This window comes from Chryseobacterium sp. IHB B 17019 (assembly GCF_001456155.1).
GTDB lineage: Bacteria > Bacteroidota > Bacteroidia > Flavobacteriales > Weeksellaceae > Chryseobacterium.
This window is the reverse complement of the sequence record NZ_CP013293.1, coordinates 1265803-1323473: the sequence shown is the minus strand read 5'-3', so window position 1 is coordinate 1323473 and position 57671 is coordinate 1265803. Positions and strand designations below refer to the sequence as shown.

The 57671-nt window shown below is 36.7% G+C and carries 35 protein-coding genes (2 of these 35 only partly in view); 13 read left to right on the top strand and 22 right to left on the bottom strand.

Annotated features, from left to right (window positions below; translation table 11 throughout):
- The 3 genes from ATE47_RS05975 to ATE47_RS05965 all read left to right on the top strand — a co-directional run.
- On the top strand, positions 1–2383 hold the 3' portion of the coding sequence (locus ATE47_RS05975) for a DUF4450 domain-containing protein (RefSeq protein ID WP_062161102.1). 1214 nt of this gene lie to the left of the window's left edge; only the last 2383 of its 3597 coding nucleotides appear in the window; its start codon lies off the left edge, out of view; the stop codon is at positions 2381–2383.
- Positions 2384–2574: 191 nt separating this feature from the next.
- On the top strand, positions 2575–4710 hold the full coding sequence (locus tag ATE47_RS05970; RefSeq protein ID WP_062161101.1) for a hypothetical protein: 2136 nt from the start codon (positions 2575–2577) through the stop codon (positions 4708–4710).
- Between the two features lie 260 nt (positions 4711–4970).
- Positions 4971–6017 carry a GntR family transcriptional regulator gene (locus ATE47_RS05965; RefSeq protein ID WP_062161100.1) on the top strand — a complete coding sequence of 349 codons (1047 nt, stop codon included), beginning with the start codon at positions 4971–4973 and terminating at the stop codon, positions 6015–6017.
- 198 nt (positions 6018–6215) lie between these two features.
- Here ATE47_RS05965 and ATE47_RS05960 read toward each other — a convergent pair whose 3' ends face one another.
- The 13 genes from ATE47_RS05960 to ATE47_RS05900 all read right to left on the bottom strand — a co-directional run bounded on the left by ATE47_RS05960 (position 6216) and on the right by ATE47_RS05900 (position 31495).
- A complete protein-coding gene (locus ATE47_RS05960) occupies positions 6216–7367 on the bottom strand; it encodes an alpha-hydroxy acid oxidase (protein ID WP_062161099.1) in 1152 nt (383 codons plus the stop codon).
- A 3-nt stretch (positions 7368–7370) separates the two neighbouring features.
- Positions 7371–8759 carry an FGGY-family carbohydrate kinase gene (locus ATE47_RS05955; protein WP_062161098.1) on the bottom strand — a complete coding sequence of 463 codons (1389 nt, stop codon included), beginning with the start codon at positions 8757–8759 and terminating at the stop codon, positions 7371–7373.
- Between the two features lie 314 nt (positions 8760–9073).
- Positions 9074–10354 (bottom strand): TIM barrel protein, encoded by a 1281-nt coding sequence (locus ATE47_RS05950; protein ID WP_062161097.1) that lies wholly within the window; start codon positions 10352–10354, stop codon positions 9074–9076.
- Positions 10355–10574: 220 nt separating this feature from the next.
- A complete protein-coding gene (locus tag ATE47_RS05945) occupies positions 10575–12677 on the bottom strand; it encodes a bifunctional aldolase/short-chain dehydrogenase (protein WP_062161096.1) in 2103 nt (700 codons plus the stop codon).
- A gap of 430 nt (positions 12678–13107) precedes the next feature.
- Positions 13108–15186: a RagB/SusD family nutrient uptake outer membrane protein gene (locus ATE47_RS05940; RefSeq protein ID WP_150114793.1), complete on the bottom strand. Its 2079-nt coding sequence runs from the start codon at positions 15184–15186 to the stop codon at positions 13108–13110.
- 13 nt (positions 15187–15199) lie between these two features.
- Positions 15200–18238 (bottom strand): SusC/RagA family TonB-linked outer membrane protein, encoded by a 3039-nt coding sequence (locus ATE47_RS05935; protein ID WP_062161094.1) that lies wholly within the window; start codon positions 18236–18238, stop codon positions 15200–15202.
- Between the two features lie 339 nt (positions 18239–18577).
- A complete protein-coding gene (gene rhaT, locus ATE47_RS05930; protein WP_062161093.1) occupies positions 18578–19666 on the bottom strand; it encodes an L-rhamnose/proton symporter RhaT in 1089 nt (362 codons plus the stop codon).
- A gap of 309 nt (positions 19667–19975) precedes the next feature.
- Entirely contained in the window at positions 19976–21133 is a 1158-nt protein-coding gene (locus tag ATE47_RS05925; protein WP_062161092.1) for a glycoside hydrolase family 88/105 protein, read from the bottom strand.
- 63 nt (positions 21134–21196) lie between these two features.
- Positions 21197–23071: a rhamnogalacturonan lyase gene (locus ATE47_RS05920; protein WP_062161091.1), complete on the bottom strand. Its 1875-nt coding sequence runs from the start codon at positions 23069–23071 to the stop codon at positions 21197–21199.
- A gap of 76 nt (positions 23072–23147) precedes the next feature.
- Positions 23148–25925 (bottom strand): glycosyl hydrolase, encoded by a 2778-nt coding sequence (locus ATE47_RS05915; protein ID WP_062163466.1) that lies wholly within the window; start codon positions 25923–25925, stop codon positions 23148–23150.
- Between the two features lie 13 nt (positions 25926–25938).
- Positions 25939–27261, bottom strand: a complete 1323-nt coding sequence (locus tag ATE47_RS05910) for a rhamnogalacturonan acetylesterase (protein ID WP_062161090.1) — start codon at positions 27259–27261, stop codon at positions 25939–25941.
- 2 nt (positions 27262–27263) lie between these two features.
- Entirely contained in the window at positions 27264–30119 is a 2856-nt protein-coding gene (locus ATE47_RS05905) for a glycoside hydrolase family 2 (RefSeq protein ID WP_062161089.1), read from the bottom strand.
- Positions 30116–31495 carry a rhamnogalacturonidase gene (locus ATE47_RS05900; RefSeq protein WP_150114792.1) on the bottom strand — a complete coding sequence of 460 codons (1380 nt, stop codon included), beginning with the start codon at positions 31493–31495 and terminating at the stop codon, positions 30116–30118. The genes ATE47_RS05905 and ATE47_RS05900 overlap by 4 nt, the downstream gene beginning before the upstream one ends.
- Positions 31496–32261: 766 nt before the next feature.
- On the opposite strand from ATE47_RS05900, the gene ATE47_RS05895 reads away from it, so the two are divergent.
- On the top strand, positions 32262–33290 hold the full coding sequence (locus ATE47_RS05895) for a LacI family DNA-binding transcriptional regulator (RefSeq protein ID WP_062163465.1): 1029 nt from the start codon (positions 32262–32264) through the stop codon (positions 33288–33290).
- Between the two features lie 192 nt (positions 33291–33482).
- Here ATE47_RS05895 and ATE47_RS05890 read toward each other — a convergent pair whose 3' ends face one another.
- From ATE47_RS05890 to kduI, 9 genes are all read right to left on the bottom strand, one after another.
- Positions 33483–34034 (bottom strand): dual specificity protein phosphatase family protein, encoded by a 552-nt coding sequence (locus tag ATE47_RS05890; RefSeq protein WP_062161087.1) that lies wholly within the window; start codon positions 34032–34034, stop codon positions 33483–33485.
- Between the two features lie 251 nt (positions 34035–34285).
- Complete coding sequence (locus tag ATE47_RS05885) at positions 34286–35905, bottom strand: UxaA family hydrolase (protein WP_062161086.1); 1620 nt, start codon at positions 35903–35905, stop codon at positions 34286–34288.
- A gap of 3 nt (positions 35906–35908) precedes the next feature.
- Complete coding sequence (locus tag ATE47_RS05880; protein ID WP_062161085.1) at positions 35909–37372, bottom strand: tagaturonate reductase; 1464 nt, start codon at positions 37370–37372, stop codon at positions 35909–35911.
- 176 nt (positions 37373–37548) lie between these two features.
- Positions 37549–39078, bottom strand: coding sequence for an MFS transporter (locus tag ATE47_RS05875; protein WP_062161084.1), 1530 nt, complete (start codon positions 39076–39078; stop codon positions 37549–37551).
- Positions 39079–39248: 170 nt separating this feature from the next.
- Complete coding sequence (locus ATE47_RS05870) at positions 39249–39908, bottom strand: ketohydroxyglutarate aldolase (RefSeq protein ID WP_062161083.1); 660 nt, start codon at positions 39906–39908, stop codon at positions 39249–39251.
- Between the two features lie 105 nt (positions 39909–40013).
- Positions 40014–41021, bottom strand: coding sequence for a sugar kinase (locus ATE47_RS05865; protein WP_062161082.1), 1008 nt, complete (start codon positions 41019–41021; stop codon positions 40014–40016).
- Positions 41022–41095: 74 nt separating this feature from the next.
- On the bottom strand, positions 41096–42493 hold the full coding sequence (uxaC, locus tag ATE47_RS05860) for a glucuronate isomerase (RefSeq protein WP_062161081.1): 1398 nt from the start codon (positions 42491–42493) through the stop codon (positions 41096–41098).
- Between the two features lie 18 nt (positions 42494–42511).
- Positions 42512–43294, bottom strand: coding sequence for a gluconate 5-dehydrogenase (locus ATE47_RS05855; protein ID WP_062161080.1), 783 nt, complete (start codon positions 43292–43294; stop codon positions 42512–42514).
- A gap of 8 nt (positions 43295–43302) precedes the next feature.
- Complete coding sequence (gene kduI, locus ATE47_RS05850; protein ID WP_062161079.1) at positions 43303–44139, bottom strand: 5-dehydro-4-deoxy-D-glucuronate isomerase; 837 nt, start codon at positions 44137–44139, stop codon at positions 43303–43305.
- 884 nt (positions 44140–45023) lie between these two features.
- On the opposite strand from kduI, the gene ATE47_RS05845 reads away from it, so the two are divergent.
- From ATE47_RS05845 to ATE47_RS05805, 9 genes are all read left to right on the top strand, one after another.
- Entirely contained in the window at positions 45024–48047 is a 3024-nt protein-coding gene (locus ATE47_RS05845) for a SusC/RagA family TonB-linked outer membrane protein (RefSeq protein ID WP_062161078.1), read from the top strand.
- A 12-nt stretch (positions 48048–48059) separates the two neighbouring features.
- Positions 48060–49874 carry a RagB/SusD family nutrient uptake outer membrane protein gene (locus ATE47_RS05840; protein ID WP_062161077.1) on the top strand — a complete coding sequence of 605 codons (1815 nt, stop codon included), beginning with the start codon at positions 48060–48062 and terminating at the stop codon, positions 49872–49874.
- Between the two features lie 83 nt (positions 49875–49957).
- Complete coding sequence (locus ATE47_RS05835; protein WP_062161076.1) at positions 49958–50980, top strand: pectinesterase family protein; 1023 nt, start codon at positions 49958–49960, stop codon at positions 50978–50980.
- Positions 50981–51020: 40 nt separating this feature from the next.
- Entirely contained in the window at positions 51021–52433 is a 1413-nt protein-coding gene (locus tag ATE47_RS05830) for a pectate lyase family protein (RefSeq protein WP_062161075.1), read from the top strand.
- Positions 52434–52482: 49 nt separating this feature from the next.
- Positions 52483–53481, top strand: a complete 999-nt coding sequence (locus ATE47_RS05825) for a DUF4861 family protein (protein ID WP_062161074.1) — start codon at positions 52483–52485, stop codon at positions 53479–53481.
- 11 nt (positions 53482–53492) lie between these two features.
- Complete coding sequence (locus ATE47_RS05820) at positions 53493–54746, top strand: glycoside hydrolase family 88/105 protein (protein ID WP_062161073.1); 1254 nt, start codon at positions 53493–53495, stop codon at positions 54744–54746.
- Positions 54747–54875: 129 nt separating this feature from the next.
- Positions 54876–56519: a glycoside hydrolase family 43 protein gene (locus tag ATE47_RS05815; RefSeq protein ID WP_062161072.1), complete on the top strand. Its 1644-nt coding sequence runs from the start codon at positions 54876–54878 to the stop codon at positions 56517–56519.
- Between the two features lie 83 nt (positions 56520–56602).
- Positions 56603–57448, top strand: coding sequence for a rhamnogalacturonan acetylesterase (locus ATE47_RS05810; RefSeq protein WP_062161071.1), 846 nt, complete (start codon positions 56603–56605; stop codon positions 57446–57448).
- Between the two features lies 1 nt (position 57449).
- Positions 57450–57671: the beginning of a glycoside hydrolase family 28 protein gene (locus ATE47_RS05805; protein ID WP_062161070.1), read on the top strand. 1446 nt of this gene lie beyond the right edge of the window; 222 of the gene's 1668 nt are visible here — the first part of the coding sequence; the start codon lies at positions 57450–57452; its stop codon lies off the right edge, out of view.

Here is a 57671-nt window from a genome sequence, read left to right as displayed (position 1 = left end):
AAAACCACATCATTATGATATGAATCTGGTGTTTTTTGATCAGATGTTTTCTCACTTCAACTACACTGGAGATGTTGAATTTTTAAAGAAAATGTGGCCAACAATGGTTCGTCATATGGATTGGGAAAAACGAAACTTCAAACGTAGCGACCTTTATGATGCATATGCTGCAATTTGGGCTAGTGATGCGCTGCAGTATTCAGGTGGAAAAGTGACGCATACTTCCGCTTATAATTACAGAGCCAACCGTGAAATGGCGAAATTGGCGAAAATTATTGGCGAAAATCCTCAACCTTATGAAAAAGAAGCTGAATCGATTTTAAAAGCCATGAAAAACCAGCTTTGGATTAAAAACAAAGGTTATTTCGCTGAATATAAAGATGCCTTAGGTAATCAGATCCTTCATGACAAGCCTGGAATATGGTCGATTTATCATGTTTCCGATGCTTATATTTTAGATGAATTTGAAGATTACCAAAATACACAATACATCAACAATTATATTCCAAAGATTCCGGTAACGGTAAAGGGAGAAGTTGATAAAAACTATTACACACTTTCGACAACAAACTGGCAGCCTTATGATTGGTCGATCAATAATGTGGCATTGGCAGAGAATTTACAAACTGCTTTAGCGTATTGGCAATCAGGGAGAAACGAAGATGCTTTCCGACTTTGGAAGGGGAATCTTGCTGAGAGCATGTATTATGGAATCAGTCCGGGAAATTTTGAACAGTTGTCTCATTATGATGCTTTTCGTGGAGAATTGTACAGAGATTTTGCCGATCCAATTGGAGTCGCTGCAAGAACTTTAACGGAAGGACTTTTCGGGGTTTATCCAAAATTATTAGAAAATAAAATCAACATAAAACCCGGATTTCCCAAAGACTGGAATTTTGCAGAATTGAAACTTCCGGATTGGGAATTTAAATTTAACAAAAATTCTAAAAAAACGAATTATTGGTTTAAATCAAACTTTACAAATCCGATTTCGCTTGAAATGCTGATTCCGGTAAATTACACCAAAATAAAATCCGTAAAAGTAAATGGCAAGAAAGTAAAATGGTCGATACAACCGAATTCTATTTTACAACCTTTTGTTAAGTTTGAAACAGAAAAAGCAAAAGAATTTACCATTGAAATTAATTATTCTGGGGAAGAATTAAAAACTGAACAAACAGATTTTGTTAATTATATCTCTGAAAATCTTCAACTTAATTTAGATCCAAAAAAGAAGATTCAACAAGTTTACGATCCACAAGAACTGATCAAAAATTCCCCTCCTTTGGAAGGGTGGCCGAAGGTCGGGGTGGTTAACAATAAGTTTGAATTAGTAAAAGAAGAAAGAAAAGGTACTTTTTTCGTTCAATTGGAACAAAATGGAACGAAATGGTGGCAACCTGTAAATGTTAACATTCAATATCCTTTAGAAATAAAATGGGTGGATAAAAACTTACAGATTCAGTCTAAATCATCAAATCCGATTAATGGAAAATTGAAGATTAATGGTTTGGTTAAAAACTTTTCAACTCAAAAAAATCAAAATATATCAATTGAAATTCCTCAAAATCATTTAAGCAAAGGAACAAATTCCGTAGAGCTTGAATATAATGGAATTAAACAAAAATTAGAAATAACAGACTGGGAAATTGAGAATAAAGGCGAGTTCAATCCTGTTTCATTAGCTTCAAAATATAATGAAAGAGTAACCGAAATTTTTAATCAAAAGTATCTTTCACCCCGACTCAATGTCCCTACTCTACAGCTTCCCTGGCAAGGAATCGGAAATTGGTGCTATCCATTGACGACTACTCAAATTGATGACAGCGGACTGATGAAAAAACGGAAAAGCGGAAAACTTGAGTTTTTAGGAATTCCTTTTTTAATTAACAACGAAGATAAAAATATTGTCTTTACAAGCCAGTGGGATAATTTTCCGAAATCAGTTGAAATCCCTGTTTCGGGAAAAGGAAGTAAAATTTATTTTCTGATGGCAGGATCTACTAATCCAATGCAGTCACAAATTACCAATGGTACAATTACGGTTCAATATTCAGACGGTTCGAGTGCAAAATTAGAACTAAAAAATCCGATTAATTGGTGGCCTATCGAACAGGATTTGTTTGACGATAATTTTGCTTTTGAAATTCCGGATGACAAAATTCCGTACCGGGTTCAGCTGAAAACCGGGGAACTGTACAAGGGTGGGAGTTTAACGAAATATTCAGAAATTAAGGGAGTGAGCAACCGTGCTGTTGAAGGCGGCGCAGCAACGATTCTTGATCTGCCGATTGACCCTAATAAAGAATTAAAATCAATAAAATTAACAGCAGTGAGCAATGATGTCGTTATCGGATTGATGAGTGCTACTGTCCTTAAATAAAAATAATTAGAAGGCTTTTTACCGCAAAGCTTCAAAAGAAATATTTGAAAATAAAGTATTACAAAGTTTACAAAATGTAAAATATTATTCTACTATTTTGTCTCCTTCTAAATATCTATTTATCATAATAAAATCTTTTGCCTCTTTTGCGGTTAAAAAAAACTATAAAGTAATAAAGTAATAATTAAAAAATGAAGAAATTAGTCATATATCTGAGTCTTTTTTGCATTGGATTTTCTTCTCTCAATGCTCAGAAAATAGACCGAAAAAAGGTTGTTCAGCGGCATAATATTGTCAACACAAAAGCTGATACCTTATCGACTTTAACGGTCGGAAACGGAAAATTTGCTTATACGGTAGATATCACCGGAATGCAGTCGTTCCCTGAATATTACAAAAACGGAGTTTCCCTGGGAACGCAGTCTGAATGGGGCTGGAACAGCTTTCCAAATACTAAAGATTATAAGTTTGAAGAGACATTAAAAGCTTACGATTTTAACAATGAAGGCCGCAAAGCAATGTACAGTGTGCAACTAAAAGAACCCGAACGAAATAAAGGAGCTGTTGAGTATTTCAGAGTCAACAAACACCGACTGCAATTAGGGAATATCGGTATTAAACTGCTTAAAAAAGACGGTCAGAAGGCAAAAATTTCGGACCTGACCAATATTAATCAAAAAATTGACCTTTGGACAGGAATTATCACAAGTGAATTTTCACTTGACGGAACACCTGTAAAAGTCTGGACCGCTTCTTTTCAAAATTCCGATAAAATTGGAGTTAAAATTGAGTCGGATTTAATTTCTCAAAACAGATTAAAGGTTTTCGCCCGCTACCCTTCTCCAACAGGACAGTTTCTGGATGACGCTGCTTTTTACGGAAATGAAAATGATCATACAACGAAAATTATTTCATCAAATCAAACTCAGGGATTGATTGAACACCAATTGCAGAGTGCTGATTATTATACTCAATTTTATTTCACAGATGGAAAATTACGCGAAACGGGAAAACATTATTTTGTGTATGAACCGTCATCAAAAAGCAAAAAAATAGAATTAAGTGTAGAATTTTCATCTAAAAGTCCAAAAAGCGGTAAAACGTTATTTGCCGACGCAGAAAAAGAAAGCACTTCAGGATGGGAATCTTTCTGGAAAAGCGGCGCTGCCGTTGATTTTGAAGGAAGTACAGACCCTAGAGCAAACGAACTGGAACGCAGAGTTGTATTGTCAGAATATTTAACAAAAGTACAGTGCGGAGGAAGCAATCCGCCGCAGGAAACAGGTTTGACATTCAACAGCTGGTACGGAAAACCACACACAGAAATGCATTGGTGGCACGGTGTTCATTACGCTTTATGGGGAAGACCTGAGATTTTGGAAAAACAACTGGATTATTATTTCAGATCGTTTGACAAAGCAAAAAAATTAGCAGAAAGACAGGGGTATAAAGGTGTTCGATGGATCAAAATGTCTGACAATGAAGGAAACGAAAGTCCATCTTCTGTAGCAGCATTCCTGATTTGGGAACAGCCGCACATCATCTATATGACCGAACTTTTATATCGTGACAAGCAGGACAAAAAAGTCTTGGAAAAATATAAGGATCTGATTTTTGCCACTGCAGATTTTATGGCAGATTATGCTTATTATGACAAAGAGAAAAACCGCTATAACTTAGGCAAAGGAGTAATTCCCGCACAGGAAGTTTTCCCTGCGAAAGATACTTACAACCCCACTTATGAGGTTGCGTATTGGGATTGGGCACTGAAAGTTGCTCAACAGTGGAAGGAAAGATTGGGGCAGCCGAGAGATAAAAAATGGGATGAAGTTATTACAAAATTAGCCCCGCTTCCGATTCAGGATGGTGTTTATTTGTCGACCGAATCTGCAAAAGATTCTTTCATATTTCCAAAGTGGATGACTGATCACCCTGCCGTTCTCGGAGCTTTAGGAATGGTTCCGGAATCCCTGAAACTGGATAAGAAAATCATGAAAAACACCCTGGATATTGTTTGGGAAAGGTGGAACTGGGAACATACCTGGGGTTGGGATTTTCCGATGACAGCGATGAATGCGGCAAGACTGGGACTTCCAAACAAAGCTCTGGATGCCCTTTTTATGAATATTCAAACCAATACGTATTTGAAAAATGGTCATAATTTTCAGGATAAACGTCTGCGTATTTACCTTCCCGGAAACGGCGGCGTTTTGACCACCGTTGCTATGATGCTGGAAGGTTGGGACAGTTCTAAAGGCGAATTTCCCGGCTTTCCGAAAGATGGTTCATGGAAAATAAAAGCAGAAGGTTTTAAGAAAATGCCTTAAAAATTTTTACATTCATATCAATTGAAGTCTGTTCTGAAAAGGACAGGCTTTTTTTATTATATCAATGTAAAGGTTTAAAATTTGAAGATTCAGAGAAAATATTTAAAGGAAAAAATATTTGGATTTATCTTTATTTTTGAACAATCATAAATTTTCAGCCTCGATAGCTATAAAATTTACAACTTATATATGATCATTAGTTAATTTTTTATAAATTAGTTTCCTTAACTGAAACGAAAATCCTTGTACCGAAAAAAGTCATGTCCGAAACATTTGAAATATATATCAATGAACATTCCAGAGTTCCTAAATATAAGCAGATTGTAGACTCCATTCTTAATGGAATTGATGGTGGAGAAATTCAAATCGGGGAAAAAATCCCATCCATTAATGAGCTCAGCGAATCCTGTTTTCTTTCGAGAGATACTGTGGAAAAGGCTTATAAAGAGCTCCGAAAAAGGCAGATTATTGAGTCTGTAAAAGGTAAGGGCTATTATATTTCTCGTATCAATAAGAATGATATCATCAATATTTTCTTCCTGATCAACAAACCGAGCACCTATAAAATGATGATTTACAACTATTTTGTGAATGCAATCGGTACCAAAGGTAATGTTGAGATGTACATCTATCACTGCGATGAAACACTTTTCATTAATTCATTAAAAAAGAACCTGGGCGGATTTGATTATTATGTGATCATGCCCCATTTCAGGGATGAACAGTCTAAACATACCAGCTCAACACAGGAAGTTTTAGATATAATTGAGCAAATTCCTAAAAACAAATTGTTGTTGCTAGACAATACCAAACCTAATATTTCGGGAGAATATGGCTCTATTTTTCAGGATTTTGAACATGATATTTACAATGCTTTAAAAGAAGGCTTAGACAAAATAAAAAAATACGAAAAAATCATTCTGGTTTACCCCGACAAATCAATCCATCCCTATCCTTTCCGAATTGTACGTGGCTTTGAGAAGTTTTGTAAGGATTTTAAGCTTGATTATGAAATTCTCGATGAAATTTATCCCGACATGGAATTGCAGGATAAAGATATTTTCATCACCATCCGGGAACGTGATCTGGTGAATTTGGTGAAGCAAATCAGGCAGAAAAATCTTGAATTGGGCAAAGACATCGGAATTATTTCCTACAACGAAACTCCGCTTAAAGAATTACTCGGAATTACCGTAATTACTACAGATTTCAAAGCAATGGGAGAATCTGCTGCCTACATGATTTTGAAAAATAAAAAGGAACAGGTGAATAATGTTTTTAAGTTTATTCAGAGGGATTCTTTGTAATGCTTAATTATTTATTTAACCAAAAAAGTTACAAAAAGATTTAAATACATAAGTTATTAAAGATTAATACTTCTAAAAGATCACATCAGGAAGAAAATCAAAGATTTCCAAAAAGCGAATGTGCTCTTCTTTGTAGTTTTAGTAGTAAACTTTAATAACTTATGTATTTAAATCTTTTTGTAACTTTTGTGGTTAAAGTCACTTCACTCTAAAGTTCTGCAAATCCTCCGGTTTTTCACAGCAAAGCTGCTCCATCACCTGTCTGAACTGCATTTTAAGCATTTCAATGATATGATCACCACCTTTATCGCCTAAAGCACCGACTGCATACATAAAAGTCCTTCCCATAAAGGTAAATTCTGCGCCGCAGCTCAACGCTCGGGCAACATCCGGACCGGTTCTTACGCCGCTGTCCATCATTATTTTGATCTGATCTTTATATTTTTCACTGATTTCTTTTACGACTGCAATCGTAGATTCTCCTGCATCAAGCTGTCTTCCCCCGTGATTGGAGATGATCATTCCGTCGAACCCTAACCGAACTGCTTCAGCGGCATCTTCATCGGAAGCAACGCCTTTAATGACCAATTTTCCTTTCCATTTATCGCGGATAGCCTTTATTCTGTCTGAATTTAATCTTCCCGAAAAAGTAGAATTCATGAATTGTCCCAGCTGTTTCACATTCATGTTTTTGTCCATGTACTTTTCCATCGTCTTAAAGCTCGGAATGCCGTGTTTTAATATTTCCAAGCACCATTCCGGTCTTGCCAAAGCTTGAGAAACGTTTCGGAAATTAATTTGAGGTGGCATTGCCAAACCATTTCTGATTTCCTTTGCTCTGTATCCAAAAGTTGGAACATCGGATAACACGCACAGCACGTCATATCCGGAAGCTTCGCAACGGTCGAGAATATCGTCACGCAGCCACTCTTCTCTCGGATGGTACAGTTGATACCAGGCTTTTCCTTCCGTTAATTCTGCAATTCTTTCAAGACTGCTTGTTGTAACCGTACTTAATATGAAAGGAATATTATGTTTAAAAGCTGCTTTTGCTAAAATTTCGGGTGCATTGGGCCACATTAAACCTTGTAAACCGACAGGAGAAATCCCGAAAGGTGCTGAATATTTTACCCCGAATAATTCCGTTTCCATATTGGCTTCCGCATAATTATTGTTCAGGTATTGCGGACGCAGCAAAACTTCTCTTAGTTCGCTTGTATTTCGGTCTCGGTTGATGTTTTCATTACAACCGCCGTCCAGATATTCGAAAGCAAAACGAGGCATTCTTTTTTTTGCCTTTTCGATCAACAATTCAAGCGAAGCATAACGGGTATCAAATGGAAATGACATGTTTTATAAATTAAGAATTAACGGTTGAAGCACTTTCATCTGATAATGCTGCTGTAAAAAAGTTTCGTCTATTTTCTTATTGGAAATTACCATCGAAGCTCCCAATGCAGAGCCCAGCGGAGAATGTGTAGACATCACATTGTAATGTTGAAAATGGTGAGACATCAGTTTCATAAATACGTCATTATCTGTAAATCCGCCATCGATATAAATATTTTTAATATCTGAATTTCCGATTGCATTGGTGATGGTATGAATCTGTAAATCCATTAATTCGATCATTAATTGATGGTATGCTTCCTCAAAAGTAGCAAATGATTTTAAATCTGTCTCGCTGATCATTTTTCGTTTTAAAATAATTCCTTCAAAGCGAAAATAGATATTTTTATTTTTCATTAAACGCAGATACAAATCCTGATCAAACTGCACTTCCCGGTGGAAACCATATTCTTTTCCATAATAAGCGCACAATTTTTCAACCTGAATTTTGTATTCATTTCCCATGAAAAAACGGGACGCTTTTACACGTTTTCCATCAATTCGCATGTAATTTAGGCAATTATTTTCTATATCTTCGCCGGTAAGGCTTTCATCATTAAATGGATTTAACGAAATACTCCATGTTCCTGTCGAAAGCAATAAAAACGGATCTTTTTTGCTTAAAATATAAGGCAATAATGCTGAAGAACTGTCGTGAATTCCAACGCCGATTTTAATTTTTTTATTCCTGTAAGAAGTGTTGATACTCGCCGAAGTCGGTACAATTGGCGGCAATAAAGCATCTATTTCTTCCTTATACACCCAGTCGTGATAATCTGCTTTGTCGTAATCCCACAAATTGGTGTGGCAGCCTATTGAAGTAAATTCCGACACACAAATTCCGGTAAACAAATATGATAAATACTGAGGTAAATGAAGACTGTAACGGATTTTTTTGAATATTTCCGGATGCTTATATTTCAACCAGAATAATTGTAGTCCAGAATTCAACATTCCTGCCTGAGGAGATGCTGTTTCGCGGGCAATTTTCAGCTTGCTTCCATGTTTTTCATAAAATAAATCAAGAATTTCATCATCCATCGGTTTGGTGTAATTGTACAAAGGCGTCAGAACATTCCCTTTCTGATCCAGATGTACAAAACTCGCTCCGTAAGTAGAAAAATTGATTGCTTTTACTTCATATTTTTCATTGTCAAGAATGGCATTAAAATTATCTTTTATCCAGTTTTGCAGGGCTGCAAGGTCTTCCGTAGGATAACCATCTTCATCAGTGGTGAGCGGTAATTCTGTATATTCCCGAACGACTTCTTTATAATTTTTATCAAATAAAAAGAATTTTTTATTGGTTTTCCCAATATCAAATACTATGGTTACCTTCTTTTTTTTGGACATTCTTGTGACGAATTTATTTTTTATAGTTTAAACACAAATGGCACTAATATTTTTCCACTAATAGCACAATACCATTCGTGAATTTGTGTTAAAATTAGTGTTTATTTGTGTTTATAGTTTATTTTTTTTAACCATTAAGGAGTGTTCAGACAGTAAGATGCAATAAAAAAAAATCCACTTATTTCTTAAAGCAGCAAAGCTTAAAATCCTACTCATCTAAACACTTTCAACCTTAATGATAAAAAAATAAGGATACATATAATAAAAACTTTCGATTGCACTCAAAAGTTGAAATTATCAATTTTAAAACAGGATTATAATCCCGTGGCTTTGGTTTCTAAACCTCTTTCGGCAATTAAATTTTCTCTTACCTTTAAGCTTCTGTACGCCGCAATTGGATCTAAAGCCGCACCTGTCTGCAATCTTGCTGCTCTTAATAACGGACGAACATCTGTTCTGTAAGCGTTCTGCAAAATATCCTGCGCTGCAACGACATCATTGTTTAATTGTGCTGCTTTTAAAGCTTTCTGATCAACCAAAAGTGCTGTCGCATAAGCAATTAAAATAGCTTCCAGAGACTGTAATAAATCTTCCAAAGGATCTTTGATGTTGTGACTTGCATCGATCATCCAAGCCGGATAAGGATTGTTTGGATTATTTTCCATCCCGTACACCAATTCATTGAAAATCAAGAATAAAGCATAAGGTTTGATAGAACCCACCGTTAAATCATCATCTCCATATTTGCTGTCGTTGAAGTGGAATCCACCCAATTTCCCTTTGTACATCAAGGTTGCAACGATCTGCTCAATATTGGTATTCGGTAAATGATGACCTAAATCTACCAACGTGTAGGCTCTTTCGCCACAAGCATTGGCTAGCATAAACGATGTTCCCCAATCCTGAATTGTTGTTGAATAAAAATTCGGTTCGTAAGGTTTATATTCGATGAAAAGCTTCCAGTCTTCCGGCATTTCTGTGTAGATTTCTTTTAAGCTTTTTTCAGTGTTTGATAAAGCGGTCTGGAAATTCAACTGTCCCGGAAAACTTGCTCCGTCTGCCAACCAGACGGTTAAGCTTTTTGAACCTAATTCTTTTCCGATTCTAATGACTTCTTTGTTGTGTTCTACGGCATAAGCTCTTGAATCTTCATTCACAGCATTCAAAGAACCAAATTTATAAGAATGTTTAGCTCCGGCCTGATCCTGAAAAGTGTTGGAATTCATTGCATCAAAAACAAGTCCGTGAGATACCGCTTTTTCTTTAATTGCTTTCACATCACTTGGAATATCCCAAGGAATGTGCAATGAAACAGCTCCCGCAGAATGTGTTAATGCATGAATCAACCCTACATCATCTAATTTTTGTTCCAAAGAAGAAGGTTCGCCACCGTAAGAAAATCTTCCAAAACGTGTTCCTCCGGCTCCTAAAGCCCAACTTGGAATTGCTACCTGAAAATCAGCAATTTTGTTGATAATCTCAGTAACATTTGCTCCTGATTTTGTTAATTTATTTTGTAGAAAATCGAAATCTGTCGTAAAGTTTTCAATTTCTCTTTTATTGTATTGTTCAATGATATCTTTTCCTATAATCATGATTTGATTTTTTAATTAACCTTGTCATGGTTTTGAACCTTGACAAGGTTGAATTGTTTGATTAAAATTAGCATTAAATATTGATTTCGAACCTTCAATTACTTTCGAATCTCCCGCAGCCCGACCTGAGTGGAGCTCTTTTTGTGAGGAGGTACGACGAGCAAAAAAGCGGGAACGGAGGGCGGATTAAGCTGCCCAAATAAAATATATTAATCAATAATTATCTCGGGAAAGCATTTGCCATTCCTCCATCTACATTGATGATGTTTCCTGTCGTTTTATCTAAAATTGCCACACACGCAAAAACTCCGTTTGCGATATCTTCAGGAAGAATAATCTCGTTTAGTAAGTTTCTTTTTGCGTAAAATGCAGGGAGTTCTTCAACAGAAATTCCGTTTGCTTTTGCTCGGCCTTCTGCCCAGGCTCCTTCCCAGATTTTGCTTCCAACGATTACACCGTCAGGATTTACCACATTTACACGAATTTTATCAGATGCCAATTCAGCAGCCAATAACCTTGTCATGTGTTGCTGAGCTGCTTTTGCAGTTCCGTACGCCACGTTGTTTGGACCGGCAACTAAACCGTTTTTACTGGCTATATTTACGATATCTCCGCCTAAATTTTGCTTCTTCATGATTTCCACACCATTTTTAGCGATCAGGAACTGACCTTTTACCAAAACATTTTCAAGTAAATCCCAGTCTTTTGTTGTGGTATCTTCCAATGATTTAGAAATTGCTAACCCTGCAGAATGAACCAGAATATCTACTCCACCAAACGCTAAAACAGTTTCTTTGAAAGCATTCGCAATAGCATCTTCATTAGTCACGTCACAAGTAACGGCTACCGCCTGATCTTTGCTGTATTTTTCTGTAACAGCATCCAAAGCTTCCTGATTTAAATCTGTGAAAACCACGACTGCGCCTTCCTGAACCATTTTGTCGGCAATTGCCTGTCCGATTCCGCCGCCTGCTCCGGTTACGATCGCAATCTTTCTTGACAATGGCTTTTCTTTCGGCATTCTTTGCAGTTTTGCTTCTTCCAACAACCAATATTCGATGTCGAAAGCTTCCTGTCTTGGTAAAGAAGTGTATTCAGAAATCGCTTCTGCTCCACGCATTACGTTGATTGCATTTACGTAAAATTCGCTTGCAACACGTGTTGTCTGTTTATCTTTTGAGAAACTGAACATTCCCACTCCCGGATAAATGATGATCACCGGATTCGGATCACGCATTGCGGGGCTGTTTGGGTGTTTACAAGTTTCGTAATATTCTTTGTACTCTTGTCTGTATTGCTCAAAAAGAGGAGTTAATTTCTCTAAAATAGCTTTAGAATCACTTAAATCTTCATTTTTATCTAAAGTCAACACTAAAGGCTGAATTTTTGTTCTTAAAAAGTGATCCGGACAAGAAGTTCCCAGTGGCGCTAAACGCTCCAAATCATTGCTGTTGATGTATTCTAACACAACATCGCTGTCTGTGAAATGACCAACCATTCTGTTTTCAGAAGAAGCTAAACCTCTCAACAAAGGCATCAATTGAGCGGCTTTATTTTTACGATCATCGGCGGGAAGAGATTCTACTTTTTGTCCGCCAAAAATCTGCCCGTTTTCTTCGATTTTTTTAGCGATATATTCGGAGGCCATTTCGATAACTTCCAAACTGTTGATGTAACATTCGTAAGAAGTGTCACCCCAGGTGAATAATCCGTGGCTTCCTAAAACAATTCCTCTGATTCCCGGATTATCGTTTAAACACTTTTCTAATTGTAACCCCAAATCAAAGCCCGGACGCTGCCAAGGAACCCAACCCATTGTGTCGCCCCAGATTTCTTTGGTAATTTTTTCGCTGTCTTTTGCGGCAGCTACTGCAATTAGGGCATCGGGATGAAGGTGATCGATATGTTTAAATGGAAGTAAACCATGCAAGGGAGTGTCAATAGAAGGCGCTTTGCTGTCCAGATCAAAAATACAGTGATTGAATAAACCTACCATTCTGTCTTCATCTGCCAAGCCCTGGTACACGTTTTTCAGGTTTCTTAATCTTCCCGTGTATAATCCGGCAATTCCCTTTCTTGTTAATGTTCCGATGTCGCCACCTGAACCTTTTACCCACATTACCTCAACATCTTCGTTGGTTAGCGGATCTTTTTCAATGGTTTTGCAGCTTGTATTCCCTCCTCCATAATTCGTGATTCTTAAGTCTGCTCCTAATATGTTTGAGCGGTATAAAAATAAAGCCACCTGGTCATTTCCCAAAGATGCTGCTTTGTTTTCATCCCATAAATAGTCTACGTATTTGAATGTTTTTACTTTTTCCATTGTTTGTCTTATATTTCTAAATTTTAACCAAAATTAGATCGTAATATTTTTTACAGCATCCCGTACTATACTGGTAAATACTGTATTTAAAGATAAATTAACGTTTCAGTTTAATTCATTCTATATCAATCTGATTATGGCTATTTGTGATTAATGATTTGTGATGATGTGATTTTTAAAAATTATTTTAACCATTAAGAAGATTTAATAGATTAATATTTTTGTTTAAAACCTTTATTTAACCGCAAAAGATGCAAAAGATTAACATTATTTATTTAAGCTCATTAAGCTACAACAAGAAGACATAAGTTTAAAAAAGTCTACGGTTTTTATTCTTTTACAAGCTTTGTCTTCAAAATTGTTAAATTTAAATCGTTCAATAATACTTTGTGCCTTTTGCGGTTAAATTCTTAATGTTTAAATTATTTGATTAATATCCAGGAAGCTGGCTTAGATTTGGGTTATCTACCAACGGATGACCGGCAGAAGCCGCTGCAAAAGGCAACAATTCTGTTTTATTCGGTACAAATCCGTAGAAAAGACCGTCTCCGCCACCTTCTATCCAGTTCGGGTATGTTCCTCCGTTTTCTGCTGAACCTGTTGGTTTGGTATAGATAATATTACCGATCTGAAGCTGGCCTGCAGCACCTCCTAAAAATCCGGCTGTCTTTTTTGCATTGCTGTTGAATGTACTGTTATAGGCCTGGAACATATTCGTAGGATACCATTTGTCATCCGTTGTTGTGGCTTGTCCGTGGGCTACTACAATAGCTCTTAATGCGGTCTGATAACTTGCGAAGCCTGTAGAATTCGTTGGAACATTAGTAATGACTGCAATTTCTGCAGGATTTGTAATTTCAATATATTTTAATGCCAAAAACGGATCACCATAAATCTGTGCATTTTTTTCAAGTTTATAAAGTCGGTAAACAGGTGTATTTGCATAGACTCCAGCTTTGTTTGATAAGTTTTTCATCGCCTGTTTTGTAGCTTCAATCTCGCTTGCCAAACGATTCATTCTAATCAAATCAGTACGAAGATTAAACTCTCCCGCAAATTCCCATTTACGCTCCTGAACAATAGCATCTTCAAATGCCTGCTGACCAGACGGAGCCGGTACACTTCCGATCCCTGCACGGTTTCTTACCTGCATTAGAGCAGCTGTTCCGGCAGCAGTAGGTCCACCGTTTAAATAGTTTTGGGTTTCTGCATACATTAATAAAACATCCGCATATCTTAAAATAGGGATATTTAAATTACGTGCATCCGCCGCCTGAGGCGCAACACACCATCCCATTCTGAATTTACCTGACATGATGCATGAAAATGTAGTTCCGGCATTCACCCAAGTATCACTTGCGTTACCATTATTTAAGAAATATACACTGTAAGAAGTACAAGAAACGTCTCTACGGGTATCTCCCTGATTAAAAGACAAATAATAACTAGGAAGAATGAATTGTAATGCCTTTCTTGATCCATACGTTCCTCCACGGGAACCTTCGTTGGCATATACTCCAAAAGCTGAGTTTGTATTTGCACCATATTCAGCGACTTGCCAAAGAATTTCTGAGTTTGTCACTGAAAATTTTCTCTGGCAGAAATTGAACCACAACGCTTCAAAACCACTTTTACCGCCCTGAGCCTGAACCAAAGAATTTGTTCCTCCGTTAATAATAGCGGCACAGGCATTGTCTGCAATCTGGTACAACTGCTGGATTCTGTTGTTGTCACTACGACGCGACATCATCGCACCGCTTCCGGTATTAAGGTCCCAACGAAGAGAATATCCTGCTGCATAAAGAGCAATTCTCGCCAACAAGGCATTGGTTCCCTGTTTGGTTAAACGTTCTGTTGTTGCGTATCCGCTTTGAGCAAAATTCGGCATGTTTACTACAGATTCCTGAAGATCGGTAATGATATGATCGTAAATTTCGTCTCTTGAAGTACGTTTTGGATATAATGTATTCGGGTCATTCGGATCCATCTCATCCAAAGGTTTAAAAACCGAAGGAACGTCTCCGTACACACGAATTAAATTATAATAGCAAAATGCACGAATCGCTTTCACTTCAGCTAATAAAGCGTCACGTTTTGTGCTTGCTTCCATTTTGCTTAGTCCGCTTACTGCAATATTTGTTCTTTCAATAACCGCATACATCGCAGAGTAAATTCCTGTTACCGTATTCGGGGTATAAGCATCATATTTATAGTTGGCAATATTATATTTGGAATTATTTGTAGAACCATCTTCTGAAGAGTGAGTGACCGTGTCTCCCGCTCCTAACTGATAATACATTTCAGTTGGAACTATACCTCTGTAACAGCCCAAAACAAACATCTCTGCAGTATCTATATTTTTAAATACAGATTCTGTATCCAATGAATTGTAAGCAGGCTGATCCAGAAAATCATCGCTACATGAATTCATCGCTAAAACGGCGACGAAAATTGAGGGAAGAATGACTAATTTTCTTAGAAATACTGGAGTTTTATATATATTTTTCATGATTTAAATAATATTAGAAAGTTAAATTAAGGCCAAGAACATAGCTTCTCGAACGAGGATATGTAGAACTGTCATATCCAGGTGTAACAGTCACTCCGCTTGCCGCCGAAACTTCAGGGTCATAACCTGAGTACCCTGTAATTGTCGCTACATTATTAACGGTAAAATAAATACGGGCATTAGTAAGCATCACTTTATTCAAAAATTCTTTAGCAAAAGAATATCCCAATGTTATCTGAGCAACTCTTAGATAAGAACCGTCTTCTACATAGTATGATGATGGATAACCGATATTTACAGTATTTGCATTGCTTAAGCTCCAAAGTCTTGCATTTTCATCAGGGTTTAGCTCTCTAAGTCTGTTAAGGTTGGTTGTTGCCTGCCCTGTATTAGGATCAATCAAATGATAATAATTGTTTCCGAATTCTGAGGGTACATTCTGGAACATTGCATATGGACTTAAACTTTGTTTAGTCGCATTATAAATATCATTACCAACGCTGAATTTCATAAATACAGCCAAGTCAAAGCCTTTGTAAGAGAAATTATTACTGATTCCCCCGATAAAATCCGGAGTACCGTTTCCTATCTTCTGCATTTTTCTTGTAAACTGATCTCCTGCTTCATTATCAGCAGCAAATTTCATGTCTCCCGGTTTAGGAGTTCCGGTTGCAGGTTTTACAACGCCCGGGTTTAAGGTTAATGATCCGTCCGGATTTTGAGTAAAATCATCCGTAGTATAGACTCCCTGATAAATATACCCATACATATCTCCCAATTCTTCTCCTACAGTTGCATAATATGTCACCATACCCGTTCTGCTGCCACCAACACTGAACTGTCTGTCTTGTCTTCCGTCTTCAAGAGAAAGAACTTTAGATTTATTGAAAGAAATATTAAGATCTGTTGTCCATCTGAAATTTTCTGATTTTAAATTCACTGTATTTAGTGTGAATTCCATCCCTCTGTTTCTCATAGAACCGATATTCTGATATTGTCTTGAATATCCTGAAGAAACGGGAAGTACACTTTCGAAAAGCATTTTGCTTACGTTATTGTTGTACCATTCGGAAGTTAATTTAATCCTGTTATTAAAAAAAGCTAAATCTACACCAATATTGGTTGTTCTCAGCTCTTCCCACTGAAGATCACGATTTCCCCAGTTTGTACTTGTCACGTATGCCGGATATCCCTGCGTATTGTTTATTGGATAATCTGTAAGTAAAACATTGGTTCTCCACAAGTTATTAGCGACACCATTGTTACCCGTTACCCCATATTCAATTCTTAATTTAAAATCATTAACGATTTTATCGATTTTATGACCCTGCCAGAAATTTTCCTGGGAAACACGCCATGCACCCGCTACAGATGGAAAATATCCCCATCTGGAACCTTCTGCAAATTTTGAAGAACCATCGGCACGTATTGTCCCTGTAATTAAATAACGGTTGTCATAATTATAATTCACACGGGCAAAATAAGAAAGTAAGCTGTTGCTTGATCTGTCTGTATTTTTATCGGCTACCGTTGCGTTTGCAATATCATCCAGTCCGAAATTAGGATATGGGAATTTCGTCAGTCTCATGCTGCTTCCTTCAGATTCCTCGTACCAGATTTCATTCCCGATTAAAGCATTTACTTTATGTTTTTCTCCAAAAGTTTTATTATAATTTAAAGTATTAGTGATCTGATAACGGAATGTCTCAGCATTGGCAATATTTCCGTTGATCCCTGTGTTGATAGGATCTGTAAGAAACGCACGGGAATTCTGATCAGAAAATGATGTTGACTTGCTGTTTGTCCAGCTATATTGTCCGGCAGTTCTCCATGTGAAGTTTTTCAGGAAGTCAAATTCGATACCTGCATTGGCTACGAATGTTCTTGTACGTTTGTTTGAGGTTGAGGCCTGAGTTTCAATGTATGGATTTTCCGTATCAAAACCGGAATCTAAAGCTGAAAAATCCGGGAAAGTCTGAGTATTGAACAACTCATCCTGCGTAAATAATGTACCTCCCGTGATAGGCTGAAGAAGAATTTTTTTCATTCCTGAATAGGCTCCTCCCCCGTTCACAGAATTGTTAGTAAACATTGTATTAAAATCTACTCTTACTCCTTTATACAATTCTGAAGTGATATTGGCACGTAATGAATTTCTTGTTTCGCTAAAGTTTTGAAGCAAACCATCTTGCTTATTGTAATTATAACTAATGAATGCCTGGGTTTTCTCATTTCCTGCAGAAACATTTACGTTGTGATTCTGGGTTACACCTGTTCCGCCCAGCATTTTTTCCTGCCAGTCTAATGCCGCAGCAGATCCGTAGCGATTGACAATTCTCTGATAAGCTCCGGAATAAAACCCTGGTGAATCTGTTCCCAAATTATTATCAAAAACATTACTCCACGCTGATGGTTTAGACTGAAGAACTCCCAATTCGTACTGATACTTTACATATTGTTCCGGATTGGAAAGCATATCCAACTTTTTTGAAAGCATATCAAACGACATGAAAGTATTGTAGTTGATAACCGTTCTTCCTTTTTTACCGCTTTTGGTTTTAATAACAATAATACCGTTGGAACCACGGGCTCCGTAGATGGCAATGGCAGAAGCTCCCTTTAAAACATCGATACTTTCGATATCATTAGGGTTGATCACATTCAAAGCGTTGTCTAATTGGAAACCGTCTACAATATAAAGAGGATCAGAACTTTGAGTAATGGAAGAACCTCCCCTGATTGTAACGTTTGCGCCTGCTCCGGGAGCGCCACCTGCGGTCACGATGTTCAGACCTGCAGCTCTTCCCTGAAGTGCCTGTAAAGCGTTCATTGCCGGTGTAGCTGCTAAATCTTTTGCAGAAACTGAAGAAACAGATCCTGTAAGATCTGATTTTTTAACCTTTCCGTAACCGATAACGACCACTTCTTCAATATCTTTCGTATTTTTCACAGTATCATTTACCGCCTCTTGCCCCCAGACAAAACTTGTTGAAAGCATAAATGCCGGAAACACTATTCGCTTTATATTTTTGTGTTTAACTATCAAAGACATATATTAATTTTTATGTTACCAAAATACACCGTTACAAAAATTCGGGCATCCTGCAATATCCTGTATCGAAATATTCTTAATTTATCATAATTAACTGCAAATATTTAAATTATATTTTAAAATTAATAATAAAATGCTTGTAAATTATCAATTATTCAGTAAAATATTTAACTAAACCGTGAATTAAAAATTCCCATTTCAAACAGACACGCTTTTTTTAGAGTTAATTTGCTTTTCATAAAAAAGACACTGAAAAAATCAGTGCCTTAATGAGCTAAAATTCTAACTCTGAAACTATATGAATGATATTGTAAATCGTAAATGAAAAACGAAAATGATTTATCTCAAAGAATTTCCGTAGCCTACCATTAAAATAGAAATGAACATGACGATCATTCCAACAGCGATGGTAGTAATGGTTTTTTTGGAAACTCCCTTCCATTCTTTGATGATAATTCCCCATAAATTAGCAATGAAAATGATAAATGCCATGTGTAAAATCCATGAGCTGGCGCCATTTCCCATTTTACTTTCGCCCATACCGTAAAAGAAAAACTGTAAGAACCACATGGTTCCGGCAAGTGCACAGAAAATCAGATTCTTTAAAACCGGTACGTTTCTTTTGGTATAATCTGTATAAGATTTATTTTTCATGGCTAAATATAAACAGCCGATTAGATTGACTGCCATTCCGCCCCACAGGACAACCACATACGTTACATTATTTTGAAAAAGGAATTCTCCCTGGCTCGGATTTGCTAATTTCCAAGCTTCATTGGCAACGATTGCCATTGGTTTTCCAGCTTCCAATCCGAAATTAAAACAAGCACTTAATACCCCGGAAATGATGGAAACTATTATTCCCAGTCCGAATTTATATTCCGTTTTTACTTCTACACCATGCGGATCTATCGAACTGGTCTGCAGCTCTTTTTCCTTCATCATACCTGCTTTTCCGCTGATAATGATTCCGATAATACAAACGAGAAGTCCTAATAAAACAAACTGCCCCCACTTGCTGGAAAACAGCAAACCAATGTTGTCTTTTCCCGTTTGTGGAGAAAATTCATAATAAATAGAAGGAACGAGTGAGCCAAACACCATGCAAAGCCCCAAAATAATGCTGCTTCCAAGGGCTACACCCAAATATCGAACTCCCAAACCATAAGTAAAACCGCCAATTCCCCACAAAGCACCGAACAAAAACGTCAGTCCCAATATGGAAGAACTTTCATTCTGAATAATTTCCCAAAAATTAGGAATGGTAAGAAATGCCGCAAGCGGCGGAACAATGATCCAGGAAAAAACCCCTCCTATTAACCAATAAGTTTCCCAAGACCAGCCTTTTACCTTTTTATAGGGCAGGTAAAAACTCCCTGAAGAAAAGCCTCCTAAGAAGTGAAAAAAAACTCCTAATAATGCATTCATAATTTTATCTTATGGTTGAATTTGAAAATTAACACTATGAAATCGATTGCGCATCTTGTAGTGTCATGTTTGCAATAATAATTCTTTTTCTTGAAATCGAAGATTCAACGTAGTCAAATAAAAGAATCAAAAGTTTTAAATATTTAAGTTTCTATTAAGTCTTTACAAAGTGTCATTCTAAACGAAATGAAATGTAGTGAAGAATCTCTATGATATTTTTGAGATTATCTTTCGTTAGAATGACAAAAGACTTAGTCTAAAATAAGCTTAAATATAAAATTAACTTTTGTAACTTTTGCGGTTAATTTTTTACTTCAATTTATATACTTCACTTGCAGCAAGCAACAGACAACCTAGACCATAATCTTCAAAATCAGGTTCTTTATCCACAGCGAGTGGCTGACCGTCTTTAGGTTCCTTTCCTGTTCCCTGAACCCAGCCCAAAAATCCATTAGGCTGAACGGAATCTTTTGCAATCGCGTTCCAGGCTTTCACAATAACAGGTAAATACGTTTTTTTATCAATCAAACCTTTATTAATTCCATATGCCATTCCATATACAAACAGGGCGGTTCCCGTCATTTCTTTACCTCCGAAATTGTTCGGATCATGTAAACTTGCATTCCAGAAACCATCTTCTCTTTGGATGGGCAGCAAAGCTGATAATAAGTCTTTATAATCCTGCAAATATTCCTGATAATGTGGGTCAGATTTCGGAGTATCTTCCAGTGTACGCGCCAAAGCAGCAACTACCCAACCGTTTCCGCGGCTCCAGTAGCAGTCTTCGCCGTTGGGCTCCGTGTAAGGTGGAACGAAGCTTTTATCTCGCCACCAAAGTTTGTCTTTTGGATTGTACAAACCATTTCCTCCGTGCTTATATTTTGTAAAAGCATACATCTCATAATTCTTATCGAAATATTTTTGCTCACCTGTAATTCTGCCCAGTTTTGTGAAAATTGGCATTCCCATTTGAAGGGCATCAATCCACCACCAGTCATCCGATTTTTTGGAGGCAATCATACTGTCCATCGAGGCTTTCACGAATTTTATTCTTTCCGGATTTTTTCTTCCATCGATTTCATAAAGATCAAGATATGTTTGTCCGCAAGCCTGATTGTCAGCATTTCGGGTATAGGTTCCGCGCATCATGTCCCAGTTGTGCTTTTGAGACCAGTCGATGGCGTAATCGTAATATTCTTTTTTAGGATCTATTTTGTATAAAGCCATTAATCCTTCGTAGTACACGGCTCTTGTCCACAGATTGCTTGGCCATACTTTTTTGCCGACAACTTCTTTTCCCGGATCCGGCCATTTGTTCATAAAATATTGATTTGCCCTCCGTGAAACTTCCAAAACTTCTTTTTTATCCGGAAGATTAACGTTCGTCGCCTGTTTTTGAACTGAACAGGAGGATAAAACTCCAAAAATTAACGCAAAAAAAGCGCCTCTCATTAGTACTTTCTTCATAATTATATATATTTTTATTTTTACAATGTATTAGTTTTAAAAAGTATTGAAATTAAAATTAATTTAAGGTTTAGCCGTATGAATATTCGGCGCTGGAATCTTTGAAACAGATTCGTCCAGATAATAATCGGTATGAGGAGGCTGATTGTAGCCTACATTTTGCCAGACGATACTCAAACGATATTGCGGATTGTGCATCAATGTGTACAAACGATGTTTCGTCGGAATTGTCGAGCTGAAAATCCGAAGTTCCTGATTGTCTGAAGTCCTGTAAATTACTTCTTCCCGCCAGTCTCCAAATAAATCAGCAACCAAAGAGGGGTTTTTCTTGGTCCCGTTGTTTGATTCACACTGAAAATCTTTGGCATCAAAAATCAGATTCGATTTTTCTTTATTCCAATCCCATTTTGAGACGGAAGTTCCATCTAAAATTTCGCTTAAAAAATCTCCATCCCAATAAATTCCCATATTAATGGTAGGATTTTTTTCACTGATTTTTTTTCCTTTTGTATCATAAACACCTTTCAATCCGGCTCCCGCAGCCCAGGATTCTGAACCTTGATAACGGGGGTCAATATTTAAAGATAATCCTCTTCCCGGCCCCTGAAATTTGCCTTGTTTACTATAAACTAAAGAAGGTAATTTCCATAAAACTTTACCACTTGCACCCGCTCTGAAATGCGCTCCTGCATCATCAAACCTTTCCTGAATATCAAAAATTTCCAACCCGGGATTTGAAGGGTCAAGATCACCAACGTGCAACGCATCACCGTGACCAAAACCTGTGCTGTTCAGTACTTTTCCGTTATCATCAACCGTCATTGCACCAAAGATAATTTCATCTTTCCCATCATTATCAACATCCGCAATGCTCAAATTATGATTTCCCTGACCACGGTATTTTTTATTTTCTTCTGAGCTTTCGGTATCAAACAACCATCTCAAAATGAGCTTTTTATCTTTATAATCCCAGGCTGAAATTGCCGTTCGGGTATAATAACCTCTCGACATAATGACACTCGGCGTTTTGCCGTCCAGGTAGGCAACTGCACCCAAAAAACGGTCTACACGGTTGCCTTTTGCATCGCCCCAGGTTTCTGTAAGCTGCTCAGGAGTCGGATTCGGGCTGCCTTGAAATCTTGGAACCTGATAATTAACCGTATTAATTTCCTCACCTGTTTCTCCATTAAAAACAGTCAGATATTCAGGTCCGGAAAGGATAAATCCGTTTTCATTTCTATAATCTTTTGATGGATCTCCAATAAATTTTCCTTTACTGTCCTTGCTCCCATCTGCGGTTTTCATGACTAATTCTGCTTTACCATCCCGGTCTAAATCATACACCAAAAACTGTGTGTAATGGGCTCCTTCCCTGATGTTTTTGCCTAAATTGATTTCCCACAACAACTTACCATTCAATTTATAAGCCTGAATAATGGGTTCATCAGTAAAACCTTTCTGGCTGTTGTCTTTGGATTGTCCGGTTTGATGAAGGATGATTTCATATTCGCCATCTCCATCAAGATCTGCAACGGAAGCATCGTTTGGTGTATATCCAACCGGTGTTTTTAAAGGAATTGAAAAATATGGCTTTTGATTAGCAACATATTTCGCAGAATCCTGATCAATTTCCTGATTTTTGGTATTGGATTTTACGAAATAAGTGTAATTCTTTGCTTTATCTGCTGTTTTATCTAAAAAACTGGTTTCATTAAGCAATGGTTTTTCATTCAGTTTTTTGCTTGTTTTATTTTCAAGGCGAAATACATCAAACTGAATATTCTGAGGCTCTGTTCCCAGCAAACGCCAGCTCACAAAAACTCCTGATTCTGAAGGCATCGCGACAATTCCCCTCTTCAAATACTCCATTTGCCTTTGCGCTGAAAGGAGCTGTGAGAAAAGAATTGTCAGTACAATAAAATTATATTTTATATTCATATTCTGAATTATTTAAATTAACATAATTCAATCGATTGCGCAAATTATTTTGATACACTTTTGTTTCATTTTAATTCTATTTCGAAAAATATAATGGAATTAATTGAATCTCTCCATCCAATCCGGAAGGCTGGACTTTCCACTTGGAAGCATCAAAAGCTTTATAATCAATATTTACAAAATTGATCTCATGATAATTTCGCCACTGGATTTTATTCTGATCCATATAGCGGATTCTATTCGCCATTAAATTGCAAACTTCAATTTGAATACTGTTTTTACCTTTTTTCAGATGTTTACCTATATTAATTTCAAATGGAATACTCCAGACAATTCCCGCTTCCTGACCGTTGACAATTACTTTTGCACTTTCGTACAACTTATCAAATTTTAGAAGAAAATCGTCTGCATTTTTCTTTTTTAAATTTAATGTTGTTGAGTAAACGCCTGTCCCTGAAAAGTTCTGTGTTGCAGGATCTTCGGAAAATTTCGTCCATGGTTCCAGTTTCTTTAAATTTCTAGATTTTGGGAGTTCGGGACCGCCTTCTTTAAAGGATAAATTCCAAGATTGATCTAAAATTATTGGAGATTCTGTCTTTTCAACATATTTCCATTTTGGGATTGAGGAATCTGCAATTTCAGAATTTTTTAAAATTAATGATTCTCCGGATTTTAATTGAATTCTTACCGAATTATTTTGTGTTTCCGCAACTCCAAAATCACCGTTTTCCGGGTTCATTATGGTCGTTTGTTTTCCTGTATAATTAACAGGAATAAACTGATTGATTTCTTTTGAAGTGTGATTGACAATGTAGTAATATTTCCCATCGTCAAACTGCCTTCTTACAAATTTTAGTCCGGTTTCCGTTAATTTTTCTCTCTCTATTTTTAAATATTCCAATCCTTTTTCAACGTCAGAACTTAAAACAATTTTACCTTTTCCGAAGTTTGCAATTTTCACATTTTCACCCTGATTTTGAAACGGAATCTGATTCCATAAAGATTTTAATTGGCTTCTTCTTTTTTCGACTTCAAAGTTTCCGGGAATATCTTTTGGCTCATTTTGAAAAATAACAGAAGCGCCATTTTGGGCTAATTTTAAAATATTATTTAATGTGGTTTCCGGCAAATACATTAATTCAGGAATAATCAAAACCTGATAAGAAGATGCGTTTTTTGCAACTTGAATTTTCTGGTTCTCCAATTTCGATTCACCGATCATTTTGTCAGAAATCATATCGAGAGAATAGCCCATTTTATTAAGTTTCTTCAAATTCTCATACATCGGAGTTGGCTGCAGCCATTTTTCCACGTTGTGAACTTTGAATGTTACATCCTTCCCTTTCGGACTGGCCCATTGGTCATAAATTGGCCAGTACATCAATAGTTCATTATCAGATTTGCCGCTCTGCAAAACACTTTGGGTGCGTGCAACATACGAATTCAATCCTGTCAAATGTGGCCACAAACTATTTTCGGGAACAAAATTCACCGATGCATAAAACAGCCATCCCGGAAAAGGAACATCGGCCGGTGTATATGTTGTGCCGTGGTAAAAAACATGGTTGATTCCAGATAAAAAAACCTGTTCTACTTCGGGTTTTGCCTGCGACCATGAGGTTTTAAAGTGTTCAGTCAACCAGGTAAAAGTTTCGTTTGAAATTAATTTTTTGCCCGTAACATTGGCTGCAGACGATGCAAATTTCAACATATTAAAATCAGGAATATCTGCTTTCTGAATATCTGCGCTATCCCTTCTCAGTCCAGGAATATCAAAAATAGAGCTTCCGAAAGTTTCTGATTCCGGAATATCGACTGCCGCGTACAAATCCAGCAAATTTCCAGGTGAACCGTGCGCCTGATTGGTGTTTTTTGAATTTTTAGAATGTGCCCAATTGGTGAAATCTTTCGTGAAATTATTTAATACCAATTCACTCAAAGTTTCCCTGTAATCTGATTTAATTCTTCCCGCTATCTCATTTTCCTCGTTACTGACAAGATATTTGATGTACGGACTTAAATCATAACCTCTCCTTTTTTTAAATTCATTTTTAAAATCCGGCGTCCAATCGGCGTTATAAACTTCGTAACTGTCATTAAAAAAAGAACGAATTCCATAGTTCGAATTTCCAAAAGCCTTATCGAAAGTTTTGAGATAATCTTTTGTTGCATCAGGTGAAAAATGATCCAAAGTATAGCCTTCACCACCGGGAGCTGCACGCTTTACTTTTTGTAAAGTTTTACCTGTAAAAACTGCATAGACTGTCCATTTTCCAGGGCCTGGTTTCCAATTGAGAGAGCCGTCGTTTGTGATTTTATCAGTTAACACAATAGCTTCATTTTTTTCGCTGTAAGCCGTTACAATATCTAATTTTATTGTTTTTAAGTTCTTTTGCTTTTCGTCTTTCAGGACAATTTTATCTGAAAATTTTTCGCCTGATGAAATATTATAAGTCTGAACAATCATTTTTGTGGCAGCGTCCTGTTCATCAACTTGCGGTCCACCGATTGGCCAGCCTGTTCCGACTGACATATCAACTCCCATATTCAGACTTTTTGCTCTGTTCGTGGTGTATTGAAGCATCTTCATCCACTCCGGAGAAAGATAATTGATGTATTGATTTTCAAATCCTTTTGCGCCATAAATGGGAACTATTTCAACACCTCCGAAACCTGTTTTATTTAAAGTTGTAAGCTGTTTATCCAATCCTTTTTCATCAACAGCATTTCCCATCCACCACCAACGTGTCCATGGTTTTGCCGTTTCAGTGGTTTTTGGCCACGGATTTTGTGCGGAAAAGTTTCCGAACGCAAAACAAAATACACTTAGTTTTATGATCGATTGAATATTCATTTTCTTACTTTTTTTAATTTCCATCAGGTTTTAAAGCCTCCATAAAGACACTTTCCGGCCAATGAAATGTTTCGACAGCATCAGGTTTATTTAAATCAAAACCTTTATAATTTTTAGAAACAAATTTACTCAAAGGCAGCTTCTGATCGACAATACTTTTTACAACACATTTTGCCAGTTCATAAGCTCCATACGTATTAAAATGAGTGTCATCCGCCAAAACATTCGGTTGATTGGGGTAAGAATTAGCCGGATAATATACAAATGCTTTTTTCGAGTTTCCCGGTCCCATTGCTTCAAACAGCGTTTTACTCATTGCATTCAGGTCAATAAAATATACTTTTTCTTCTTTCGCTATTTCACGCATAGCATCAGGAAAATCATCCAAAGTGTTGACAATCTTATCATTCTCATCAAAAACTCTTCGGTTCATAGAGGTTACCAAAACCGGATTTGCTCCCAATTGCTTAGCTTTCTGAATCCATTCTTTTAACCTCTTTCTGTAACCGGATTTCGTACTGTTTCCAGATTTCTGGTCATTGTGTCCAAATTGGATGAAGAGATAATCTCCAGATTTTATTTTGTTCCAGATTTTATCGATTCGGTGGCGGTCTTCAAAGGCTTTCAGCGTTTCTCCGCTTTCGGCATAATTGGCAATAACAACTTCTTTTGGAACAAAAAAATAGGGCAACATTTGTCCCCAAGATGCCCAAGGTTCGTAGAGTGCGTCTACCACGGTAGAATCTCCGGTCAGATAAATTGTTTTCGCTGTTTTGTTGGGTTGAATGGTTAATGCACAAACTTTTGGAGCTTTATCATTAAATTCAATCGTCAATAAATTGTCCCAATGTAAATATTTTCTTTCTCTCGGTTTTAATTTTACAATCCCGATTTCGACTCCGTTTTGATTGCGAATAATGCTGTCTTTCACATGAACAGTGATTATTTTTTCGATGATTTCACCTTGTTTTGTTTTCACATCATCCAACATCAGACGGCGGTTTTCTACACGAACTGTTGTTTCCGAAGTTCCTTTAGAATCGCCTAGACTTAATTTAATATCATAATTTCCTTCCGGAATTACCACAGAAAAATAGAAAGGTTTATCGCTTGTGAGATAATCTCCCGTCAAAGCATTTCCTCCATTGTCAACGGATTTTAAACCGGAAATATCCATAAATCCATAGCCTGTTTTCTTGTCAAACTTTGAAGTTGAAGTAACTGGAATAAAACCATTCTCGGTTCTGCTTCCTCCAAAATCAAATTTGAAAGAGGTTTGTTGAGCAAACAAAAACGAACTTAAAAAAAGCGTTAAAATTTTTATCCAGTTTTTCATCTTTAATCCGTTAAAATGTTTTCTTTCGGCATGGTAAATTGTTTATTTTCATCACCCAAATCCGGTAAACCGAAATAAAAATACAGTGTTCTTTTAAAGGTTCCATTGAGATGATTCAATTCACTTTCCGGTCCTAAAGTTTCAGTTTTATCATTAATATTAAACGCCAAAACAGTTCCCAAAGGCGGAATTGCATCCAAAAATGAAATATTTCCTGCTGGCAATTTCGGATAACCTTCTGCTCCGTAAATTCCATAAAAATCAAAAAGTCTGACGAACATTTTTTCTTCTTTCGTTCCGATAGTAATTTTCCCTTCTGCGGTATCTAATTGCAGCCACGAAATATCATCAAAATACCCTTTAAATTCAGGATAAATCCACGGTGAAAAACCCGTTCGGGTTGAGTTTTTTAAATTCTGCCAGACATTATAAGTCTGTCCTTGTAAACGATTTTTCCAAACGTGATATGGTCCTTTACCCAGCCATTTTGTGCTGATGACATAATTTTCAGGATAATCGAAACTTACACCTGCAAAAGCATAATCTCCTGAAAGAGAATATTCATAATTTAGTTCTAAAATTCCGTTGGAATTCAGTTTCCAGTTAATTTTTTTCCCGTCACTGTATGAAACTTTTATGATTTGATTTTGACCTTCTGTCAAGGATTTTATGGAAGATAATTCTGTTTTTCCATTCACGAAAACCGGTCCGTTTCGGAAAGTCATTTTTTTGCCTTTTTTATCAAGAATAATTGATTTCAATAATCCATCTTTTTTTCCAAATGAAAATTCTTTTTCTTCTGATTTTAAAATAAATAAAGAATCATTTTCTACAACAGAAACCGGAAATTCTTTGCTCAAAGTTTTCTGAAATTGTTTTGAAATTTCATCATTAGACGAAATTTTCCAAGTCCAGGTATAAATTTCTTTTCCGAAAAAATCAGTCGCAGTCAGTACTAAAGCTTCACTTTCTTTCCAATTTGATGGAAGATTCAGATTAATATTTCCTTTTTCTGTTGGTTTTATATTTGGAGATTCTGCTTTTCCTTTTTGAATTACTTCAAATCCTGATTCGGACGAAAAAGGTGTTTTAAACTTCACCAATTTCCATTCAAACTGACATTCATTTAAATTCGTAAAATGGTAGCGGTTTTCTACAGAAATGATTCCGTTAAAATCATTTGAAATCATTTTAAGACTAATTTTTACCGGACTATAAATTTCCCGAATCGCATAGAAGCTTCCCTCTTTTTCACGGTGTGGACCAACAATTCCATCCGGTGCATTGATTGCATTCACATCAATTTGATTATTGAAATCCGTTCTCATCAAACCTTCATCCGCAAAAGCCCAAAGAAAACCGCCCGCGCCTTTTTTGGAGTTCCAGTGAAGCTCCCAATAATCGGCTAAAGAAGTTCCGCCACCGCCATCATCCTGCGCATGCAAAAATTCGGTTGGCATGTAGATATTGTCTCCTTCAAGAATTTTTTTTGTGCTGTAATAGTCTTCGTAGTGATTGCAGTCTATGCCGTTGAAAGCATTTTCCGGTTTATGGTGAGCATGAATTATGGGACGATTTGATAAGTCATATTTTGCAAACTCTGCATCCAAATCAAAATTATGTCCGCCTTCATTTCCGTTGCTCCAAAAAATGATGGAGGGATGATTGACATCTCTTGTAACCATTTCTCTGACAAGCTTTTTACCAATTTCTGTGCTGTATTTTTTTTGCCATCCCGCCAATTCATCCAAAACATATAAACCTAACGAATCGCAAATTTTTAAAAATGATTTATTCGGTGGATAATGCGAACAGCGAACGGCGTTCATATTCATTTCTTTGATGAGCTGAACATCCATCAAATCAATATTTTTGTTGACGGCTCGACCAGTTTCGGGCCACCAAACATGGCGGTTGATGCCTTTCATTTTGATCTTGATTCCGTTGATATAAATTCCGTCGCCTTTTCGGATTTCAATGGTTCGGAAGCCGAATTTTTCTGCGGTTTGAAAGATATTCTTTCTGTTTTTATTTAAACTGAATTTAGCTTTGTATAAATTGGGCGTTTCTGCTGTCCAGAGTTTTGGATTTTTAACGGAAAACCGGATTTGTTTTAAAGTATCTCCTTTTTGAACTGTAATCTGTGATTCACCAACGAGAATATTTTTAGCATCAAATATTTCAACTTTTAAATTGTTTACAGAATTAATTCCTTTTAAATGAATATTTGAACGAAAAGTTCCGTCTGCTTTGGCTTCGATGGCTGTCCACGAAATATTTTCTTTTGGCATCGCTTCAAGATAAACGGGCCTGAAAATCCCTCCCAGAACCCAATAATCGGCGAGACGTTCTGCATTGTTAACGGATTTATCTGCTGACATTTTAGAGACTTTGATTTCGAGAATATTTTCTTTCCCGAATTTTAATTTATCAGAAAGATCATATTTAAATTCATAAAAAGCACCCTGATGAATTTCGCCTGCAAGTTGACCATTAATCTTGACTTCGGTGTCGGTCATTGAACCTTCAAAAACAATGTCTATTGATTTCCCTTTCCATGAATTTGGGACTGAAAATTTGTATTTATAAAGACCTGCTTCATCATTAAACTTAAAATTTTTGCCATAAGTCACATAATCTCGTCCATAATTATAAGAGCCAAATCCCTGCTGTTCCCAATGTGAAGGTACCTGAATTTTGTTCCAGCTTCCGGATTTTCTTCCTCCATTGATCCAAAAATCCCATTCTTTGGTATGCTCAGAATCTGTCCCGCTCAGGAATTGAATTTCCTTAGATTGAGCATGCAATAATTGTGAGCATAAGCAAAACAGAACGAATATTTTGGAAAAACAACTCATTTTGCGGCAACGTCGGAATCGTCTTTTTTGTCGTAAGATTTGTCTAAAGAAGCTACTTGGGTAACATTAACGTTAATTTTTTTCAAATTTTTAATGGCATCCAAATTTTCCTCTTTAGGCTTTAAGGCTTTTACTTTTAAGTTCTCAAATGTGAAATCTGTCAAATCATACAAGTCTGATTTTTCAACATCAAATGCCGTTTCACAGCTGATGTCAATATTTTTGATCAGAATATTATTCGCTAAAGATTTTCTAGGTCTTTCTTCACCTTTTAGATCAAAAAACTGGTTCCAGCCTTTTACATAGAGAAAAGTTTTAACATTGCCCGTGATATTTTCAACTGTAAGATATTCGTAGTGTTGGGGAGTATCCGGTCTCATTTTAAGGTGTAACAATCTCGAAGCATCTTTCACCTTTGAGTTACGCAGAATTACGTTGTAGTTGTGGATAGATTCGCTGCCACAAGTCAGAACACTGTGACAAAAACCAAAGCTGTTGTCTTCAATAATGATGTTTCTGTTTTCACCATTTTCAAGGGCTTTATCTGCTTTCGGGCCTTTTCCTCCTTTCAATGCAATCGCATCGTCGTTCACCGACATATAGCAATTTTTTATCAGGAAATTTGTGCAGACATCGATATCAACAGCATCTGTACTTGGTGCTTTTACCGGTTCTTTCGGTGCTAAAATTGTCAAGTTTAATAATTTTACAAATTCACTCTTATAATAGTGAGTACTCCAGAAAGGGGAATTTTTTACGGTAATTCCTTCAATCTGAACATTTTTAGAATTTGAAATATAAATGATTCTTGGTCTCATTTCGTCCATATTCGTGCACTTAGGATTCCACTGTCGTCTTTTCCAGAATGCTTTCCAAAAGCGCAATCCGTTTCCATCCAGCGTTCCTTTTCCCGAAATAGTAAAGCCATCCAGTCCGTCTGCGTTGATCAATGCCGGAAAATATTTTACAGTCTGTCCTTCCATTCTTGTTTCTACAACCGGAAAATCACTGATATCATCGCTTCCTTTTAACCTCGCTCCGTTCTCCAAATGCAAATGCGTTCCCTGTTTAAAGAAAACAGAACTGATCAGGAATGTTCCTTTCGGGACAATGATGACACCGCCGCCATTTTTAGCCGCCAGATCAATAACTGCCTGAACCTGTTTTGTCTGCAGAACCGTGCTGTCATTTTTCACTCCATTGTCGGTAAGAATGTATTTTTTTCCTAATTTATTGATGTCCGTAGGTTTATTTTCTTTAAACCATTTAGGAATTTTAGTGCCATCAGGGAATTTATCCTGGCTTTTTACTCCTGATGAAAACAATAAGAGTACAAAAAGAGATAATAAGAAGTTTGATGTATTTTGAGATTTCATAATTTATTTTTTACTGTAGATCCTGATTTTTTATTAATAAAAATTAGTACTCAAAAGAAATAACAAAATAAAGATATATCATTTTAAATAAAATTTACTTCGTTCTTTTCACAAAAAATCAATAAATAATTTTCAACTGTTTAACGAAAATTAGCCTTTCATTTCATTTTCATAAAAATATACATTTTGTAAGCCGGCGGTATCCTGCTCTTTCATGCTGATTAATTTTGTAATGTTATCTTTTAATCCTTTCAAAATAAAACTAATTACAATTTGCGCAATCGATTGCTCAATATTGGATCATTTAAACTGTTTTTAGTTAAAAGTAATTTCACAATTTGTTTAATTTAATTAGAAGTAAAGCATATAAAATCTAATTAATTCAAAATTAATAATCTGATTAACAACAATTTATAAGTTATAATATATTCAAAATTTACAGATTGATAAAGATCTTCCACATAATACATAAAATTATTACATTTAAAGCATTACAATTTATTAATAATTAATAAAGTAGATTATGGTCAAATTTTAATTATTACTGAGCTTGATTCCTTTGGAGCCGGTTTTATTTTAAGTAAATTTAACCTTAAACTACAAAAGAATTAATTAATTCAATATTTTTTAAGTTTAATCTAATTTTAATCAGTCATAATCTTGTATAAAATCATAATATTTCCTTTTTGATAGGCATAATTTGATTAAATTTACGACCATAATGTATGTTATCCCGGACATACCAAAAACTTCAGAAAAAGCATGTATGAATAAGAAAAATGCCACAATATATGACATCTCGAAAAAGCTTAACGTAAGTGTGGCAACTGTTTCCAGAGCATTGAACGACCATCCGAGAATAAGCCAGGCAACAAAAGATTTGGTGAAGAAAACCGCCAAAGAAATGAACTATAAGCAAAATAATCTTGCCAAAGCTCTGAAAAGCGGGGAAACAAAAAATGTAGGAATTATCGTGCCTTACATTAATACGAATTTCTTTTCATCTGTGATCCGTGGAATTGAGGAAGAGCTTTCTCCGCATGGTTATCATGTGATTATCTGCCAGAGCCATGAGGATGTAAATATTGAGAAAAGGCACCTAAACACCTTGCTTAACGCTCAGGTTGATGGAATTTTCATGTCGGTTTCCAAAACGACAATTGATACCGAACATATTCAGAATATTCTGGATACCACCAACACTCCTATTATCTTTTTTGACCGTAAAAAAGACATTTCAGGGATCAGTACGGTGACTATTGATGACTATCAAGGCGGTTACATGGCAACGCAACACCTTATTAATGAAGGCTACAGAAATATTTGCCATTTTTCTGGGGACTTAAATCTGGAAATTTATCAAAACCGTCTGAATGGTTATAAACAGGCTTTACTTGACCATAATTTAAGTATAAAAGAAGAAAATATCATCACAACCGGAAGTTCGATTGATGAAGGAATTGACGCGGTTAAAAAACTTTGGGATAAAAAGTCCGTTCCGGATGCTATCTTTTCATCCAGTGATTTTGCTGCGTTGGGCGCTTGTCAGGAATTGAAAAAGCGTAAAATTAAAATTCCACAAGAAGTTGCAATTATTGGTTTTTCAAACGAACCTTTTACCCAATTTATGGAGCTTCCGATGAGTTCTGTCGACCAGACTCCTGTAACAATGGGGAAAATGGCGGGACAGGTTTTTATTGATGGTGTGAAAGGAAATGGTTCCGGGGTTTCTATTGAGAAGAAAGTGGTTTTGGCGCCGCAGCTTTATATTAGAAAGTCGTCGAAAAGGAAGTAATTTTTTGATATAATTTCTTTTGTCTTAACGCTACATTTTCCTATGTCGTTGTTGACAACTCAACGTAGAGTTTGTCATTCTGACGAAGAAAGAATCTAAACCAAGCTTTGTGTTGAAGCCAATTGATTAATTATTTTTGAAAGCGGGTAAAGCCTGCTCCAATTAATATAAGCCATTGCTAAATTACTATTTCTAAAACTCTCTTTTCTTATAATTCGTAAGATAAATACCTTTCTGTGAATTTTTTGAAAAATTAGTTCCAAATTCCCAAAACTCACGGGCATTGGTTCTGGCTTTTTCATTAGTAAAGTTCTCATATTCAATCCTGTAAATAGAACTGAATAAACGCGAACGACCGACACCATGATGACAATGGATAAGAACGGGATAGTTTTTGGGATCATCCATAATTTTCAAAAACTTCTGCACCGTGCTGTCTTCAGGGATCTGGTCTGTTGGTAAATTAAAATAATGAATACCCGCAATTTTATCTGCTGCAAATTCTTCAGCATTCACTTGCTTTTTTGTTTCGGGATTTAGTTTTGTCTGCACAAGGCCGTCACGCAGGTCAACGATGGTTTTTATTTTGTGATCGCTGACAAAACTTGCCAGTTTTTCCGGTGGAACTGCTCCTGAATTATAGACTTTATTTTCTGAAATCGTTACCAAATTGTAACGTACTTTTTTCTGATAAAACACAAATGCCAGAACCACGGCAGCAAGAATAACCAGTGAAATTAACATCCTTTTTACTATATTATTTTTAAAACTTAGATTCATAAGATTTTATGATAAAATTTTGAATACTGCGAAGCTACAATCTTTTTTAGAGAAAAAAATAAATTAGCTTGATTTTCAATCATAAAAAGATTAATAATTTTAATTCATAGTCACGTTATCGTTGAAAATTTCATGTTTAAATACTTCAAAAAAGAAAATGCTCTCCACAAATGTAGAAAGCATTTTCAACCCTAATATTTATATAATTTAAACAATTATAAAGATACTCCCCGTCTCCAGGGAATAAAATCATTCTGATTAAGCATATCTGCTTTTGTTTTTACCTCGCCACTTGCTACTTTTATGATGAACTCCAGCAATTCGTCTGCAGCTTCCGGGATTGTTTTTTTCCCGCTGATCACCGTACCGGCATTAAAATCTATAATATCCGGCATTCTTTCCGCCAAAACTGTGTTGGAAGAAATCTTCACTACCGGTGCAATAGGATTTCCCATCGGGGTTCCAAGACCTGTTGTAAAAAGGACTACTGTCGCCCCCGAACCCACTAAAGCTGTCGTACATTCGGCATCATTTCCGGGAGTACAAAGAAGGTTTAATCCGGGTTTTGTGGCATATTCTGTAAAATCCAACACTTCTACAATCGGCGCGGCACCGCCTTTTTTGGCAGCTCCTGCAGATTTCATCGCATCGGTAATTAAGCCATCCTTGATATTTCCGGGAGATGGATTCATATCAAAACCTGACCCTGCCGCTACTACAGATTTTTCAAAATCTTTCATTAATTGAAGAAATTTCACTCCGTCTTCATCATTGATGCAACGGTTTACCAATTCCTGCTCAACACCACACAATTCAGGAAATTCAGCAAGCATGGTTGTTCCGCCTACTGCCGCTATAATGTCCGAAACTTCACCCAAAACAGGATTTGCAGAAATTCCCGAGAAACCATCTGAACCACCACATTCCAAACCGATATTCAGTTTTGTGATGGGTGCCGGTTTTCTTTCAATCTCATTGGCTTTTTTAATGCCTTCGTATGAATCTTTAATAACGCCAGTCAGCATTTCATCGATAGTCCCCGATTTCTGCTGTTCGTAAACCACAATCGGTTTTTTGTTATCCGGAGCCAATGCGTGAAGTGCATCCATAAAAATCTGCACCTGCAGATTCTGGCACCCTAAGCTCAAAACCGTTGCTCCTGCAACATTCGGGTTGTTGACATATCCTGCGAACAATCTTCCCAATGCTTCCGCGTCCTGACGAATTCCGCCACAGCCGCCCTGGTGCGTGATGAATCTTACATCGATATTTTTAAAAATTCTTGTATCAGGTACTTCCTCTTCCACCGCAACATCAGAATCTGAACCGCCATTCAATAATGACCTCAATAACAGTTGATGTTTGCTGGCTTTTTCATGAAGCAGTTCCTTTTCAAAGATATCTTTCAGGGTTTCAATATTCTTATTTTCGCAGAATACCAAAGGAAAGAAAAGCCATACGTTTTCTGTTCCCACCTGCCCGTCTTCACGGTGATAGCCCATGAAAGTGCGGTCTTTCCATTTATCTACATTCGGTGGAGCCCAGCTTAATGTAGTGGTTTTCCCCTCTACTTTTGCACTTTGGTGCTTTACATTTTCCGTGGTAATAACTTCGCCTTTTTTGATGGATTGGTTCGCTTTTCCAACAATCACGCCATACATGATGATATGATCGCCATCCTCAAAATCTACGGCAGCGAATTTATGTTTTGCTTTTATATCTTTCAGAATCGTGTAATCTGCACCGTCAAGATGTACCGATTCGCCGGCAGGTAAATCCAACAGCGCTACGATAACGTTGTCTTTGGGATTTACTTTCAGTACTTTCTTTTGCATGTTTTAAGAATAAAATTGTATAAAGTTGTGATATGCAGTTTCGATATCATTATGGTCGATTTCCCACAACGCCTTTGTTACTGCATCTTTCAAGCCGTTAACCTTTGTAAGGTCTGTGTCCCAGAAAGTGGTTTCGCTTAACGCCAATTCTGCCACTTTTTCATAATTATTATTTGTCCAGATTTCTTTGAATCTGTTTACTATTGTTTCCTCATCATTTATCGGAAGAGCTTTTTCACCAAACTTACCTTGATAAAATCTGATTAAACTTGCCAATGAGAAGGTTAAATTAAGCGGTAATTTGTTGTTAATTTCAACATATTTTAACAGGCTCGGGAGAATTCTCACTTTAAATTTAGAAACAAAATACAAAGCGATACTTGCCTGATAATGTTTGATAAACGGATTTCTGAACCGGTCGAAAACTTCTTCAGCAAAATCTTTTAATTCATTTTCATCTAAACCTAAAGTCGGGTTCACTTCATTGAATATCGTTTCACTTAAAAATTTACCTAAAAACGGATCGTCAATAGATTCTTTTACCGTTTCTTTTCCTGATAAAATAGCCGGAGCCAACATTAATGTATGACCGCCATTCAAAATCCTTACTTTTCTTAAACGATAGGGCTGAATGTCATCAACAACCAAAATCTGTTCATCAATTGTATCGAAAGGAATTCTTTCTTTTAAATTGGCTAAATCCTGAATCACAAAAAGCAGAAACACTTCCGAAACCACCATCATTTGATCTTCATAATCCAGCTGATCTTCATAGGTTTCCACATCATCTTTCGGATAGCCCGGAACAATCCTGTCTACCAATGTGTTGTGGAAATAACTGCTTTGTTCAATCCATTGCACAAAGTTAGAATCTAAATTCCAAAGTTGGGCATATTTTATGATTATTTCTTTTAAAGCAAATGCATTATCTTCAATTAATTCACAAGGAATAATTCTCAATCCTTTATCTTCTGCTCCATTGAAATGTTTGAATCGTTCGTGTAATAAGACCGCTACTTTCGCAGGAAAGTTCTTATGCGGACCAGCGTAATTATTCTCAGATTCGTCGTAAGCAATTCCTGTTTCTGTTGTATTGGAAAAGATAAATTCCAATTCTTCTTCTTTTGCCAAAGCCAGGAATTCATCGTAATGTGTATAAGGATTAATTGATTTTTGAATCGCCGAGATCACCTGTTTTGTGTCAATGATCTCTCCTTTTTTAATTCCTCTTGAGAAAAGCGTGTATACATTATCCTGCTCTTCCAATTTGTGAACTGAACCGCCCGGAGTCGGCTGTACGTTTACGATTCCTGCATTAAATCCTGCTTCTTTATTTAATTTATCAATCACATAATCTGTGAATCCTCTCATGAAATTTCCTCCTCCAAACTGTACAATTTTAATGGGAAGCTTTTCCTGGGAATCAATTAATTCACGATTTAATTTCTGTTTTGTCTGATTTTCCATCTTCTATTGATGATTTTATTTTTAACGCAAAGTCCGCAAAGATTTTTTTTGCCTGAAATGCTGTTTTATTTTTCGTTCGCAAAACGAAGTTTCGCCGATTTCCATAAATCAATTATAAAATTGAGGCAAAGGCGTTACACTCAGCGAAGAACGCTAACTTTTACCAAGAACTTTTATTATTTACTTATCACTTTATATTTTGGAACCAATGCTTTCATTACGGTCCATGCAATTAAATAGGCCACTGCACAGATCGAAAAAATGATCATATAACCTTTATCAATTCCGTCTGAAATTACGGCTCCAGATTTTTCTAATTGTTCAAAAAACCCTTCCGGTAAACGTTCGTTAATATATTGAGGATATTTTTCCAACAATGGAACTCCGTCAACGGTGGTCCAAGCTTTATGAGCATGATCAAATAAGACACCAGAAGATTTATTGATTAAAAATGATCCGATTCCACCTGCCATTCCGCCAATTCCTGTGATGGTTGCGATGGCTTTTTTAGGAAACATATCGCCAACCGTCGAGAAAATATTTGCCGACCAGGCCTGGTGCGCTGCTCCTGCAATTCCGATAATCAATACAGGGATCCAATAGGTAATCGATCCTAAAGGCTGTGCTAAAAGTGCCAGTAAAGGGAAAAATGCAAAAATCAACATGGCTTTCATTCTTCCTGTATAGGCGTTCATTCCTCTTTTTTCAACGAAATATTTTGGAAGCCAGCCGCCGATAATCGACAATAAAGTGATCATATAAAGAACGAATAATGGTAATGCACTTTGCGTGGAATCCATTTTGTAAACTGAGCTTAAATAAGCCGGTGTCCAGAATAAAAAGAACCACCAAATCCCGTCTGTCATGAATTTTCCGAACGCAAAAGCCCAGGTCTGTCTGTAGCTGAAACATTCTCTGAAAGTAAATTTCTTCTCCGGAATACTTGCATCTTCATTGGGCAGGTCATCCTGATCCTGTTGAATATACGTTAATTCATGTTGGTTAACTTTATGATGTTCATGAGGTTTTTTATAGTAGAAAACCCAAAGTCCCATCCACACAAATCCCAATGCTCCAATGATAATAAATGCCCATTCCCAGCCCATTGATTTTGCAATAAAAGGAATGGTAATCGGTGCTGCCAAAGCTCCAACCGTAGCTCCTGCATTAAAAATACTTGTTGCTAAAGCTCTGTCTTTTTTAGGGAAATATTCTGCTGTCGTTTTAATTGCTGCGGGGAAATTTCCTGCTTCACCAACCGCTAAAACAAATCTTGCAAAAATAAATAATGTGACACTTGTACTGATGATTGCGCCAACGTTGTCAACCCGACTGATGATTTCTTTAGATTCTACAAAACCTACCAGCCAGTTTCCCGTTAAAACACCAGAAGTTGCAATTCCGCAAAAAGCGTGTAAAACCGCACCAACAGACCAAATAGCGATCGCCCACAGGAAACCTTTTTTGGTATCCATCCAATCGACAAATTTTCCTGCGAAAAGCATACTTACCGCATAGAAAATAGAAAATAATGCCGTGATATTTCCGTAATCGTTATTATTCCAGTGAAATTCGGGTGCGATGAAGTCTTTCCATGTCAATGACAACACCTGACGATCCATATAATTGATGGTCGTGGCAATGAACAGCAAAAAGCATATCGTCCATCTGAATGTACTCGGTTTAAGAGACTTAACTGAGCTCATATTAATTTTTTAGAATTAGTTATTGTTTGTTGAATATTTTAAATAATGATGCTTGTTTTTAACGCAAAGTCCACTAAGAATTTCCCGCAAATAATGCCGTTGATTTTAAGTTCGTAAAGGCGTTTCACTCAATTAAGATCACAAAGTTTCCAGCTTTTTAAGCATTATTATTATTTTAAAGACTGAATAATTTCCAGTACTTTTTTTGCTTCATTTTCTATCGTTGCATAGTCTTTAGCAAGCATCAATTCTTTACTTACCAGTTTGCTTCCCATTCCTACCGCAGAAACACCGGCTTTGAACCAGCTTTCAATGCTTTCTTTTGTCGTATCAACACCACCGGTCGGCATGAATTTCAGGTTCGGAAAAACATCTTTGATAGCACTCATAAATCCGGTTCCTAAAATGTTTCCTGGAAATAATTTAATGAAAGTTACTCCTGCGCTCTCAGCTTCGATAATTTCTGTCGGCGTCATACAACCCGGACTGTACAACGAATCTTTTGGAATTAAAAATTCAGCAACTTCTGCCACAAACCCCGGACTGATAAAGAAATCTGCACCTGCTTTATCATATTCTTCTGCTTGCTGCACATTCTTTATTGTTCCGATTCCCAAAAGCATTTCCGGCATTTCTGCGTTGCGGATTTCTACCATTTTTGTGAAATTACTCAACGCTGCTTCGCCACGGCTTGTATATTCTACTGCATGGATTCCGGCTTTGTAAAGTGATCTCAATATTTCTAAAGTTACCGTTTCATCAGCATTATAATATAAAGGTAAAACCCCTTGATTGATGATGGTATTTGTAACTAATTGAATTTTTGTCATTTTTAATTTTTTATTAAAAATTATTTTGTTGATAGTTTATAGGATTTTATCCTATCCTCTGTTAAGTCGTCCTTTCGTGACTTCCTCCTGAATTCGGAGATTATTTTACCTTTTTATTCTTCCTCCTGAATCTCCGTTCATCACTTCCAGAATATCTTCTGCGCTGCAATAATTGATGTCTCCGGGAATCGTATGTTTGATTGCACAGGCTGCGTTGGCAAATTTCAGTGCTTTTTCATCATTAAAATTGATTAAGCCATAAATCAAACCCGCTGCAAAAGCATCACCAGTCCCGATTCTGTCGACTACAGGATTGACTTCTAAAAGCTCGGTTTCAAAATAATCATTTCCAACCAAAGCTCTTCCCTGCGTCTGCTGAGAACTTGCCGTAACACCAATTCTTATCTTGTCGAAAACCTTATGAATAGAAGGAATTTGTTGTTTTAATTCTTTACAGGCTTCGATGAAACCTTCTTTATCTAATAAGAACTGAGTTCCCAGAATTTCATTAATTTCATTCACTCCACCGATGAAAATCGTTGAATATGAAACCAATTCTTTCAAAACTTCGTTTCCATTTTTACCGTATTTCCAAAGGTTTGAGCGGTAAGCTGGGTCTGATGTAACTTCAACTCCTAATTCACGGGCTGTTTGTAAACCTTCTTTTAAACTTTCATAGGCCGATTCTGAAATTCCGGGGCTGATGCCTGTCCAATGGAAATATTTGCAGCCTTCAAAGGCTTTTTTCCAGTCAATTTGTTCAGATTTAATATTCGCAAAAGAACCATTTAATCTATTATAAGCGATTCTGCTGGCGCGAACTGATGAACCGACTTCCAAAAAATATAAGCCTAAAGGATGTTCATTTTTGTTGATGAAAGTTGTATCAATCCCGAAACTTTTAATAAAAGAAACCGCCGATTCACCCACAAAATCATCAGAAACACTGCTGATATGTCTCACATCACAACCCATTGTTGCCAATGAAGATGCTACATTAAGCTCCGTTCCGCCGAAAAAAAATTCCATTTCGTGGCTCTGCTTCATGGTTCTGTTTCCCGGTGGCGAAAGTCGCATGATAACTTCTCCGAATGTGACTATTTTGTTACTCATAATTTTAATTAACTCTTTTTATTTAACCACAAAAGACACAAAAGTTTCTTAATGGTTTAAAAATTTAATTTTATTTAAAAATCAAAATAATTTTTAGCATTATGATAACAAATATCTGAAATTGTTTTACCAATTAACTCAATATCATCAGGTAATTCACCATTTTTCATTTCTTCACCGAAAAGATTACACAATACTCTTCTGAAATATTCGTGTCTCGGATAAGAAAGGAAACTTCTGGAATCCGTCAGCATTCCAACGAAACAGCTGATTAATCCCATGTTTGAAAGGGCATTCATCTGCTTGATCATTCCATCTTTCTGGTCAAGGAACCACCATCCTGAACCGAACTGTACTTTTCCTTTGATGCTACCGTCGTTGAAATTCCCGATCATTGTCGCGAAAATCTCGTTGTCGGCGGGATTTAAGTTATATAAAATTGTCTTTGTTAATTTATCTTTTCCGTCTAAAGCGTTTAATAATTTAGACAGCGTTTCAGCCTGAACGAAGTCACCGATAGAATCCCAACCCGTATCAGGACCTAGAATCCTGTGCATTCTTTCGTTATTATTTCTCAAAGCTCCCAAATGAAACTGCTGAACCCAGCCAAACTTATGATAAGTTTCGCCTAAGAATAATAAAATAGCAGTTTTAAACTGATTTACCTGTTTTTCAGCAATTACTTTTCCTGAAATTTTATCATTGAAAATAGCATTAACTTCCGCTTCTGTAAATTCTTCGAAAGAAATATTATTCAATCCGTGATCGCACAGTCTGCATCCGTTTTCGTGGAAATATTCAATTCTTTTCAATAAAGCATCACACAAAGTTTGGTAAGAATTAATTTCAATTCCTGCCGATTCGCCTAGCTTTGAAATATAATCTGCAAAGTTGTGGTTTTCAATTAAAATTGCTTTATCAGGACGGAAAGCGGTACTTACTTTAATAGAGAAGTCACTTTTCGCTAAATCTTGGTGATAATTTAATAGATCTGTAGGATCTTCTGTTGTGCACAGAGATTCTACATTCATCATTTTTAATAAACCTCTTGTCGATTTTTCAGGAGTCTGAAGCTGAGCGGTGATGTTTTCGTAAATTTCTGATGCGTTGTCTGCATTTAATAATTCATCAATTCCGAAGTATCTTTTTAATTCTAAATGCGTCCAGTGATACAAAGGATTTCTCAATGTATAAGGGACTGTTTTTGCCCAAGCCTCAAATTTTTCTTTATCTGAAGAATCTCCGGTGATGAATTTTTCGTTCACGCCCATTGTACGCATCGCTCTCCATTTGTAATGGTCGCCTGCAATCCAAACCTTTGAGATATTTTCGAAAACGGTGTCTTCTGCAATATCTTTGGGAATCAAGTGATTATGATAATCAATGATGGGTTGCTTTTCCGCATACTTGAAGTATAATTCTTCCGCGTATTTATTTTGTAATAAAAAATTATCTGTAATAAAAGGTTTCATTTTAATCTAATTCTGTTGTTATTCATTAGCAGGTTTTCCGATAGTCGCTAAAATCCCGCCGTCAACGTAAATAATCTGTCCGTTGATAAATCTGCTTGCATCCGAAGCCAGGAAAATAGCGGTTCCGGCAAGGTCTTCGGGATTTCCCCATCTTCCTTCCGGCGTTCTGCTGATGATAAAATCGTTGAAAGGATGTCCATCCACTCGAATTGGTTCTGTCTGAGAAGTCGCAAAATATCCGGGACCGATTCCGTTCACCTGAATATTATGTTTTGCCCATTCTGTTGCCAGATTTTTGGTAAGCATTTTCAGACCACCTTTTGCAGAAGCATACGCCACTACATTGTCGCGCCCCAGCTCACTCATCATCGAGCAGATATTGATGATCTTTCCGGATTTTCTTTTGATCATATGTTTGCCGACTAATTTCGACATAATAAAAGGTCCTGTAAGATCTACATCGATTACTTTTCTAAAGTCTTCAACTTCCATTTCAATCGCCGGAACACGTTTGATGATTCCTGCATTGTTGACAAGGATGTCTATTTTTCCATGAGTAGCTTCCATTAAAGCTACTTTCTGAGCAGCTTCCAGTTCGTCCGTCACATCAAAAAGATAACCGGTTGCTTTGTATCCTTTATCATGATAATAGTTTAAAGCTTCCTCTAATTTTGACGGTGTTGTGCTTGTGATTGCCAGTTCAGCACCTGCGGCGGCAAGACCTTCTGCCATTGCCATTCCTAATCCGTGAGTACCTCCTGTGACAACGGCTACTTTACCGGATAAATCAAATAAATTCATTAGAAAAATTACTTTAGTTCGTTAGTTTTGATCCCGTCCATATCGCCGTAGTCCATATTTTCTCCGGCCATACCCCAGATAAAAGTATAATTGGAAGTCCCGACTCCTGAGTGGATTGACCATTCCGGAGACAGCACCGCTTGACGGTTTTGCATAAAAATATGACGCGTTTCCTGAGGCTGCCCCAAGAAATGACTGATCGTCTGCCCTTCTTCCAAATCAAAATAGAAATACGCTTCCATTCTTCTTGTGTGGGTATGCGATGGCATTGTATTCCAAACACTTCCGGGATGAAGCTCCGTCATTCCCATTTGAAGCTGACATGTTTCGAGCACAGAATTTACAATCAGTTTGTTGATCGTACGCTTATTGGCGTATTTTTCCTCTCCTAATTCTACGATTTCGGCTTCGTTTTTCGTGATCTTTTTTGTAGGATAAGTATGATGCGCCGGAGCTGAATTGATGTAAAAATAAGGTTGTGCATCGCCCGATTTTTCAAAAATTACTTCTTTTGCCCCTTTACCAATATATAAAGCTTCTTTGTTGGCAAGCTCATATACTTCACCGTCTACCGTTACTTTTCCTGCACCGCCAACGTTGATGATTCCCAATTCTCTCCTGTCAAGAAAATTCTCGGCTTTCAAATCATCTGTCGGTTCTAGTTTCAAAGCTTGTGTTGAAGGCATAATACCTCCTACAATTAGCCTGTCATACATAGTATAGACTAACTTTATCTTATCTTCATTAAATAAATCATTGATTAGAAACTCCCTCCTAAGATCTTCAGTGGTATACTTTTTTGCATCTTCAGGATGATGGGCGTAACGAAATTCTGACTGTGTCATACTGCTTGATTTTTATACTTTTCTTTTTGCGGTTTTATCAAAACCTGTTAAACATTGCGTAATCGATTGCATAAAATTACACTAAAATTTTGTAGAAATACTTGTTGTTAAATATATAATTATTCTTTAATTAGTTAACAAAAAATTAATTTAAATTTATAAATTATTGGTTTACAGGTAAATATTTTTAAAAATAATATAAGAAAGAAGAAATTTTTTAGAAAATATTGCAGATATTATTAACCAAAATTAATACTCAAATCACTTTTGAATATAAAATCATGCCAAATAAAATAACAAATATGTTGATATTAATTTGACAACAATATATTAAAACTACTATATATATTGTATATAATAAGAATAATTAGTGTCAAGTATAAAATTTAACTAAAATATTAATTTGAAAAGATGACAAAAATCAGGAAAATTGCAAAAAAGTTAATCCTGACTATCAATTTTGGGAAATTTTCAAGGCTAAAAACAGTTAAATTTTAAGTAAATTTTAAGTTTTAAATTAAGAAATAATTAAGAAAATTTAATTTTTTAAAGAAATATTTACGGCATCTTTAAAATTAACAAATTGTTAATTTACAACACTTTACAAAACTAATAACATCAATTATTTCGCAAATTTTATCATACAATGATAATCAAATTAATGAAAAAATAATATTTTTTTCTTTGCATATTGGAAAATAATATTAGTTTAGAAGCCAAGATATTTATTATGAAAATTTACGCAATCGATTGCACTCTAAAATGTGTAAAATCTTTCAGAAAAATATTTGCCACTAAAAATCAGTAGAATACTTACAAATCCACACAAACAAAAACGATTGAAAAAAACTTTCAACCAAAAATTAAAACTATAAGGATACAAAATGGATAAAAAAGTACAATCAATAAAGTGGTTATATCTAACTTTCTTTTTATTTCCTGTCCTGGCAATGGCTCAAGAAAAGGAGACGCAAAAGGATAAAGAAACCAATATCGATGAAGTGGTTTTGGTAGGTTATTCCAAGGTTTCCAAAAAAGATGTTACCAATGCCGTTGGCTCAGTAAAGGCCGACGAAGTGAAAGATATGCCCGTAAACAGTGCTGCAGAAGCCATCCAGGGCAGAGTTGCGGGGGTGCAGATCATGGCAAGTGAAGGATCTCCCGGCGCTGATGTAGAAATTAAAGTAAGAGGGGGTACATCGATTACACAAAGTAACGCCCCACTCTATATCGTGGACGGAATCCAGATGGACAACGCACTTACTGTCATCTCACCCAAAGAAATTGAATCAATTGAAGTCTTAAAAGACGCCGCTTCCACTTCCATCTACGGATCGAGAGGGGCCAACGGTGTTGTTTTGATTACTACAAGAGGAGGCCGTAAAAAGGCTGCAACTACCATCAATTACAACGGCTATACCGGAGTAAGAAAAATCATGAATACCATTCCGGTGCTTGATCCTTACCAGTTTGTAATGTATCAGTATGAGCTTTACAATAAAGGAGGAGACTTGGCTGACCAGACAACATTCAACACGAGATATGGTGCGTTTGATGAACTGGCTTCAAAATATGGAAATATTAAGCAAAGAGATTGGCAGGATGAGCTTTTCGGAAAAGAAGCGTTCAATTTTACTCACAATTTAAGCTTAACGGGAGGCTCAGACAAATCTGCATTTTCATTGACTTTAAACCATGTGGAAGAAGACGGGATCATGCTTAATTCTGGCTTTAGAAGAAGCATGGCCAACTTTAAATATGATTTTGATATTTCTAAAAAATTAAAAGTCGGAATCAATGCGAGATACAGCCGCCAACTGATTTCCGGGGCGGGAACTTCCGCATCAGGTTCTCAGGGAACAAACAGACTGAGAAATGCGGTAAGGTATCAACCTTTTGAGGGAGGAAGCAATGTTCCGATCGATGATTTTGACCCGAATTACTCAACGTTAACCAATCTTGTTAATCCACTTATCCTAAATGATAACGAGGTAAAGGAAAACAGAACCAACGATTTATTATTAAATGGATATTTAAATTATAACATTACAAAAGATTTAACTTTCCGAAGTGTAATCGGTTACGTTCAAAGGGATAATGCCGTAAATCAGTTCTGGGGAACCGTTACAAGTGACGCGAGAGCCAACAACAATCAGCCGATTGTGCAGCTTACAAGGTCTCAAACAAGAAGAATTACCAATACCAATACTTTAAACTATACTAAGAAATTCGGGAATCATAAACTTGATTTATTAATTGGTGAAGAAACCGTACAGACGGACGGAGAAACTTCAAACACCTACACAAAATGGCTCCCCGTATCTATCAGTCCGAATGAAGCTTTCGCCAATATTCAGTCTGCAATTCCGCCATCAGGGATGATTCAGGATGCACCCCGAACGGCAGCATTACCACCGGACAGACTGTTTTCATTATTCGGTAGAGCCAATTATATTTTTGCCAACAAATATATTGTAACAGCTTCCGTAAGAGCGGATGCATCAAGTATTTTCAGACCGGGCAGCAACCAATGGGGAACTTTCCCGGCCGTTTCGGTAGCATGGAAAATCAAAGAAGAGAGTTTCTTTAAAAATAAAGAATGGCTGGAAGAGCTTAAGCTTCGTTTCGGATACGGTCTCGCAGGAAACAACAGAATTCCGGCTTTCCTGTATGATACATTTTTTACGACTTCTACAGATTTCGGATATACCTTCGGAAGCGGTGTAACGCCGGGAGCAACTACAGGAAACACACTGGCCAACAAAAATGTAACCTGGGAAGCTACAGTTTCTAAAAACTTAGGGCTGGATTTCGGGCTCTTCAACGGAAGATTATATGGAAGTGTGGATACCTACATCACTGATACAAAAGATTTGTTGATTTTAGCCAAGATCCCGCAAACATCAGGATATGAATATCAATATCAAAACTCAGGAAAAACGCAGAACAAAGGGATCGAAGTTTCACTGGGAGGTATTATCGTCAACAAAGAAAACTTCACATGGAAAACAGATTTCAACATATCAGCTAACAAAAATATCATCAAAAGCCTAGGAGCAGGAGTTTCCGGAGGTAACGATTATTACCTTGTAGCTTCGGGATGGGTAAACAATTTATATGATTTCATCGCTAAAGTCGGCAATCCGGTAGGAACTTATTACGGATACGAAACTGAGGGTAGATATGAAATCGGTGATTTTGATTTTAACCCCGCAACTCAGGCTTATACCTTAAAAGCAGGTGTTCCCAATGCAAGTGCTGTCGCGAATGGTTCAAAGCCAATCCAGCCGGGAGATCTTAAATTAAGAGATTTAAATGGTGACGGACAGATCACAACAGCCGATCAAACCGAACTAGGAAGCGCTCAGCCGAAATTCTACGGAGGTTTCAACCAGACTTTCAGATACAGAAACTGGGATATGAGCTTATTTTTCAATTTTTCTGTCGGAAATAAAGTTTACAATGCCAATAAAATCGAGTTTACCACTCAATATTTATACAGAGACAACAACATGGCTGCAGAAGTTGCAGACAGATGGAGATGGTTTAATGATCAGGGTGTAAAAGTAACAGATCCTACTGCCCTGGCTGCATTGAACGCCAATACAACCATGTGGACGCCTCCGCAAGGAAACTATATTCTTCATTCTTATGCCATTGAAGACGGATCTTTCTTAAGATTAAATAACGTAACAATAGGCTACAGCCTTCCAAAAGGTTCGTTAGAAGTGCTTGGTATCAAGAATTTCAGATTGTATGCAACCGTAAATAATTTATTTACCATCACCGGTTATGACGGTTACGATCCGGAAGCAAGTACGAGAAGAAATCCTTTGACTCCGGGAGTTGATTATGCTGCATACCCTAGAAGCAGATTTATTTTAACAGGTGTTGATATAACCTTTTAATTAAACTTAAACATGAAAAAGACAATAATTATATTAAGCTGCATCCTTTCGCTTACCACTATAAATTCATGTAGCGATTATCTGGATCCTGAAAACTTTTCCAGTGTTTCGGAAGCACAGCAATTCGACAGCACTTCAGACACTTTCACGGCATTGGTGGGTGTTTACAGCCAGTTGGCGGGCGATGACGGGTACGGACAGAGATTAGCTTTAATTTATCCTCATTCCAGCGACGATTTCAGAACGTCCGGAGACTACAATTGTAATGACAGAAGGGGAATCTCAACTTTCGGGGCCTGCCCTACCAATACAGAATTAAATAAACCTTTCTTAAAATTATACTCAGGAATCGAAAGAGCGAATCTTTGCATTAAAAACATTCCGCTTTCTCCTGTTTATCAGACAGGTTCCGATGCCGATAAAAAATTAATGGACCGCTATCTTGGTGAAGCATTAACATTAAGAGCTCAGTTTTACTATGAATTAATAAGAAACTGGGGCGATGTACCTTTTCAGGACAAGCCATCAGCGGATTACGACAATCTTTATCTTCCGAAAACCGATAGAGATGTTATTTATGAAAAAATCATTGCAGATTTGGCTCAGGCTTCAGCTTTAGTTCCGTGGAGATCAGAAGGAAGCACTACAAATGCTAGAATTTCAAAAGGTTTTGTTAAAGGTTTAAGAGCCAGAATCGCATTGGCGAGAGCGGGTTATTCTTTAAGGAGAAGTCCACAGCAGATGGCACAGGGTTCAAATCCACAAACCTATTATCAGATTGCTTACGATGAATGTAAAGACATCATGAACCACGCGGGAGAACACAGCTTAAATCCAAGCTACGAAGCAGTTTTCAGGGCTTTGCACAGCAACACGCAGGACGCGACAAACGAAATCATTTTCTGTGTGGGAGCTTTTGGAGGTAATGCAAGAACTGATAGTAAAATCGGTTATTACAACGGTTTAAAGCATGACGATAATTCCAACTGGAAAGGTGGTGGCGGTATCAACGCACTTCCAATTTACTTCTACGAGTTTACAAAATATGACTTGAGAAGAGACATGAACGTAGGAATTTTTAAAGTGAATAATGCCAATCAGGCGGAAATTGTAAATGCCATTTCTTTCACAGACTCAAAATACAGAAAATCCTGGACGAATATTACAGGACCTTCTCAAAACCTCGCTGTTGACTGGCCTTTGCTGCGCTTTTCAGATGTTTTGCTAATGTTCGCAGAAGCAGATAATGAAATTCACGGCGCACCTTCTACAGAAGCGATCAACGCGGTAAAACTTGTGAGAAACAGAGCTTACGCCGGAAATTTAGGTCAGGTGGGGACAATTCCTACAGATAAAGTGGGATTCTTCAATTATATTGTTCAGGAAAGATTATTGGAGCTGGGTTCTGAAGGAATCCGTAAATATGACCTGATCCGTTGGAATTTATTAGATGCAAAAATTACGGAAACAAGACAAAAACTGACAGCTTTTGCAAGCGGAACCGGACAATATGCAAACGTACCGTTGAATCTTTATTATAAAAAATCGGTTTATGATCCTACAAAATCTGCACAGCAAAATGTCAACGATATTGATATTTTCTTCACCGGTGGCGACAAATCTCAGGTATTTTACATGCCTTCTCAGGATGCAACACCGACAGGTTATACGAAAATTGCTTGGAGAGCAGCCGTTTTGCCTACATACATCAGTGATCCGGTAAAAGGTTTTGCACAATATTTTCAACCGAATAAGAAAGAATTGTTACCTATTTACAGTGACATCATTCAATCGAATTACAATCTTACACAAGATTACGGTTATTAGATAAAAAGTTTCACATTCATATCAAAGAATACAGGCTTCCTCCCCACAAAGAGAAGTCTGTATTTTAACTCAAAATTTATTTAATGAAAACTTCCACTTTTATTAAAAATTTTAAAACACTTTCAATTTTTTCGATTGTATTGTTAAGTCTTCTTTCTTTTAAAACCAATGATAAAATAATCGTGGTTTCAAAAGACGGAAAAGGCAACTTTACCACGGTACAACAAGCCATCGATGCCGTTGAAAATAGTTCCTCCACAAGAACAAAAATTTTAATTAAGGCTGGCGTTTACAAAGAAAAAATTACCATTCCCGAAACAAAAGGACCTATTTTGCTTGAAGGAGAAAATTCTGAAAACACAATTATCACTTACGATGATTTTGCTTCAAAAAAGAATCCGGAAGGAAAAGATATTGGAACAACAGGTTCTTCAACGATTTTTATTTATTCAAATGACTTTACGGCAAGAAATATTTCATTTGAAAACAGTTCAGGAAAAGTCGGACAAGCCGTTGCAGTCTTAACTTCAGGCGACAGAATCGCCTTTGAAAACTGTAGATTCTTAGGAAATCAGGATACTTTATATGTAAAAGGTGTTCAGGATTTAACAGACAAAACCAAACCTTCAAGAAATTACTTTAAAAACTGCTACATCGAAGGCACAACCGATTATATTTTCGGAGCCGGAACCGCTGTTTTTGAAAACTGCACGGTCTATTCTAAAGAAAGCGCAAGCTACGTCACAGCCGCTTCTACTCCAGAGGAAAGTGAGTACGGATTTGTTTTTATTCAATCTAAAATTATAGGGGATGCGAAAGAAAATTCAGTTTATCTAGGAAGACCGTGGAGAAATTTTGCAAAAACAGTTTACATCGATTGTGAAATGAATTCTACCATAAAACCGGAAGGATGGCACAATTGGAACAAACCCGATGCAGAAAAGACAACGTTTTACGCAGAATTTAATTCAAAAGGAACCGGAGCAAATGCTGCAAAAAGAGTTTCATGGTCGCATCAATTAACAAAACAAGAAAGAAAAAAATACACAACAGACAATATTCTCAAAGGAAAAGACCACTGGAACGCGAAAAAAAGTTTAAAATAATTTAAATCAAAATATCAAAAACGCCAAAGAATTTTCAATCATGAAAAAACACTTCACCAAAATAATGACGATAGGGATTGTATGCGGAAGTTTGACTTTTGTTGAAGCTCAAAACGTTCTAAGTTTTCCCGGTGCAGAAGGTTTCGGAAGATACACAACCGGCGGACGAGGCGGAAAATTTTATGTTGTTGATAAGTTGACAGATGATGGTTCGGAAGGCACTTTGAGACATGCTTTAAACCATAAAGGACCGAGATATATTGTTTTTAAAACCGGTGGAACGATTTACTTAGAATCACCGTTAAGAATAAAAGAAGGCGATGTCACTATTGCCGGACAAACCGCTCCCGGAGACGGAATAACGGTTGCCAATTATGAAACTTTTGTTGCAGCAGACAACGTAATCATCCGTTACATGAGATTCAGGATGGGTGATCAGAAAAAATATCAGGGTGATGCTTTTGGCGCAAGATTTATCAAAAATCTGATGGTCGATCATTGTTCGATGAGCTGGTCTACGGACGAAACGGTTTCCATTTATGTTAATGAAAATACTACACTTCAATGGTCTGTGATTTCTGAAAGTTTAAGAAATTCTACCCACGAAAAAGGTGCTCACGGATATGGCGGAATCGCAGGCGGAAAATTTGCCTCTTTTCATCATAATATCTACGCGCATCACGACAGCAGAAATCCGAGATTGGGAGAATATGCGGGAAGTAAATTTGCACTGACCGATCTTACCGATTTCAGGAATAATGTGATCTATAATTGGGGTCATAATAATATCTACGGAGGTGAAGGGATGAACGTGAATATCGTTAATAATTACTACAAACCCGGACCTGCAACAACAACAAAACAACGGATTGTTGCCATCGATAAAAATAAAAAGCCACAAGCTGAAGTGTACAACATTTGGGGGAAATATTACATCAACGGAAATGTTATGGAAGGAAACCCTGAAATCACGAAGGACAACTGGACGGAAGGTGTTTTCGGTCAGATGAAATCTTACAATTTGACGGATAAAGATAAAAACTCCATAAAAATTAATCAGCCGCATGATGTTCAGGACAATGTGAAAACTCATTCCGCGAAAGAAGCATTTGAGAAAATTTTACAGTTCGGAGGGGCAAGCTTGGTGAGAGATGCCGTTGATCTGCATGTTTTAAAAGATGTAAAAAATGGAAGTTTCACGTTCAAAGGTTCAAAAGGAAGCACCAACGGAATCATTGATTCTCAAAATGATGTAGGCGGATTTCCAAATTTAAATCCAGGAAAACCTCTCCTCGATTCAGACAATGACGGAATGCCCGATGAATGGGAAATTAAAAATAAATTAAACCCGAAAGTTGCCAATTCCAACGGACGGGATTTAGATAAAAAATATGATAATATTGAAGTATATTTTAACGATTTGGTTAAAAAAATAACTAAAGAACAATCCTAATAACTATGAAACCTTTTAGTTCAAAACCAGTTATCTAATAAAAAGTATTATGAAATTCAGTTTGTTTAAAATAGCAATTGCAGGAGCATTTTTGAGTTCAACATTTTCTCTGGCTCAGACTTCTGTGATTGAAAAAATTAAGAAAAATCCAAAAGCTCCTTTTTCTTACGCGGAACTTTCCGTAAAAGAAGGCGGAAAATGGGAAGGCAATCAGTACATTGGAGGAACTTTTAAAAATATTAATGAACTTGTGCTTCCTGCCGAACATACAGACCATTCTTACTATATCAGATATGAAGGTATCGGTCTGGAAAACAACCAGATCGGTTACAGACTATACTTGGATTGGAGAAATGCAACGGATATTTTCGGTAAAAAAGTAAACACTTTGGTTTTACCTGAAGTCGGACAGGACGGTTTTGAATCCTATCACCACGATGCACCGTGGGGACAGGATATTTTGAAATCCGGCCGTACCATCGGCATCGGTTCTTACGGAAGATACGACGAGCAGAATGATTTTATTGAAACCTTTAAAGTCGTGAAAAATACAGCTGTAAAAGTGGTTAACGAAAAAGATCAATCTTATGCAACCATCGATTATAAAGGCTGGAAAACCTGGGGCGATGCGATAGATTTACAATCAAAACTGACGATTTTTAATAAAGACCGTTTTGTAAAAGTAGATTTAAATTTAAGCAACACCATTTCAGGATTATGTACCGGAATTGTTGCCATTAAAAATATTCCGTTAAAACAAGGAATCAGTAAAAATAAAAAATGGGCCTACATCGCTACTTACGGCAACCAAACCGAGACAAAAAAAGAAGATAATCTGGGAATGGCTGTCTTCTACTCTCTTGAAAGTTTTGATAAATATGTTAAGACAAAATCCACTCACACTGTAGTTTTCAAGAAAACGAAGAATGTTTCTTATTACTTTTTGGGGGCTTGGTCTATGGAGCCAAATGGCTTAGCAACTGAAGAAGCCTTTTATCAGGATTTGGATAAAAAACTGGATATTTTAGATAAAAATAATCAACTTTAAAGTTTAAAATAATGAATTTCATTAACCACAACATAAAATTATTGGCATTTGCCGCTTTAGGTTCAGGAATATTTTTAGCTTGTGCCCAAACAAAAGTAGCAACTCAGACAAAAACTGCAACATCTCAATCCGGAAAAATTGTTCCTGCCCATCTGAAATGGTCTGAAAGAATGATGCTTTCCGAAATGCACCGTTTCCCGGAATCCTGGATGCTTGATTTCAGCAAAAGTCCAAAATGGACCTATCCATCAGCGATTGTATTGGATGCCGCTGAACAACTGTACGCAAAAACCGGTAAAAAAGAATACTACGATTACATCAGCGACTTCGGAGAAAAACTGATCAAAGAAGACGGCACCATTCTTACCTACGAGATGGAGAAGTACAATATAGACCTTCTGAACAGCGGAAATGTTCTTCTCTATCTTTACGAAAAAGAGAAAAAAGAAAAATACCTGAAAGCTCTTCAAACTCTTCGTTTACAAATTGACGGGCAGCCAAGAACTAAAGAAGGGTCTTTCTGGCATAAAAAAATATATCCATACCAGGTGTGGCTGGATGGCCTGTACATGGGGATGCCTTTCTACACGCATTACACAAAGGATTTTGTAAAAGGTGCAGAAGCTACAAAAGCATATGATGACATTGTATTTCAGTTTGATTCAGTTCAAAAGAATCTTTTAGACAAAAAAACAGGATTGCTTTACCACGCCTGGGACGAAAGCAAAGAACAGGCTTGGGCAAACAAAGAAACCGGACTTTCCCCGAATTTCTGGGGAAGAGCAATGGGTTGGTATGGAATGGCCATGGTGGATGTTTTGGATTATTTGCCTAAAGATCATCCGGGAAGGGCAAGAATAATTTCTTACATAAAATCTTACGCCGATGCCATCATCAAAGTTCAGGACAAAAAATCGGGTCTTTGGTACCAGGTATTGGACAAGCCATTAGAAAAAGGGAATTACGAAGAAGCAACTGCTTCAGCAATGTTTGTTTACACAATGATAAAATCTGTAAACAAAGGATATTTACCAGCATCTTATAAAACTGCCGCTAAAAAAGGATACGACGGAATCATTAAAAATTTAATTACCGTTGATGAAAACGGAGTCGTAAACTTAAATAAATGCTGTGCTGTCGCAGGTTTAGGCGGAAAACCTTACAGAGACGGCTCATACGAATATTATGTAAATGAAGAAATTCGTTCCAACGACGCCAAAGGAACAGGACCTTTCATTTTGGCAAGTTTAGAATTTGAAAAATAAAGGATAAAATACTCACCTTTTGCTAAGTATAACGCCTTTGCGAATGGAAAATATGCAGAATCAATTAAAAAAATCTTTGCGCTCTTTGCGTTAAAAATTTACTAAAACGAAATAAATGAATCTGATTTAATGAAGACAAAAAATATTTTAAATATACTTTCAATCACAGTTTTTTCTATTGCATCAAATTATTTGAATGCGCAGGAAAAGAATTATGTTTCTGAAGTCTGGACAGCAGATCAGGGAAAAAATTACAGAAATCCCATTTTATATGCAGATTATTCTGATCCCGATGCCATTCGTGTCGGTGAAGATTATTATATGACGGCTTCAAGTTTCAATGAGGCTCCGGGATTACCTATTCTCCATTCAAAAGATATGGTTAATTGGAAATTAGTAAATTATGCACTCCCGGATGTTCTTCCACACGAATATTTTTCAACTCCCAAAAGAGGCGATGGAGTCTGGGCGCCGAGTATCCGATTCCACAAAGGTGAGTTTTATATTTATTGGGGCGATCCCGATTTCGGAATCTATATGGTGAAAACCAAAGATCCGCTGGGAACCTGGGAAAAGCCTGTTTTGGTGATGGAAGGAAAAGGTTTGATTGATTCATGCCCGTTTTGGGATGATGACGGAAATGCGTATTTAGTTCATGGTTGGGCAGGAAGCCGCGCAGGAGTGAAAAGTTTACTTTCAGTGAATAAAATGAATCCGGAAGGCACCAAAGTCTTGGATAAAGGCGTTCATATTTTTGACGGCCACGATGCACATCCAACCGTTGAAGGCCCAAAATTTTATAAAAGAAACGGCTATTACTACATTTTTGCTCCTGCAGGCGGAGTGGCAACAGGTTGGCAATTGGTATTAAGATCAAAAAATATTTATGGTCCTTACGAAGAAAAAATTGTTTTAGAACAAGGTTCTACAAAAATCAACGGGCCACACCAGGGAGCCTGGGTTGATACGCCTTCAGGTGAAGATTGGTTTTACCATTTCCAGGATGTTGATGCTTATGGAAGAATTGTTCATCTTCAGCCAATGAAATGGGAAAAAGACTGGCCAATCATAGGAATCGATCTTAATAAAAATGGAATCGGTGAACCGGTTTTAACCTATAAAAAGCCAAACGTTGGGCAATCCTACCCTATCGTAACTCCACCTGAAACAGATGAATTTGATGGAGAAAAATTAGGCATTCAATGGCAATGGAGCGCAAACGAGAATATCGTTTGGTCTTCAAAATTGCCAGGCCAGAAATTTTTAAGATTATTTTCGATGAAAGCGTCTGAAGGGGAAAAAAATCTGTGGAACATTCCTAATTTATTAACTCAAAAATTCCCAGCTCCGAATTTTACAGCTTCCACAAAGGTTAAATTAATTCCCGAAGATGCCAAAGAAGGAAAAACAGCAGGACTTTTGGTGATGGGATTAGATCATGAATCCATTGTAATTACCAACAAACCGGACGGATTTTATTTACAGTTAAGAAGAGCCGAAAAAGCTGATAAAGGCGGTGAAGAAAAGGTTTTATTTGAAACAAAATTAAAAGGTAATGAAGCTTATTTAAAAGTAAATGTGAACGAACCGAATGGTTTATGCCAGTTTAGCTACAGTGAAAACGGGAAAAATTTCATCAAGGTTGGCGATGTATTTCAGGCAAAACCCGGAAAATGGATCGGTGCTAAAGTCGGTTTGTACAGCATAAGCACAGCAAAAGCTCCACGCGGCGGATACGCAGATTTTGATTGGTTTAGAATTACAAAAAACTAATTTCGATTAAAAAATATAGAAACCTAACAGGTTTTAAAAACCTGTTAGGTTTGTTAAAAATAAAGCATAATTCATCAAAATCAATGTCAAAAACAATATACAAAATAGTTTCATTTTTATTCATTGTTTTGTTGTTGACTGCATGTCAGTCACAAAACAATGCTCAAAAGGGAAATATAAAACAGAATAAAAAAATCACTCATATTTATCTTATCGGAGACTCCACGATGGCAGATTATACGGGAAATTATGAACCCGGAAAAGATTATATGAAAGTCCGTTACCCAATTACAGGTTGGGGACAGGTTTTTCAGCCGTTTTTTGTAAAAGACAGTTTGGCTTCTTTAAAACCTGCAATTACAACAGATTTTGTTGCGGTTATCGACAGAGCGCATGGCGGAAGAAGTACGCGAACTTTTTTTCAGGAAGGAAGATGGAGATTTGTATATGAACATTTGCAGCCGAACGATTATGTTTTTATGCAGTTTGGTCACAATGACGGTTCGGAAAAGCACACAGAACGATATGTAAATATTGAAGGATATAAAGAATTTTTAAGGTTATTTGTAACTCAGACAAGGCAAAAAGGTGGAAATCCAATTATTTTAACTCCAGTTGCAAGAAATTATCCCTGGAAAGACGGAAAACTTGAAAATGTGCACGGAGAATACGGTCAGGCTCCGATTGATATTGCTAAAGAAATGAATGTTCCGTACATCGACTTAAATAAATTGTCAATGGATTATTTTACGAAAAAGGGACAGGATTTCACTACGAATCACTATTTCATGAATCTTCCTGAAAATGTGTATGAAGCCTATCCGAAAGGACAGAAAGATAACACCCATTTCCAGCCGGAAGGAGCAAAAGTTGTAGCCTCAATTGTTTATCAGGAATTTAAAAAATTAATTAAAACTCAACAAAAATAAAATGAAGAAGTCACTTAAAGTTATTGGTTTAGTAGCAGTTATGCTGTTTTCAGAACACATATATTCTCAAAATCTGGATATTTATAAAAATATTGAGTTTAAAATGCCCCAGGTTGCAGAAACTTCTTTTCCTATAAATACAGTTTCTATCACACAATTTGGTGGAGTTGCAGGCGGAAATGTAAAAAATACGGAAGCTTTCAAAAAAGCAATCGACGATCTA

Bases quoted from the DNA above. Each gene is read 5' to 3' on its own strand.
- ATE47_RS05970 (WP_062161101.1), top strand. From the start codon at position 2,575: ATGAAGAAATTAGTCATATATCTGAGTCTTTTTTGCATTGGATTTTCT.
- ATE47_RS05965 (WP_062161100.1), top strand. From the start codon at position 4,971: ATGTCCGAAACATTTGAAATATATATCAATGAACATTCCAGAGTTCCT.
- ATE47_RS05960 (WP_062161099.1), bottom strand. From the start codon at position 7,367: ATGTCATTTCCATTTGATACCCGTTATGCTTCGCTTGAATTGTTGATC.
- ATE47_RS05955 (WP_062161098.1), bottom strand. From the start codon at position 8,759: ATGTCCAAAAAAAAGAAGGTAACCATAGTATTTGATATTGGGAAAACC.
- ATE47_RS05950 (WP_062161097.1), bottom strand. From the start codon at position 10,354: ATGATTATAGGAAAAGATATCATTGAACAATACAATAAAAGAGAAATT.
- ATE47_RS05945 (WP_062161096.1), bottom strand. From the start codon at position 12,677: ATGGAAAAAGTAAAAACATTCAAATACGTAGACTATTTATGGGATGAA.
- ATE47_RS05940 (WP_150114793.1), bottom strand. From the start codon at position 15,186: ATGAAAAATATATATAAAACTCCAGTATTTCTAAGAAAATTAGTCATT.
- ATE47_RS05935 (WP_062161094.1), bottom strand. From the start codon at position 18,238: ATGTCTTTGATAGTTAAACACAAAAATATAAAGCGAATAGTGTTTCCG.
- rhaT (WP_062161093.1), bottom strand. From the start codon at position 19,666: ATGAATGCATTATTAGGAGTTTTTTTTCACTTCTTAGGAGGCTTTTCT.
- ATE47_RS05925 (WP_062161092.1), bottom strand. From the start codon at position 21,133: ATGAAGAAAGTACTAATGAGAGGCGCTTTTTTTGCGTTAATTTTTGGA.
- ATE47_RS05920 (WP_062161091.1), bottom strand. From the start codon at position 23,071: ATGAATATAAAATATAATTTTATTGTACTGACAATTCTTTTCTCACAG.
- ATE47_RS05915 (WP_062163466.1), bottom strand. From the start codon at position 25,925: ATGAATATTCAATCGATCATAAAACTAAGTGTATTTTGTTTTGCGTTC.
- ATE47_RS05910 (WP_062161090.1), bottom strand. From the start codon at position 27,261: ATGAAAAACTGGATAAAAATTTTAACGCTTTTTTTAAGTTCGTTTTTG.
- ATE47_RS05905 (WP_062161089.1), bottom strand. From the start codon at position 30,119: ATGAGTTGTTTTTCCAAAATATTCGTTCTGTTTTGCTTATGCTCACAA.
- ATE47_RS05900 (WP_150114792.1), bottom strand. From the start codon at position 31,495: ATGAAATCTCAAAATACATCAAACTTCTTATTATCTCTTTTTGTACTC.
- ATE47_RS05895 (WP_062163465.1), top strand. From the start codon at position 32,262: ATGAATAAGAAAAATGCCACAATATATGACATCTCGAAAAAGCTTAAC.
- ATE47_RS05890 (WP_062161087.1), bottom strand. From the start codon at position 34,034: ATGTTAATTTCACTGGTTATTCTTGCTGCCGTGGTTCTGGCATTTGTG.
- ATE47_RS05885 (WP_062161086.1), bottom strand. From the start codon at position 35,905: ATGCAAAAGAAAGTACTGAAAGTAAATCCCAAAGACAACGTTATCGTA.
- ATE47_RS05880 (WP_062161085.1), bottom strand. From the start codon at position 37,372: ATGGAAAATCAGACAAAACAGAAATTAAATCGTGAATTAATTGATTCC.
- ATE47_RS05875 (WP_062161084.1), bottom strand. From the start codon at position 39,078: ATGAGCTCAGTTAAGTCTCTTAAACCGAGTACATTCAGATGGACGATA.
- ATE47_RS05870 (WP_062161083.1), bottom strand. From the start codon at position 39,908: ATGACAAAAATTCAATTAGTTACAAATACCATCATCAATCAAGGGGTT.
- ATE47_RS05865 (WP_062161082.1), bottom strand. From the start codon at position 41,021: ATGAGTAACAAAATAGTCACATTCGGAGAAGTTATCATGCGACTTTCG.
- uxaC (WP_062161081.1), bottom strand. From the start codon at position 42,493: ATGAAACCTTTTATTACAGATAATTTTTTATTACAAAATAAATACGCG.
- ATE47_RS05855 (WP_062161080.1), bottom strand. From the start codon at position 43,294: ATGAATTTATTTGATTTATCCGGTAAAGTAGCCGTTGTCACAGGAGGT.
- kduI (WP_062161079.1), bottom strand. From the start codon at position 44,139: ATGACACAGTCAGAATTTCGTTACGCCCATCATCCTGAAGATGCAAAA.
- ATE47_RS05845 (WP_062161078.1), top strand. From the start codon at position 45,024: ATGGATAAAAAAGTACAATCAATAAAGTGGTTATATCTAACTTTCTTT.
- ATE47_RS05840 (WP_062161077.1), top strand. From the start codon at position 48,060: ATGAAAAAGACAATAATTATATTAAGCTGCATCCTTTCGCTTACCACT.
- ATE47_RS05835 (WP_062161076.1), top strand. From the start codon at position 49,958: ATGAAAACTTCCACTTTTATTAAAAATTTTAAAACACTTTCAATTTTT.
- ATE47_RS05830 (WP_062161075.1), top strand. From the start codon at position 51,021: ATGAAAAAACACTTCACCAAAATAATGACGATAGGGATTGTATGCGGA.
- ATE47_RS05825 (WP_062161074.1), top strand. From the start codon at position 52,483: ATGAAATTCAGTTTGTTTAAAATAGCAATTGCAGGAGCATTTTTGAGT.
- ATE47_RS05820 (WP_062161073.1), top strand. From the start codon at position 53,493: ATGAATTTCATTAACCACAACATAAAATTATTGGCATTTGCCGCTTTA.
- ATE47_RS05815 (WP_062161072.1), top strand. From the start codon at position 54,876: ATGAAGACAAAAAATATTTTAAATATACTTTCAATCACAGTTTTTTCT.
- ATE47_RS05810 (WP_062161071.1), top strand. From the start codon at position 56,603: ATGTCAAAAACAATATACAAAATAGTTTCATTTTTATTCATTGTTTTG.